The organism is Streptomyces kurssanovii (assembly GCF_040677245.1).
GTDB classification, from domain to species: domain Bacteria; phylum Actinomycetota; class Actinomycetes; order Streptomycetales; family Streptomycetaceae; genus Streptomyces; species Streptomyces kurssanovii.
In genome coordinates, this window is the sequence record NZ_JBFAQK010000040.1 from 1 (window position 1) to 54,801 (window position 54,801).

General features: G+C 72.2%; 53 protein-coding genes and 1 pseudogene (1 of these 54 only partly in view). 25 read left to right on the plus strand and 29 right to left on the minus strand.

The features are described 5' to 3' along the window. Positions 1 to 366: 366 nt before the first annotated feature. Genes AB0K36_RS24220 through AB0K36_RS24230 form a run of 3 tightly spaced genes read right to left on the minus strand, consistent with a single transcriptional unit; the run spans position 367 to position 3,433 of the window. Entirely contained in the window at positions 367 to 960 is a 594-nt protein-coding gene (locus AB0K36_RS24220; RefSeq protein WP_364598004.1) for a TetR/AcrR family transcriptional regulator, read from the minus strand. A 59-nt stretch (positions 961 to 1,019) separates the two neighbouring features. Then, complete coding sequence (locus AB0K36_RS24225; protein WP_364598007.1) at positions 1,020 to 2,672, minus strand: class I adenylate-forming enzyme family protein; 1,653 nt, start codon at positions 2,670 to 2,672, stop codon at positions 1,020 to 1,022. Continuing rightward, positions 2,669 to 3,433, minus strand: coding sequence for an SDR family oxidoreductase (locus AB0K36_RS24230; protein WP_364598010.1), 765 nt, complete (start codon positions 3,431 to 3,433; stop codon positions 2,669 to 2,671). Before AB0K36_RS24230 ends, AB0K36_RS24225 begins: the two co-directional genes overlap by 4 nt. A 160-nt stretch (positions 3,434 to 3,593) precedes the next feature. Between AB0K36_RS24230 and AB0K36_RS24235 the strand changes: the two genes are divergently transcribed. The 3 genes from AB0K36_RS24235 to AB0K36_RS24245 all read left to right on the plus strand — a co-directional run bounded on the left by AB0K36_RS24235 (position 3,594) and on the right by AB0K36_RS24245 (position 7,029). Continuing rightward, the gene (locus tag AB0K36_RS24235) at positions 3,594 to 4,829 is read left to right on the plus strand and encodes an exo-beta-N-acetylmuramidase NamZ family protein (RefSeq protein ID WP_364598013.1); all 1,236 of its coding nucleotides are present in this window, start codon (positions 3,594 to 3,596) and stop codon (positions 4,827 to 4,829) included. A 203-nt stretch (positions 4,830 to 5,032) separates the two neighbouring features. Continuing rightward, on the plus strand, positions 5,033 to 6,316 hold the full coding sequence (locus AB0K36_RS24240; protein ID WP_364598016.1) for a serine-threonine protein kinase: 1,284 nt from the start codon (positions 5,033 to 5,035) through the stop codon (positions 6,314 to 6,316). Positions 6,317 to 6,417: 101 nt separating this feature from the next. Beyond that, positions 6,418 to 7,029, plus strand: coding sequence for a hypothetical protein (locus tag AB0K36_RS24245; RefSeq protein WP_364598019.1), 612 nt, complete (start codon positions 6,418 to 6,420; stop codon positions 7,027 to 7,029). A 40-nt stretch (positions 7,030 to 7,069) separates the two neighbouring features. Here AB0K36_RS24245 and AB0K36_RS24250 read toward each other — a convergent pair whose 3' ends face one another. Further along, complete coding sequence (locus tag AB0K36_RS24250; RefSeq protein WP_364598021.1) at positions 7,070 to 7,822, minus strand: hypothetical protein; 753 nt, start codon at positions 7,820 to 7,822, stop codon at positions 7,070 to 7,072. Positions 7,823 to 7,967: 145 nt separating this feature from the next. Between AB0K36_RS24250 and AB0K36_RS24255 the strand changes: the two genes are divergently transcribed. Further along, complete coding sequence (locus tag AB0K36_RS24255; protein ID WP_364598023.1) at positions 7,968 to 9,041, plus strand: RNA ligase (ATP); 1,074 nt, start codon at positions 7,968 to 7,970, stop codon at positions 9,039 to 9,041. A 76-nt stretch (positions 9,042 to 9,117) separates the two neighbouring features. Here AB0K36_RS24255 and soxR read toward each other — a convergent pair whose 3' ends face one another. After that, positions 9,118 to 9,594, minus strand: a complete 477-nt coding sequence (gene soxR / locus AB0K36_RS24260; protein WP_364598026.1) for a redox-sensitive transcriptional activator SoxR — start codon at positions 9,592 to 9,594, stop codon at positions 9,118 to 9,120. A gap of 107 nt (positions 9,595 to 9,701) precedes the next feature. Between soxR and AB0K36_RS24265 the strand changes: the two genes are divergently transcribed. Further along, positions 9,702 to 10,166 carry a MaoC family dehydratase gene (locus AB0K36_RS24265; RefSeq protein ID WP_364598029.1) on the plus strand — a complete coding sequence of 155 codons (465 nt, stop codon included), beginning with the start codon at positions 9,702 to 9,704 and terminating at the stop codon, positions 10,164 to 10,166. Here AB0K36_RS24265 and AB0K36_RS24270 read toward each other — a convergent pair. Together AB0K36_RS24270 and AB0K36_RS24275 are read right to left on the minus strand one after the other, a co-directional pair. Further along, a complete protein-coding gene (locus tag AB0K36_RS24270; RefSeq protein ID WP_189473471.1) occupies positions 10,154 to 10,792 on the minus strand; it encodes a TetR/AcrR family transcriptional regulator in 639 nt (212 codons plus the stop codon). The two genes, AB0K36_RS24265 and AB0K36_RS24270, sit on opposite strands and share 13 nt — an antisense overlap. Before the next feature lie 173 nt (positions 10,793 to 10,965). After that, on the minus strand, positions 10,966 to 12,117 hold the full coding sequence (locus AB0K36_RS24275) for an acyl-CoA dehydrogenase family protein (protein WP_364598032.1): 1,152 nt from the start codon (positions 12,115 to 12,117) through the stop codon (positions 10,966 to 10,968). 62 nt (positions 12,118 to 12,179) lie between these two features. On the opposite strand from AB0K36_RS24275, the gene AB0K36_RS24280 reads away from it, so the two are divergent. Genes AB0K36_RS24280 through AB0K36_RS24290 form a run of 3 tightly spaced genes read left to right on the plus strand, consistent with a single transcriptional unit; the run spans position 12,180 to position 14,521 of the window. After that, positions 12,180 to 12,854, plus strand: a complete 675-nt coding sequence (locus AB0K36_RS24280; RefSeq protein ID WP_364598035.1) for a TetR/AcrR family transcriptional regulator — start codon at positions 12,180 to 12,182, stop codon at positions 12,852 to 12,854. Between the two features lie 15 nt (positions 12,855 to 12,869). Then, positions 12,870 to 13,568 carry an ArsR/SmtB family transcription factor gene (locus AB0K36_RS24285; protein WP_364598038.1) on the plus strand — a complete coding sequence of 233 codons (699 nt, stop codon included), beginning with the start codon at positions 12,870 to 12,872 and terminating at the stop codon, positions 13,566 to 13,568. Between the two features lie 32 nt (positions 13,569 to 13,600). Continuing rightward, positions 13,601 to 14,521 (plus strand): DMT family transporter, encoded by a 921-nt coding sequence (locus AB0K36_RS24290; RefSeq protein WP_364598040.1) that lies wholly within the window; start codon positions 13,601 to 13,603, stop codon positions 14,519 to 14,521. A gap of 77 nt (positions 14,522 to 14,598) precedes the next feature. Here AB0K36_RS24290 and AB0K36_RS24295 read toward each other — a convergent pair whose 3' ends face one another. From AB0K36_RS24295 to AB0K36_RS24340, 10 genes are all read right to left on the minus strand, one after another. Continuing rightward, positions 14,599 to 15,963 carry an MFS transporter gene (locus tag AB0K36_RS24295; protein ID WP_364598043.1) on the minus strand — a complete coding sequence of 455 codons (1,365 nt, stop codon included), beginning with the start codon at positions 15,961 to 15,963 and terminating at the stop codon, positions 14,599 to 14,601. Between the two features lie 208 nt (positions 15,964 to 16,171). Then, positions 16,172 to 17,251 (minus strand): Zn-dependent alcohol dehydrogenase, encoded by a 1,080-nt coding sequence (locus AB0K36_RS24300; protein ID WP_364598045.1) that lies wholly within the window; start codon positions 17,249 to 17,251, stop codon positions 16,172 to 16,174. Between the two features lie 17 nt (positions 17,252 to 17,268). After that, on the minus strand, positions 17,269 to 18,663 hold the full coding sequence (locus AB0K36_RS24305) for an aldehyde dehydrogenase family protein (RefSeq protein WP_364598047.1): 1,395 nt from the start codon (positions 18,661 to 18,663) through the stop codon (positions 17,269 to 17,271). A 110-nt stretch (positions 18,664 to 18,773) separates the two neighbouring features. Further along, positions 18,774 to 20,105, minus strand: coding sequence for an ABC transporter ATP-binding protein (locus tag AB0K36_RS24310; RefSeq protein ID WP_364598049.1), 1,332 nt, complete (start codon positions 20,103 to 20,105; stop codon positions 18,774 to 18,776). Positions 20,106 to 20,402: 297 nt separating this feature from the next. Then, entirely contained in the window at positions 20,403 to 21,020 is a 618-nt protein-coding gene (locus tag AB0K36_RS24315; RefSeq protein ID WP_494517679.1) for a class F sortase, read from the minus strand. Between the two features lie 259 nt (positions 21,021 to 21,279). Continuing rightward, positions 21,280 to 21,969: a hypothetical protein gene (locus tag AB0K36_RS24320; RefSeq protein WP_364598054.1), complete on the minus strand. Its 690-nt coding sequence runs from the start codon at positions 21,967 to 21,969 to the stop codon at positions 21,280 to 21,282. 118 nt (positions 21,970 to 22,087) lie between these two features. Then, positions 22,088 to 23,503, minus strand: a complete 1,416-nt coding sequence (locus AB0K36_RS24325; protein WP_364598057.1) for an MFS transporter — start codon at positions 23,501 to 23,503, stop codon at positions 22,088 to 22,090. Position 23,504: 1 nt separating this feature from the next. Continuing rightward, complete coding sequence (locus tag AB0K36_RS24330; RefSeq protein ID WP_364598060.1) at positions 23,505 to 24,941, minus strand: CitMHS family transporter; 1,437 nt, start codon at positions 24,939 to 24,941, stop codon at positions 23,505 to 23,507. Between the two features lie 131 nt (positions 24,942 to 25,072). After that, on the minus strand, positions 25,073 to 27,319 hold the full coding sequence (locus AB0K36_RS24335; protein WP_364598063.1) for a molybdopterin oxidoreductase family protein: 2,247 nt from the start codon (positions 27,317 to 27,319) through the stop codon (positions 25,073 to 25,075). A gap of 99 nt (positions 27,320 to 27,418) precedes the next feature. Next, positions 27,419 to 28,060, minus strand: a complete 642-nt coding sequence (locus AB0K36_RS24340; protein WP_364598148.1) for a TetR/AcrR family transcriptional regulator — start codon at positions 28,058 to 28,060, stop codon at positions 27,419 to 27,421. A 94-nt stretch (positions 28,061 to 28,154) separates the two neighbouring features. On the opposite strand from AB0K36_RS24340, the gene hmgA reads away from it, so the two are divergent. The 3 genes from hmgA to AB0K36_RS24355 are packed head-to-tail and all read left to right on the plus strand — an operon-like array spanning position 28,155 to position 31,481. After that, entirely contained in the window at positions 28,155 to 29,483 is a 1,329-nt protein-coding gene (gene hmgA, locus AB0K36_RS24345) for a homogentisate 1,2-dioxygenase (protein ID WP_364598065.1), read from the plus strand. Between the two features lie 22 nt (positions 29,484 to 29,505). Next, complete coding sequence (locus tag AB0K36_RS24350) at positions 29,506 to 30,258, plus strand: GntR family transcriptional regulator (protein WP_189473484.1); 753 nt, start codon at positions 29,506 to 29,508, stop codon at positions 30,256 to 30,258. 11 nt (positions 30,259 to 30,269) lie between these two features. Continuing rightward, positions 30,270 to 31,481, plus strand: coding sequence for a type ISP restriction/modification enzyme (locus tag AB0K36_RS24355; RefSeq protein ID WP_364598068.1), 1,212 nt, complete (start codon positions 30,270 to 30,272; stop codon positions 31,479 to 31,481). A gap of 243 nt (positions 31,482 to 31,724) precedes the next feature. Here AB0K36_RS24355 and AB0K36_RS24360 read toward each other — a convergent pair whose 3' ends face one another. Continuing rightward, complete coding sequence (locus tag AB0K36_RS24360; RefSeq protein ID WP_364598071.1) at positions 31,725 to 32,429, minus strand: TetR/AcrR family transcriptional regulator; 705 nt, start codon at positions 32,427 to 32,429, stop codon at positions 31,725 to 31,727. Positions 32,430 to 32,491: 62 nt separating this feature from the next. On the opposite strand from AB0K36_RS24360, the gene AB0K36_RS24365 reads away from it, so the two are divergent. From AB0K36_RS24365 to AB0K36_RS24375, 3 genes are read left to right on the plus strand one after another with little or no spacing between them, the layout of a single operon-like run. Further along, on the plus strand, positions 32,492 to 33,436 hold the full coding sequence (locus AB0K36_RS24365; RefSeq protein WP_364598074.1) for an ATP-binding cassette domain-containing protein: 945 nt from the start codon (positions 32,492 to 32,494) through the stop codon (positions 33,434 to 33,436). Then, positions 33,433 to 34,209 carry an ABC transporter permease gene (locus AB0K36_RS24370; RefSeq protein WP_364598077.1) on the plus strand — a complete coding sequence of 259 codons (777 nt, stop codon included), beginning with the start codon at positions 33,433 to 33,435 and terminating at the stop codon, positions 34,207 to 34,209. The genes AB0K36_RS24365 and AB0K36_RS24370 overlap by 4 nt, the downstream gene beginning before the upstream one ends. A 59-nt stretch (positions 34,210 to 34,268) precedes the next feature. After that, positions 34,269 to 35,474, plus strand: coding sequence for a CaiB/BaiF CoA transferase family protein (locus tag AB0K36_RS24375; RefSeq protein ID WP_364598080.1), 1,206 nt, complete (start codon positions 34,269 to 34,271; stop codon positions 35,472 to 35,474). Positions 35,475 to 35,537: 63 nt separating this feature from the next. Here AB0K36_RS24375 and AB0K36_RS24380 read toward each other — a convergent pair whose 3' ends face one another. Further along, positions 35,538 to 35,801 carry a hypothetical protein gene (locus tag AB0K36_RS24380; protein WP_159693460.1) on the minus strand — a complete coding sequence of 88 codons (264 nt, stop codon included), beginning with the start codon at positions 35,799 to 35,801 and terminating at the stop codon, positions 35,538 to 35,540. 284 nt (positions 35,802 to 36,085) lie between these two features. On the opposite strand from AB0K36_RS24380, the gene AB0K36_RS24385 reads away from it, so the two are divergent. Next, positions 36,086 to 37,096, plus strand: a complete 1,011-nt coding sequence (locus AB0K36_RS24385) for a serine/threonine-protein kinase (protein WP_364598083.1) — start codon at positions 36,086 to 36,088, stop codon at positions 37,094 to 37,096. A gap of 95 nt (positions 37,097 to 37,191) precedes the next feature. On the opposite strand, the gene AB0K36_RS24390 is transcribed toward AB0K36_RS24385, so the two are convergent. After that, on the minus strand, positions 37,192 to 38,001 hold the full coding sequence (locus AB0K36_RS24390; protein WP_364598086.1) for an SGNH/GDSL hydrolase family protein: 810 nt from the start codon (positions 37,999 to 38,001) through the stop codon (positions 37,192 to 37,194). Between the two features lie 492 nt (positions 38,002 to 38,493). Here AB0K36_RS24390 and AB0K36_RS24395 point away from each other — a divergent pair, with 492 nt between their 5' ends. The 4 genes from AB0K36_RS24395 (at position 38,494) to AB0K36_RS24410 (ending at position 42,319) form a co-directional block, all read left to right on the plus strand. Then, positions 38,494 to 39,327, plus strand: a complete 834-nt coding sequence (locus tag AB0K36_RS24395; protein ID WP_364598089.1) for a glycosyltransferase family 2 protein — start codon at positions 38,494 to 38,496, stop codon at positions 39,325 to 39,327. Beyond that, positions 39,324 to 40,337 (plus strand): glycosyltransferase family 2 protein, encoded by a 1,014-nt coding sequence (locus AB0K36_RS24400; protein WP_364598092.1) that lies wholly within the window; start codon positions 39,324 to 39,326, stop codon positions 40,335 to 40,337. The genes AB0K36_RS24395 and AB0K36_RS24400 overlap by 4 nt, the downstream gene beginning before the upstream one ends. A gap of 20 nt (positions 40,338 to 40,357) precedes the next feature. Continuing rightward, positions 40,358 to 41,155, plus strand: coding sequence for a polysaccharide deacetylase family protein (locus AB0K36_RS24405; RefSeq protein ID WP_364598151.1), 798 nt, complete (start codon positions 40,358 to 40,360; stop codon positions 41,153 to 41,155). A 69-nt stretch (positions 41,156 to 41,224) separates the two neighbouring features. Continuing rightward, a complete protein-coding gene (locus tag AB0K36_RS24410) occupies positions 41,225 to 42,319 on the plus strand; it encodes a DUF5925 domain-containing protein (RefSeq protein ID WP_364598095.1) in 1,095 nt (364 codons plus the stop codon). Positions 42,320 to 42,448: 129 nt separating this feature from the next. Here AB0K36_RS24410 and AB0K36_RS24415 read toward each other — a convergent pair whose 3' ends face one another. Further along, positions 42,449 to 43,285 carry an EamA family transporter gene (locus AB0K36_RS24415; protein ID WP_364598098.1) on the minus strand — a complete coding sequence of 279 codons (837 nt, stop codon included), beginning with the start codon at positions 43,283 to 43,285 and terminating at the stop codon, positions 42,449 to 42,451. 121 nt (positions 43,286 to 43,406) lie between these two features. On the opposite strand from AB0K36_RS24415, the gene AB0K36_RS24420 reads away from it, so the two are divergent. Further along, on the plus strand, positions 43,407 to 43,991 hold the full coding sequence (locus AB0K36_RS24420; protein WP_364598101.1) for a helix-turn-helix domain-containing protein: 585 nt from the start codon (positions 43,407 to 43,409) through the stop codon (positions 43,989 to 43,991). A 481-nt stretch (positions 43,992 to 44,472) separates the two neighbouring features. On the opposite strand, the gene AB0K36_RS24425 is transcribed toward AB0K36_RS24420, so the two are convergent. Further along, positions 44,473 to 44,853: a GntR family transcriptional regulator gene (locus AB0K36_RS24425; protein WP_364598104.1), complete on the minus strand. Its 381-nt coding sequence runs from the start codon at positions 44,851 to 44,853 to the stop codon at positions 44,473 to 44,475. 68 nt (positions 44,854 to 44,921) lie between these two features. Between AB0K36_RS24425 and AB0K36_RS24430 the strand changes: the two genes are divergently transcribed. Together AB0K36_RS24430 and AB0K36_RS24435 are read left to right on the plus strand one after the other, a co-directional pair. Continuing rightward, on the plus strand, positions 44,922 to 45,839 hold the full coding sequence (locus AB0K36_RS24430; protein WP_364598107.1) for a GNAT family N-acetyltransferase: 918 nt from the start codon (positions 44,922 to 44,924) through the stop codon (positions 45,837 to 45,839). Next, on the plus strand, positions 45,820 to 46,308 hold the full coding sequence (locus tag AB0K36_RS24435) for a ribonuclease FAU-1 family protein (protein WP_364598109.1): 489 nt from the start codon (positions 45,820 to 45,822) through the stop codon (positions 46,306 to 46,308). The genes AB0K36_RS24430 and AB0K36_RS24435 overlap by 20 nt, the downstream gene beginning before the upstream one ends. Before the next feature lie 57 nt (positions 46,309 to 46,365). Here the strand turns inward: AB0K36_RS24435 and AB0K36_RS24440 are convergent, their stop codons facing one another. From AB0K36_RS24440 to AB0K36_RS24450, 3 genes are read right to left on the minus strand one after another with little or no spacing between them, the layout of a single operon-like run. Further along, a complete protein-coding gene (locus tag AB0K36_RS24440) occupies positions 46,366 to 47,859 on the minus strand; it encodes a tripartite tricarboxylate transporter permease (protein ID WP_364598112.1) in 1,494 nt (497 codons plus the stop codon). Continuing rightward, positions 47,859 to 48,389 (minus strand): tripartite tricarboxylate transporter TctB family protein, encoded by a 531-nt coding sequence (locus AB0K36_RS24445; protein ID WP_364598115.1) that lies wholly within the window; start codon positions 48,387 to 48,389, stop codon positions 47,859 to 47,861. The genes AB0K36_RS24440 and AB0K36_RS24445 overlap by 1 nt, the downstream gene beginning before the upstream one ends. Next, on the minus strand, positions 48,386 to 49,369 hold the full coding sequence (locus AB0K36_RS24450) for a Bug family tripartite tricarboxylate transporter substrate binding protein (protein WP_364598118.1): 984 nt from the start codon (positions 49,367 to 49,369) through the stop codon (positions 48,386 to 48,388). Before AB0K36_RS24450 ends, AB0K36_RS24445 begins: the two co-directional genes overlap by 4 nt. 152 nt (positions 49,370 to 49,521) lie before the next feature. On the opposite strand from AB0K36_RS24450, the gene AB0K36_RS24455 reads away from it, so the two are divergent. Further along, a complete protein-coding gene (locus AB0K36_RS24455) occupies positions 49,522 to 50,175 on the plus strand; it encodes a response regulator (RefSeq protein WP_435877926.1) in 654 nt (217 codons plus the stop codon). Positions 50,176 to 50,215: 40 nt separating this feature from the next. Here the strand turns inward: AB0K36_RS24455 and AB0K36_RS24460 are convergent, their stop codons facing one another. The 3 genes and pseudogenes from AB0K36_RS24460 to AB0K36_RS24470 all read right to left on the minus strand — a co-directional run. Continuing rightward, positions 50,216 to 50,581: a VOC family protein gene (locus AB0K36_RS24460; protein WP_364598121.1), complete on the minus strand. Its 366-nt coding sequence runs from the start codon at positions 50,579 to 50,581 to the stop codon at positions 50,216 to 50,218. A 131-nt stretch (positions 50,582 to 50,712) separates the two neighbouring features. Further along, positions 50,713 to 51,336, minus strand: coding sequence for a GNAT family N-acetyltransferase (locus AB0K36_RS24465; RefSeq protein WP_435877927.1), 624 nt, complete (start codon positions 51,334 to 51,336; stop codon positions 50,713 to 50,715). Continuing rightward, a pseudogene (locus AB0K36_RS24470) lies at positions 51,316 to 52,251 on the minus strand (MerR family transcriptional regulator); the annotation flags it as partial. The gene AB0K36_RS24465 and the pseudogene AB0K36_RS24470, both read right to left, overlap by 21 nt. 125 nt (positions 52,252 to 52,376) lie before the next feature. Between AB0K36_RS24470 and AB0K36_RS24475 the strand changes: the two are divergent. Next, positions 52,377 to 53,015: a hypothetical protein gene (locus AB0K36_RS24475; protein WP_364598124.1), complete on the plus strand. Its 639-nt coding sequence runs from the start codon at positions 52,377 to 52,379 to the stop codon at positions 53,013 to 53,015. Between the two features lie 384 nt (positions 53,016 to 53,399). Next, positions 53,400 to 54,437 (plus strand): lytic polysaccharide monooxygenase auxiliary activity family 9 protein, encoded by a 1,038-nt coding sequence (locus AB0K36_RS24480; protein ID WP_364598127.1) that lies wholly within the window; start codon positions 53,400 to 53,402, stop codon positions 54,435 to 54,437. A 73-nt stretch (positions 54,438 to 54,510) separates the two neighbouring features. On the opposite strand, the gene AB0K36_RS24485 is transcribed toward AB0K36_RS24480, so the two are convergent. Further along, on the minus strand, positions 54,511 to 54,801 hold the 3' portion of the coding sequence (locus AB0K36_RS24485; RefSeq protein WP_364598130.1) for an esterase/lipase family protein. It continues 579 nt past the right edge of the window; only the last 291 of its 870 coding nucleotides appear in the window; its start codon lies beyond the right edge, outside the window; the stop codon is at positions 54,511 to 54,513.

The window sequence follows — 54,801 nt, forward strand, 5'->3', positions numbered from 1 at the left end:
GGCGGGGCTGACAAAGTCAGCCCGCCCGGCGCTTGAGGGCACCGCGCGGAGCGCGGTACGGGTCCGGGCGGAGCCCGGTTTCGGGAAGGGGCGGGGAGGGGACAAGCCCCTCGCAGCGGGCAACAGTCCACCGCAGGCGTCATACCCCGCACCACGGTCGCGCCGACCCGGGCACCACGCCCCGCACAGCGGACACGTCCCGCGCCGCGGGCACGTCGGCTTCAGGCACCACGCCCCGCACAGCGGGCAAGTCCCCCGCAGCGGGCACGCCGGCCCCACGCACCACGCCCCGCACAGCAGACACGTCCCGCGCCACGGTCACGCCGGCCCCACGCACCACGCCCCGCGCAGCGGACACGCGGGCCGCTACGGCCGCAGCGCTCTCAGGAGCATGTCCGCCAGGTGGTCCGCGACCTGTTGCTTCGTGAGGGGGCCGTCCGGGCGGTACCAGGTCGACAGGTGGTGGATCGAGCCGAAGTGGTAGTCGACCACCAGGTCCGCCGGGGTGGCCGAGGAGAAGACGCCGTCCTGCTGCCCCTCCTCCACCAGCGCGCGGAAGCGCTCGTGGTAGCGGCGGCGTTCCGCGCGGACCTGTTTGTGCTTCTCCGGGCTCAGGTGGTGCATGGAGCGGAAGAAGATGTCCGCGTCGTCGAGGTTCTCGATCGTGGTGACGACGACGTCCGCCGCCGCCCCGCGCAGCCGGGTCTCGACGGGCTCGTCGGCGTCCGCGTACGCGTCGAGGCGTTGCTGCTGGACGCGGAGCACGCGGGCGTAGACCTCGTGGAGGAGGTCCTCCTTCGAACCGAAGTAGTGGTAGAGCGCCCCCTTGGTGACGCCGGCCGCCTCCACGATCTCCTGCACCGATGTGCGGTCGTAGCCGCGTTCGGCGAAGAGGCGGGTGGCGGCGGCCAGCAGCCTCTGCGGGACGGGGGTGCCGTCCCCGTCCGTCGTCCTGGCCATTGCCGCCACCCGCCTTTCTTTCTGTCTCCGATGTGTCTTGTGCCGCCCTCGGCCGGCTGCTAAGCCGGGGAACGCAGTTCTCGCCTGAGGATCTTCCCACTTGTCGTCTTCGGGAGCTCCGGCAGGATCTCGACTTCGCGCGGGTACTTGTAGGCGGCCAGCCGCTCGGCGCAGTACGCGGAGATCTCCTCCGGTTCCGCCGCCGCCCCGGGCCGCAGACTGACGAACGCCTTGACGCTCTCCCCGCGGTAGGCGTCGGGGATGCCCACGACGGCCGCCTCGCGGACGGCGGGGTGGGTGTAGAGGACGTCCTCGACCTCGCGCGGCCAGACCTTGAAGCCGGAGGCGTTGATCATGTCCTTCTTGCGGTCGACGACGTAGAGCCAGCCGTCCGCGTCCATGAAGCCGATGTCGCCGGTGCGCAGTTCGCCGTCGGGGAAGGCTTCCGCGGTGGCCTCGGGGAGCCGCCAGTAGCCGGGCACCACCTGCGGGCCGGACACCGCGATCTCGCCCTGCTCGCCGAAGGGCACGTCCTCGCCCTTGTCGTCGATGATGCGGACGACCGTGTCGGGGCCGGGGAGTCCGACGGAGAGGGTGCCGGAGGCCGGGTCGACGGGGGCCTCCTTCTCCGGGGGTACGGACGCGCAGGGGGCGGTGCACTCGGTGAGTCCGTAGCCGTTGCGGATGTAGGGGCCGAAGCCGGCTCTGAACTTCTCGACGAGCGCGGGCGGCACGGGCGCCCCACCGGAGGAGATGACCTCGAAGGACTCGAAGTGCTCCGGGGTGGCGGAGGGGTGGGCGCCGAGCGCCATGAAGGCGGTCGAGGGCCCGACGGTGTACGCGGGGCGGTGCTCGAGGAACGCGTCGAGCACGACACCGGCCTCGAAGCGGTAGGCGAGTGCCAGGGTGCCCGCGTTGGCGACGCAGGCGGCGAGCTGGCAGACCATGCCGGTGATGTGGAACAGCGGCGCGAGCACGAAGTAGCAGGCGCCTTCGGGCACGGGGTGGCCGGTGCGCTGGCGTTCCGCGTTGTAGGTGATGCCGCCGTGCAGGTTCATGGCGCCCTTGGGGGTGCCGCTGGTGCCGGACGTGTAGCTGATCAGCGCGACGTCCGTGGCCGTGAGTTCGCGGTCGGCGGGTGCGGGCAGGCCCTGGCGTGCGACGGCGAGGAGGTCGTCCGCGTCGTCGGCGGGCGCGGTGCGCTCGAAGCCGAGGACCCGTTCGTCGTTCCGCGTCTGCAGGTCGAGTTCGCAGGCGGTGAGGGCCACGCGTACCGGCGAGGCGGCGGCGCAGTCGCGCAGGTGTCCCTCCCAGGCGCGGTCCGAGCAGATCAGCGCGCTCACCTCGGCGTCGGCGAGGACGTGGGCGACCTCGCCCGACTTGTACATCGGGTTGAGGGGGACGACGGTGGCCCCGGCCTTCCACGCGCCGAGCAGGGCGATCACGAAGTGCGGTGTGTTCTGGAGCATGATCGCGACCCGGTCGCCGCGGGAGATCCCACGGGCGGCGAGGTGCCCGGCGACGGAGTCGGACAGGTCGTCGGTCTCGCGGTAGCTCAGGCGACCGTCGAAGTAGGCGAGCGCGGTGTGCCCGGGGGCTCGGCCGACGGCGGCGCGGAAGGAGTGCAGCACGGTCGCGGGCGGGTCGATCGGTGCCCGCTGGCCGTCGCTGAGCTGGGAGAGCCAGGGCTTGGCGGCGTAGATCGAGCTCATCGGCGGGCCTCCTCCCACTTCTGCTGGAGGTGGCTCATGCCGGCCAGCCAGCGGTCGTTCTGCGTCGCGCGGGCCGCGTAGTAGTCGGCGACCTCCGCGTGCGGCAGGACGAGGAAGCGGTCCTCCGCCATGGCCGTGAAGAGGGAGTCGGCGACGTCCTCGGGCTCGATCGCGGTCGGGGTGAGGACGAGTTCACCGGCGCTGCCACTGGCGGTCAGCATGTCGGTCCGTACGCCCTGGGGGCAGATGGCGTGGACCTTGAGGCCGCGGTGCCGGTAGGTGAGGGAGAGCCACTCGGCGTAGGCGAGGGCGCCGTGCTTGCTGACGCTGTAGGGCGCCGCGCCGATCATGGTGAGGAGCCCGGCGGCGGACACGGTGGACACGAAGCGTCCGGCGCCCCGCTCGAGCCAGTCGGGGAGCAGGATCCTGCTCGCGCGGACGTGGGCCATCACGTTGACGTCCCAGGCCGCGGCCCATACGTCCTCGTCGGCGAAGGCGTCGCCGCCGGAGGCGAGCCCCGCGTTGGCGCAGTAGACGTCCACGACACCGCCGAGGGCGTCACGGGCCTCCTCGACGATCTGTGAGGCGTCGCCGGGTACGGCGACGGCGCCGATCTCGTCGGCGACGGTCTTGGCCTTGCCCGCGTCGATGTCGTTGACGACGACCTTGGCGCCTTCCGCGGCGAAGCGGCGTGCCAGTGCGGCTCCGATGCCTCCGCCCGCGCCCGTGACCACAACCCCAGCGCCCTGCACCGTACTCATCAGCTCCGCCTTTCCCTGCACAGGTCCCGTGCGCGCAGACTAACCAGTCGGTATGTCACTTCGGAAGGGGGCACAAGCACATGCCGGGGTCGTTCCCCGGGGCCGACATGAGCGCTAGCGTGCAGTGGTCATGACACACGGCGATCACGGAGGTAGCTCGATGAGCCTGTCCAGACGGGGTTTGCTGGTCGCGGGCGGCGCGGTGGGGGCACTCGCCGCCGCCCCCACACCCGCCGCCGCGCAGGGCCGCGGCCGGGTCCACACCGGTTTCGAACGCCTGGCGGCCGACGGGTACGCGGCACTGTCCGGGCAGCGCGTCGGCATGGTCACCAACCCCACGGGCATCGCCCGCGACGTACGCCACATCGTGGACGTGATGCACGCCGACGACCGCGTGGACCTCGTCGCGGTCTTCGGTCCCGAGCACGGCTTCCGCGGCACCGCGCAGGCGGGCGGCTCCGAGGGCCGCTACGACGACCCGGCGACCGGGCTGCCCGTCTACGACACGTACCTCAAGAGCGGACAGCCGCTCGCCGACATCTTCACGGCCTCCGGCGTCGACACCGTCGTCTTCGACATCCAGGACGCGGGCGCCCGCTTCTACACGTACATCTGGACGCTGTTCGACTGCATGCAGGCGGCGGCCCTCTCCGGCAAGCGTTTCGTCGTCCTCGACCGGCCGAACCCGGTCACCGGCAGGGCGGCGCTCGGGCCGGTGCTCGACAAGGCGTTCGCGACGTTCGTGGGCCGGGAACCGATCTCGCAGGCGCACGGCATGACCGTCGCCGAACTGGCGCTGCTGTTCAACGGCGAGTTCCTGTCCCGGCCCGTCGAGCTCGACATCGTACGGATGTCGGGGTGGCGGCGGGGCGACTTCTTCGACGACACGGGCCTGCCCTGGGTCCCGCCCAGCCCCAACATGCCCACCCCGGAGACGGCGCTGGTCTACTCCGGCACCTGCCTGTTCGAGGGCACGAACCTCTCGGAGGGCCGCGGCACCACCCGCCCCTTCGAGCTGCTGGGCGCGGAGGGCATCGGCCCGGCCTGGGCGGAGGCGGCCAACGGTCTCGGTCTGCCCGGCGTCCGCTTCCGTGAGGCGTACTTCGCGCCCACCTTCTCCAAGTGGCAGGGCAAGACCGTCGGCGGCGTGCAGCTCCACGTCCACGACCGCAAGTCCTTCGACCCGGTCCGCGCGGGCATCGGCCTGCTGGTGACGGCGAAGCGGAGCTGGAGCGGCTTCGCCTGGCGCTCCGACAACTGGATCGACAAGCTGACCGGTTCCACCCGCGTGCGCACCCTGATCGACGCGGGCGCGGACACCGACGAGGTCGTCGGCGCCTGGCAGGACGACCTCGCCGCGTTCAGGGCCGTACGGAAGCGGTACCTGCGCTACTGAGCGTCCGCCGCCCGACCGGCACCGGCGCCCCCTCGCACACCGCGCCCGCCGCGAAGAGGCCGGTGGGGGCATCCCCACCGGCGTGAGGGGGGATGCGCCGCGTCACCGCGGCCGACCGTCTCCGACCTCTCGCGGGGTATGGCCGTTTCTCCTCTTGCGCAGGATGCTGGGCCAGCAGCGCAGCGCAAGGGGAGGGGCGGGCCATGGCGGGCATGAGTGTGCAGCCGTACCGGGAGATCTGCTTCGACGCGGACGGCGACCCGGGCGGCGGACCGTACGACACGCTCGCCGGGCTGGACGTCACCGATCTCGTCGTCTTCGCGCATGGCTGGAACAACTCCCCCGCGCTGGCCCGCCGGCTGCACTCGGCGTTCTTCGCGCCCTTCCCCAAACTGGCGGGCGGAAGGCCGGGCACCCAGGTCGGGTACGCCGGCGTGCTGTGGCCCTCGATGCGGTTCCCCGACGAGCCGTTCCCCGGCTCGGAGTTGGCGGACGACGTGCCGGCGCAGGGCACCGGCCTGGACGGCGCGACGCGCGAGCTGCTCACCGGTCTGTTCCCCGGACACACGGCGACCGTCGCGCGGCTGGCGTGGCTTCTCGGGGAACAGCCGGACTCCCGGGCGGCCTTCGCCGAGTTCGGCATGCTGGCACGGCAGTTGGCTGCGGTCCCGCCGGGCGGGCTGGAGGCGGGCTTCGCCGAGGACCTGCCGCGGGACGAGCAGAGCCCCCCGGCCGTCCTGTACGAGGACACCCTCACGCTCTGCCGGCGTCTTGCGGCGGCACTCGGCGTCCACGCGCCGGACGGCGCGGCTGGGCCTGCCTGGCGGGGCGCGAGGGAGCTGCTGCGGCAGACGACGTACTACGCGATGAAACGGCGGGCCGGCACGGTCGGCGAACTGGGTCTCGGTCCGCTGCTGGGACGGCTGTCCCGCTCCGCGCCCCGGGTACGGGTGCATCTCGTCGGCCACGGTCACGGCGCGAGGCTGGTCGCCTTCGCCCTGCGCGGGCTGCCGGAGGGGGCGTGCAACGTGAAGTCGGTGACGCTGCTCCAGGCGGCCTTCTCCCACTACGCGTTCGCCACCGGCCTGCCTCACGCGCCGTACCGCCGCGGGGTGCTGGGCGGCTTCGAGCAGCTGGTCGACGGACCGGTGGTGGCGTGCCATTCACGGCACGACACCGCGCTCGGGGTGTTCTATCCGCTGGCGTCCAGTCTGGCCGGCGACACGCACGCCGCGGCGGGGACGGACCCCCGGTGGTGGGCGATGGGACACGACGGCATCCAGGGCGTCGCGGACACGCCACGGCTGACGCTGGACGAGGCCCTGCGCGGCGGGGTGCCGGCCGCGGGCTGCGTCAGCGTCGACGCCTCCGCCGTGGTGCGCCACGGCCGGCCGCCGACGGGCGCGCACGGCGACATCTGTCACGAGGAACTGGCACGGGTGGTGCTGACGGCGGGACGGATCGGGGGCGCCGCGCCAGGGACGTGATCCGGCCGAACCGGCACGTTTCTCTTTTCGATGGAGCCGAAACGGGCACTCCTACGTCCATTCTTCAACGCCGATGTACCAGCGACGGAGGTGGACTTGCGATGGCCGGTTTCCGGAGTCTCGCGAGACAGGTGCGTGACCCACGGTGTGACCTGGCGCTGCGGCGCTACTCACTGCGCAAATGTTTGGAACGCTTCGCCCCGTACGGGCACCGCGCCACATGGGACCACCTGTGCGGCCGGCACCGTATCGACCCGGAGGACAGGGCCCCGGATCCGGCGCGGCTGGTGGCCGCGCTCGAGGAACTGGAAGAGGCGCGGGCCGTCTGGCTCGCCTACGAGGACAACTTCGCGGACCGCCGCAAACGGGAGAAGCACGACGGGCTGCGGCGGCCCGGACACATCGACGACTGGCACCGCAGGACCTGGGGCGGCAACGGTGTGGCCCGTTGCGACACCCCGACGGAACACCCGTCGGCGCCGCTCGCCGAGGTGCTGCGCCGCCTGATCGGCGCCCTGGAGGCGGAGCCGGGGACGGCCTGCCCGGTGTGCTCGGACACGCACATCGTGTGGCGGCAGCAGCTGGAGCACGAACCGTGGTCCGGTCCGGTCTGCACCGGCTGCGGCATCGTCGTCCCCCAGCCCGTGCTGACGGCGGAAGCCGTCTCCGCGGCGAAGCGGGCCGGTCGGCGCGAGCTCGCGTCCGTCGCCTGAGACGCGGGGGTTCCGGTACGGGGGCCGGAACCCGCCGGGCTCAGGAGCCCGGCGCCGCGGCCCACACCTCCTCGGTCCAGCGCTCGTCGTACGGCAGGGCCAGCAGCCCGGTCTTGAACACGAGCAGCGGGTCGGCGCCGACGGCACGCAGTCGCGGGGGCGCGTGCTCGACCAGCCACGCCTGGAGCTCCGCGAGGGGCTCGTCGCGGTAGGGGTCGGACCACCAGCTGAAGAGGGGCGACGTGAGATCCCCGATCAGATCGTCGATCCACCGGTCGAGGCAATCGGACAGATGCCGGTCCGCCGGTCCGCCGAGCGGCTGCCCGGCCCACACGGCCAGATACGGCGTCACGGTGGAGCCCGCCGTCACGCACGACTCGAACACCTCGTGCACCGGGTACGGGGGTGCCTCGGAGGTGACCGTGTCCGCCCACCACGCCTCGAGGAACGCTCTTACGGCGCAGGCCTGTTCGGCAGGCCAGGTGTGCCAGCCCGAGCGGCCGAGGCCGGTCAGCTCGTAGGCGTCGAGACCGGCGAACCGGCCCGTCGCCAGCCGGCCCGCCAGCTGCGGCAGGATCCGGCGCATCACCGCCGGATGGTCGTCGAAGTGGTTCGGCACCTCGTGGGCGAACATCCACAGCACGTCGTCGGGCAGTTCCACGTCCGGCGTTCGCAGCAACGCCGTCTCCTCGGGCAGATGGCACATGCCGCAGCCCGTCTCCATGGGGCTGGTGCTGCCCGCGAAGACCGTCCGTATGCGGTCCACCGCCGCGTCGAGTGCCGGTGAGGGCATGTGCGCCACGTCCTGTCGAATACTCCGGTCGCGGCTCCCGCCCGCCGAAGGGCGCGACGCTACCAGGGTGGAAAACCGGTGGGCCACTGGGATTGGGCCGCCCCAGAGTTGGCGGTGATGAGAACCACCACCGAGGAGCCATGAGATGTCGACGCTGCGGGTCACCGCCGAACTGCTGACCGTTCACGAGCATCCGAACGCCGACGCCCTGGAACTGGCCCAGGTGGGCCTGTACCGGGCCGTCGTCGCGAAGGGCGTCTATCGCACCGGTGACGCCGCGCTCTACATCCCCGAGCAGGCGGTGCTCCCGGCGGCGCTCATCGAGGAGCTGGGCCTGACGGGGCGTCTGGCGGGCGGCGAGGGCGACCGGGTCAAGGCGGTGCGGCTGCGGGGCGAGCTCTCGCAGGGAATCGTGTGCCGGCCCCGGGCGCTCGCCGACGTCGATCTGGTGCGGGCGGCCGCGGACGGCACGGACTTCGCGGAGCTGCTCTCGATCACCAAGTGGGCGCCGCCGGTACCGTCCAGGATGAGTGGCGAGATCGAGGCGGCTCCCGGCCTGCTGCCGTGGGTGGACATCGAGAATCTGCAGCGCTATCCGGGCATCTTCGAGCCGGGCGAGCCCGTCGTGATCACCGAGAAGCTGCACGGCACCGCATGTCTGACGACCTACAGCACGGCGGACGGCGGACGGGTGCAGGTCTCGTCCAAGGGCTTCGGCGCCAAGGGCCTGGCGCTCAAGGAGGACCGGACCAACCTGTACTGGCGCGCGGTCCTCGGGAACGGTGTGCCCAAGATCGCCGCACGCCTTGCCGAAAGGCTGGGCGCGAGCCGGGTGGGGCTGTTCGCCGAGGTGTACGGCGCCGGGGTGCAGGACCTCGGGTACGGCAAGAACGCCAGGGCGGAGGCCGGGCCGGGCTATGCGGTGTTCGACATCTCGGCGGAGATCGACGGCGAGGTCCACTGGCTGGACGCGGCGGCCGTCCTCGGCGGTGAACTGCCGGTGGTACCACGGCTGTTCAAGGGCCCGTACGACGTGGACACGGTGCTGGAGCTGGCGAACGGCCGTGAGACGGTGTCGGGCCGCCGACTGCACCTGAGGGAGGGCGTCGTCGTCCGGCCCGTGGTGGAGCGGTACAGCCCGGTCACCGGCGGGCGGGCGATCGCGAAGGCGGTCAGCCCGGCGTACCTGACCCGCAAGGGCGGTACGGAGTTCGAGTGACTCCGCCCGGCGCGCGAGTACGCGCGCGGCGCTGGCGGGCCCGGTCCGGGGGGACCGGGCCCGTCGGCGTCCCCGGTCAGGTCCCGTCGCCGGCGCGGCGCCGCTCCGGCAGCAGCCGTGAACCGGTGAGCTGCTCACCGAAGACGTCGTCCGGGTTGGACAGCACGCAGGTCTGCAGCGAGAGGCAGCCGCAGCCGATGCAGTCGGTCAGATGGTCGCGGAGCCGGCTGAGCTGCTTGATGCGCTCGTCGAGTTCGCCGCGCCAGGCGCGGGAGAGCCGGGCCCAGTCGTCACGGTCGGGCGTCCGCTCCTCCGGCAGCTCCGCGAGGGCGTCCCTGATCGTGGCGAGCGGGATGCCGACGCGCTGGGCGGCGCGCACGAAGGCGACCCGGCGCAGCGCGTCCCTGCTGTAGCGGCGCTGGTTCCCGCTGGTGCGGCGGCTGCTGATGAGGCCCTTGGACTCGTAGAAGTGCAGGGCGGACACGGCGGCTCCGCTGCGCGCCGAGAGCTGGCCGACCGTGAGCTCGTGGATCTTCTCTGGAATCTGTGGCACTCCTCGAAGCCTACTGGTCCGTCGTTGACAGGAGGGCGCCCACCCAACCATGCTGAGCAAGCGCTTAGACATGAGTGTCACAACGGTCGAGAGGCAGGCACCAGGACATGGCAGAGCCGAGGATCTTCACTTCCCCCGAGGAGCTGCGCCAAGGGGTGGGCGAGCAGCTGGGACACAGCGACTGGCTCGAGGTCGACCAGAAGCGGATCGATCTCTTCGCCGACGCCACCGGCGACCACCAGTGGATCCACGTGGACCCCGAGCGTGCCGCGAGCGGCCCGTTCGGCACGACGATCGCCCACGGCTATCTGACGCTGTCGCTGCTGCCCGCCCTGGTGCCCCAGGTGCTCCGGGTCGAGGGCATGAAGATGGGCATCAACTACGGCACCAACAAGGTCCGTTTCCCCGCTCCCGTGCCCGTGGGCTCGCGGCTGCGGGCCACCGCGGTGCTGCAGAGCGTCGACGAGGCGGGCAGCGGGGGCGTCCAGGTGACCGCCCTCGTCACCGTCGAGCGCGAGGGCGGCGACAAGCCGGTGTGCGTGGCGGAGTCGCTGTCGCGTTACTTCTTCTGAGCGCTCACCATGCGCAGGACGAGGTCGGCGTAGAGCGCGCCGACCTCGTCGGGCGTGCGGCGGCCCCGGGTGTTGAACCAGCGCGCCACGTCGATGCAGAGCGACAGCACGGCGACGGCGGTCCCGGGCACGTCCGGCACGTCGAACTCGCCGGCCTCCACGCCCTCTTCGAGGATGCGGCGCACCACGGCGTCGCTCTGCCTGCGCAGGCCGATGATCTCGGTGCGGTGGGTCTCGCTGAGCGCTTCGAGTTCGTACTGCACCACGCGGGCGGTGGTGTGCCGGCCGGCGTGCCAGCGGACGAACGAGCGCACGGCGTCGGCGAGCCGGTCGGTGGGCGTGCCCGCGCCGGCGTAGGCGGCGTCAAGGATGTCGAGGGCCTTGTCGTGCCCGATGCGGCTGATCCGGTGGAGCAGCTCTTCCTTGGTCTTGTAGTGGATGTAGAGCGCCGCCGGGCTCATGCCGGCGCGGCCGGCGATGTCCCGGGTGGTGGTCGCGTGGTAACCGCGCTCCGCGAAGGCCTCGACTGCGGCGATGAGCAGTTTCCTGGCCGCCTCGGGTGTGACCTCGTCCCACGGCTGCTCCCCGCCGGCCGCCCGGTCCGCCGTCTCGTCCGCCGCACTCATCGCTCGTTCGCCCCTTTCGTGGCACAGGACGAACACCATACCCCGACGGTGAGCAAGCGCTTAGAGCCTGACCACGGCTTCCGGGACGGATCGTGGTCCGCGAGCGGCTCCCGGAGGCCGGCCCGGTGCTCCCGGAAGCGGTCCGGCCCGTCGTCGACCCGGGCGAAGGGTGGTCAGAAGGCGGAGATCCCGGTCAGCGCGCGGCCGATGATCAGCTTCTGGATCTGGCTGGTGCCCTCGTACAGGGTCATCACGCGGGCGTCGCGCACCAGCTTGCCGACGGGGTACTCGTCGATGTAGCCGTAACCGCCGAAGACCTGGAGGGCGTTGTTGGCACAGCGCACGGCGGCCTCGGAGGCGAACAGCTTGGCCTGGGAGGCGGCGGTGGCGAACTGCTCCCCCCGGTCGATCAGGTCGGCGACCCGCCACGTCAGCAGCCGGGCGGCGTCCACGTCGACGGCTATGTCACTGAGCAGCTCCTGCACCAGCTGGTAGTGCGCGATGGGCTTGCCGAACTGCTCGCGCTCCTTGGCGTATCCGACCGCCGCGTCGAGGGCCGCCTGCGCGATCCCGACGCAGCCGGCGGCGACCGACATCCGGCCCTTGGCGAGTGCGGACATGGCGATGGAGAAGCCCTTGCCCTCCGCGCCGAGCATGGCGGACGCCGGCACCCGGACGTCCTCGAGCACCAGCTCGGCGGTGGCCTGGCCGCGCAGCCCCAGCTTTCCGTGGACGGTGCGGCGGGTGAGCCCGGGGGTGTCCGTGGGGACGAGGAAGGCGGACACGCCCTTGTGGCCGGGCGTGTCGTTGGTCCTGGCGAACAGCAGCACCACGTCCGCCCAGGTGCCGTTGGTGATGAACATCTTGGAGCCGTTGATCACGTAGTCGCCGCCGTCGGCGACGGCCCGGGTGATCAGGTTCCCCGCGTCGGAGCCGGTGCCCGGCTCCGTGAGGCCGAAGCAGCCGAGGGCTTCGCCGGACGTGAGCCGGGGCAGCCACTCGCGCTTCTGCTCCTCGGTCCCGTGGGCGGCGACGGTCTTGGCGACCAGACCGAGGGAGACGGAGACGATGCCGCGCACGGAGGAGTCACCGCGGCCGAGCTCCTCGGTCACCAGGCAGTAGGCGAGGTGGTCGCCGCCGGAGCCGCCGTACTCCTCGTCGATCGTGAGGCCGAGGAAGCCGAGCGCGCCCAGCTTCTTGACGATGCCCCGCTCGACGCTCTCCGCGCGGTCCCACTCCACGACGTGCGGGGTGATCTCACGGTCCACGAAGTCCTTCGCCAGCTGCCGGACGGCCGTCTGCTCCTCGTCGAGCTCCAGGTTCATTGCGGGCACCCCACTTTAACTATCACTGCTAGTTTATTTCTGCAGGGCCTACTATGTGCCGCATGGCCCGCCCGCGCAAGCCCCTCCTCAGCAGAGAACGCATCGTCGAGACGGCGAGCGCGCTCGTGGACGCGGAGGGGCTCGACGCGGTCTCCACCCGCCGGCTCGCCGCGGAGCTCGGCGTCAGCGGCCCCTCCCTCTACAACCACTTCCGCAACAAGGACGAGATCCTCGACGCGGTCGCCGACGCGGTCAGCGCCCGTGTCGACCTGTCGATGTTCGACGAGGACGACGACCGCGACTGGCGCACCGCCCTGCACGACTGGGCCGTCTCCTACCGCGCCGCCCTGAGCGCCCACCCCAACACCGTGCCCGTCCTCGCCCGCGGACCCGGCCGCCGTCCGGCCGGCCTCAAGGTGGCCGACGCCGTCTTCGGCGCGATGGTCCGCGCCGGCTGGCCACCCGCCCAGGCGACCCGCATCGGCGCGCTGATGCGCTACTTCATCACCGGTTCCGCGCTCGGCTCCTTCGCCCGCGGCTTCGTCGACGACGCGACGGCCTACGACCCGGCCGACTACCCGCACCTGGGCCAGGCCCACCTGCTGGCGGACCGGCAGGAACAGGTGGACCAAGGGGCGTTCGAGACGGGACTCGAGGCCCTGCTCGACGGCCTGGCGCTCCAGTACGGGACCGTCCGGCACGGCGCCACCCTTCGGTCCACGCCGAAACGTCCCTGACGCATCCTGGGAGGCATGACCTCCTCCCGCGACCTCGCCGCCTTCGCCGCGCTGCTCGCCGACGAGACCCGCGCGGGCTTCGCCCTCGCCCTCCTCGACGGACGGGCCTGGACGGCCGGGGAGCTCGCCCGGCACGGCGGGGTCGCCCCGTCGACCGCGAGCGAGCACCTCGGCAAGCTCGTCGCGGGCGGGCTGCTGTCGGAGGAACGGCAGGGCAGGCACCGGTACGTCAGGCTCGCCGACGACCGGGTGGCGCACCTCGTCGAGGAACTCGCCGCGCACGCGTCGCCCGGACCTCCCCCGGCGCCGCGGTCCCTGCGCGAGTCCACCGTCGCCGGAGCCCTGGCGCGCGGGCGGACCTGCTACGACCATCTGGCAGGGCGTCTCGGCATCACGATCACCGGGGCCATGACCGCCCGTGGACTGCTCACCCAGGACGCCGGTTTCGCGCTCACCGACCGCGGCACCCGCTGGTTCGGTGACCTGGGGATCGACCTGACGGCCAAGGGCCGCCGCCCGCTCGTACGGGGCTGCCTCGACTGGACGGAGCGCAGACCGCACCTCGCCGGCGTCGCGGGCGCCCGGCTGTGCGGCCACGCCCTGGACGCCGGCTGGTGCGTCCGCATCGGCTCCGACCGGGCCGTGAAGGTGACGGACGACGGCGAGCGGGCGCTGCACACGCTCCTCGGGATCGAGCCCGGGATATTGCGGTGAACGCCGAAAGGTCGAGCCTCTACGGTCGCAGCATGACGAACCCCATCCGCCACACGAAGTGGCCCGCCCTGGCCGCCGCCGCCGTCACCGTCGTGCTCTGGGCGTCCGCCTTCGTCTCCATCCGCAGCGCGGGTGAGGCGTACTCCCCCGGCGCGCTCGCCCTCGGCCGGCTGCTCGCGGGCTCCCTCGCCCTGGGCTGTGTCCTGCTGATCCGGCGGGAGGGGCTGCCGCCGCGCGCCGCCTGGCCGGGGATCATCGTCTCCGGTCTGCTGTGGTTCGGCGTCTACATGGTGGTGCTCAACTGGGGCGAGCAGCAGGTCGACGCGGGCACGGCCGCGATGGTGGTGAACATCGGCCCGATCCTCATCGCGCTGCTGGGCGCCCGGCTGCTGGGCGAGGGGCTGGGACCGCGGCTGGTGGCGGGGATGGCCGTGTCGTTCGCGGGGGCCGTGGTCGTGGGCCTGTCGATGTCCGGCGAGGGCGGGGCCTCGACGCTGGGCGTGCTGCTGTGCCTGCTGGCGGCGGTCGGCTACGCGGGCGGCGTGGTGGCGCAGAAGCCGGCGCTGGCACACGCGAGCGCGCTCCAGGCGACGACGTTCGGCTGTCTGGTGGGTGCGGTGGCGTGCCTGCCGTTCGCCGGGCAGCTGGTCTCGGAAGCCTCGGACGCCCCGCTCCCGGCGACGCTCAACATGGTCTACCTGGGCGTCTTCCCCACGGCGCTGGCGTTCACGACATGGGCGTACGCACTGGCCCGTACGACCGCCGGCCGTATGGGGGCGACGACGTACGCGGTCCCGGCGCTGGTGGTGCTGATGTCCTGGCTCGCGCTGGACGAGGTGCCGGGCTGGCTGACCCTCTGCGGCGGGGCGCTGTGCCTCGCGGGTGTGGCGGTGTCCCGTTCCCGCGGCCGGGCGCCGGCCCCCGACAGCGAATTCACCGGGCCCCGCGCCTGACCCCTCCGCACGACGCCGGCCCCGGGCCCGCCGCCTCGTGCGGCGACGGATCCGGGGCCGGTCGGACCGCGCGGCGGTCAGTCGGTGTGCGCCTCGGCCGGGGCCGGGGACGCCGGGGCGGTGGCCTTCGCCGCCCGGGAGGCGAGGATCTTGATGGAGATCAGCGCGATCACGGCCAGGCCGATGATGTAGCCGGACACCGCCATGGACGTGCCGGTCGCCTCCAGCAGCAGGACCATCATGAACGGCGCCAGGCCGCCGCCGAAGACGGCGGCGATCTGGTAGCCGAGGGACGCACCGGTGTAGCGCATCTCCGCGGTGAACAGCTCGGCGAAGAGCGCCGCCTGGGGCCCGTACATGATGCTCAGGAAGCAGCTGGTGACGAAGGTCCCGACGCCGAGCCAGAGCAGCGACGCCGTGTCGATCAGCAGGAACATCGGCACGGCCCACACCAGCAGGCCGATGGCGCCGGCCGCGTAGATCCGCAGCCGTCCGATGCGGTCGGACAGGGCCGCCGCGGCGGGTATCAGCACCAGCTGGGTGAGGCTCACGCCCAGGGACACCGCGAGCACCGCGCTCCGCTTCATGTCGAGTTCGCGGGTCGCGTAGTCCAGGACGCCGGTGATGATGATGTAGAACGTCGCGGTGTTGACGGCGAACGAGCCGCCGGCCAGGAACACGGTGCCGAGGTGGTCGCGCAGGATCGTGCGCAGGGGGCTGCGGGTCTCGCTCTTCTCCTTCTCGGCGAGAGCGCGTTCCGCCGCACGGAACTCGGGCGTCTCCTCGACCTTGGTGTGGATGTACCAGGCGAGACCGAGGACGAGGAAGCCGACGAAGAACGGCACCCGCCAGCCCCAGGCGGCGAACGCCGACTCGCTGGTGAGGGAGCCCGCGACCAGGAACACGGTGTTGGCGGTGACGACACCGATGGGCACGCCGAGCTGGACGAGGCTGCCGTAGAGCCCGCGCTTGCCCTCGGGGGCGTACTCGGTGGCCATCAGCATCGCGCCGCCCCACTGGGCGCCGACCGCGATGCCCTGCACGATGCGGAGCAGGACCAGGAGTATCGGCGCGGCGATGCCGATCGTCTCGTACGTGGGGAGCAGGCCGATGCCGGCGGTGGCGAGGCCCATCAGCGTGAGCGCGAGGACCAGCATCGGCTTGCGGCCCCGCTTGTCGCCGAGCTGCCCGGCGATGACGCCGCCCACAGGGCGGGCGAGGAAGCCGACCGCGAAGGTGGCGAAGGCGGCCAGCACACCGGCGGAGGAGCTGCCGGCGGGGAAGTACAGGTCACCGAGGACCAGGGCGGCCGCGATACCGAAGACGAAGTAGTCGTACCACTCGACGGCCGAGGCGAGGGCAGCGGCGGTGGCGACGCGTCGCCGCCGGGGATCGGAGGGGGTGGAGCCGGGGGTGTCCGTGAGCTGAGCTGCGGTGTCCATGAACGTGCACACTCCGGTGGATGCGGGGACGGAGTCGGAGAAGGGGGGTGGCACTGGGGAGTTCCGGGGACCGTACCGACCGGTGGGTATGGGGTCAACGGGTTGGGCGGGTGAAGTTTCCCGGGCGGCTCCGGCCGCCGGATGCGCCGTTCGAGCAGCACGGACACCCCGGCCGCGACGGCGGCCGGGGTGTGTCGTCGGGGCGGCTCTAGAAGACGACCAGGGCCCGGCCGCCCTTGCCCGCGAGCATGTTCTCGAAGGCCGCCGGGATGCCGTCGAGGGCGATCTGCTCGGTGACCAGCGCGCTCAGATCCAGCCGGCCGGCGCGGATGTGCTCCGCGAGGACCGGCAGGTCGGCGGCCGGGTCGGAGTTGCCGAAGACGCAGCCGGAGAGCGTACGGCCCCAGTGGAACAGCTCGAGAGCGTGGAAGGTGACCTGCTGGTCCTTCCCGCCGATGCCGACGACCGTGGTGCGGCCGCCGCGGCGGGTGGAGTCCCAGGCGGCGCGGATCGTCGAGGCGCGGCCGACGCACTCGATCGCCACGTCGGCGCCGCGCTTGCCCGTCAGCGCCCGGATCTCCCGCGCCGTGGTGTCGGAGGCGACGACGTACTCGGTGGCGCCCGCGCCGCGCGCCAGTTCCTCCTTCTCCGGGGAGACGTCGACGGCGATGATCGGGCCCGCTCCGGCGATCCGGGCGGACTGGAGCGTGGCCAGCCCGACCCCGCCGACGCCGAAGACCACGACGGACTCACCCTCGCGCACCCGCGCGGAGTGGTGGACGGCGCCGTAGCCGGTGAGGACGGCGCAGCCCAGCAGGGCCGCGTCCGTCAGCGGCACTCCGTCGGGGACGGGCAGCACGCAGTTCGCGGCGACGACCGTCTCCTCCGCGAACGCGCCCACGTTCAGGCCGGGATGGAGTTCGGTGCCGTCGGCCGCTACGGCGTGCACCCGTCCCGCGCCGGTCAGCGCGTCGTCGCACAGCCACACCTCGCCGATCGAGCAGGCGTGGCAAGTGCCGCAGGCCGGTGCCCAGTTGAGGACGACGCCGTCGCCGGGTGCGACATGGGTGACGCCCTCACCGACGGCCAGGACGGTGCCCGCGCCCTCGTGGCCGAGGACGGCCGGGACGGGCAGCCGCATGGTGCCGTCGGAGAGGGACAGATCGGAGTGGCACACCCCGGCGGCGGCGAGCCTGACCCGGACCTGGCCGGGGCCGGGCTCCGGCAGGGAGATCTCGGTGATCTCCAGGGGAGCGCCGACGGAGGGCAGGACGGCTGCACGGACCACGATGGTTTCCTTACCGCTCAGAACTGGAGGGACTTGGTCTGGAGGTACTCGGCGAGGCCGTGCGGCCCGAGTTCACGGCCGACGCCGGACTGCTTGTAGCCGCCGAAGGGCGCCAGCGGGTTGAAGCGGCCGCCGTTGATGTCGACCTGACCGGTGTCCATACGGCGGGCGAAGGCCACCGCCTCGGAGTCGTCGCCGGCCCAGACGGCGCCGGCGAGGCCGTACACGGTGCCGTTGGCGATCGCGAGGGCGTCGTCCTCGTCCTCGTACTTCAGGATCGACACGACCGGCCCGAAGATCTCCTCCTGGGCGATGGTCATGCCGGGGGTGACGTCGGCGAAGACGGTGGGGCTGACGTAGTAGCCGACTTCGAGCGGCGCCTCGGGGCCGCCTGCCACGAGCCGGGCGCCCTCTTCGACGCCCTTCTCGATGTAGCCCCGCACCCGCTCCTGCTGCTTGGCGTTGACGAGCGGACCGACCCGTTCGCCGGGGACGTACTTGGCGACGGCGGCCGCGGCGAGCTCGACGGCCTCCTCGTACCGGTCCTTGTGCACGAGCATCCGGGTCCACGCGCTGCACGTCTGGCCCGAGTTGGACATCACGTTGGCGATGCCGACGTTCACCGCCTTGGCCAGGTCGGCGCTCGGCAGGATCACATTGGCGGACTTGCCACCAAGCTCCAGCGCGACGCGCTTGATCGCGCCGCCCGCGGTCGCGCCGATCTTCCGGCCCACGGCGGTCGATCCGGTGAAGGACACCAGGTCGACGCCTTCGTGCTCGGCGAGCGCCTGGCCGGTCACCGGACCCAGTCCGGTGACCAGGTTGAAGACGCCCGCGGGGATGCCCGCCTCATGGACGGCCTCCGCGAAGAGCTGCGCGGTCAGCGGGGTGTCCTCCGCCGGCTTGAGCACCACGGTGCAGCCCGCCGCCAGTGCCGGTGCCACCTTGGCGACGATCTGGTGCAGCGGGTAGTTCCAGGGCGTGATCGCGCCGACGACGCCGACCGGCTCCATCAGCACGGTGGACGTGCCGATCTTCTCCTCGAACGCGTAGGAGCCCGCGAGCTCCGCGTAGGAGCCGGCGACGGCGACGGGCAGGCTCGCGTGGACCGCGAGCGCCAGGGCGGGCGGCGCGCCGAGTTCGGCGGTCACCGTCTCCGCGATCTCCTCCGCGCGCCGGCCGAGCTCGTCGCGCAGGGCGGCGATGTGCCGCGCACGCTCGGCGGGCGGCGTCGCCGCCCATCCCGGGAAGGCCGCGCGGGCGGCACGTACGGCGGCGTCGACGTCCTCCGCCGTGCCGGCCGGGACATGGGCGATGACCTGCTCGTCCGCGGGATCGATGACCGCGATCGTTTCCGGTGCCGCGGCAGGCCGCCACCGGCCGCCGATGTACATGCCGTCGTGGGCCTTCATCGTTCTCCTCCACGCCTCGCGGTAGTGTCCGCGCCCCAAACTAGCGCCGTTAGTTTTACGGCGCCAGGGGCATCCGGCGTGCTGGAGGCCACTTGTCGTGGCGGAGGGAATCAGGCGTCGAGGCCCGGAACGTCCATGGGCGCGGGGCAGATGCGGCGGCCCTGATGGTCGAAGACGTAGAGGTGGGCGAGGTCGACGAGCAGCGGCACCTGCGCGCCGGCACGCAGCCGGAGGTCCGGGCCGGTGCGGACGACGAGGTCGCTCGGCGCGGTGATCCGGCTCTCGTGGGCGGGCTCGGGAACCGGGTCGTCGAGCACCGCCACCGGCCCCGCGACCTGAGCCATCGCCCGGTCCTTGAGGCGGGTCAGCACTCCGGGGCCGGCGTTTCTTCGCCGCCGCACGGCGGTCTGCGGACGGGGTGACTCGAGGTCGGCGACCACGGCGGGCCGGGAGCCGGTGTTGAAGTGCACCAGCGCCTCGTGCCCCTGGTACTCCATGTGCTCGACGATCCCGGTCAGCGCGACCTCCCCCGGGCGGGCCTGGCTGGGCGGCGCGATGCGGGCGGCCTCCGACCGCAGGTCCACGATGATCTGCCGGCCCTGCTGGATGCGCAGCAACTGGTGGTCGGGACTGAGGGGCTCGGGCAGCGGCAGCCGCTGCCGGCCCAGGTCGATCGACATCCGGCCGTCCAGCGGCGCGTGGACGACGGCCTGGAGCAGGTTGATCCGGGGCGTTCCGATGAATGCGGCGACGAAGACGTTCGCCGGGAGGGCATAGGTGTCGCGCGGCGAGCTGACCTGCTGGAGCACTCCGCCGCGCATCACGGCGACCCGGTCCCCGAGCGACATGGCCTCCGCCTGGTCGTGCGTGACGTAGACCGTGGTCACCCCCAATTCCGCGGTCAGCCGGGCGATCTCGGCCCGCAGATGGTTGCGGAGTTTGGCGTCGAGATTGGAGAGCGGCTCGTCCATCAGGAAGACCGAGGGCCGCCTGGAGATCGCCCTTCCCATCGCGACGCGCTGGCGTTCGCCGCCGGAGAGCTGTGCGGGGAAGCGGTCGAGGATGTCCTCAATGCCGAGCATCCTGGCGGTGGCCTCCACCCGCGGGTTGCGGTCGGCCCGCGGGTTCTCGAGCTTCAGAGGGAAGCCGATGTTCTCCCGGTTGGTCATGCTCGGGTAGAGCGCGAAGTTCTGGAAGACCATGGCCATGTCGCGTTCACGCGGCGGGATGTCGTTGGCGTACTCGCCGTCCAGCAGGAGCTCGCCCTCCGTGATGTCCTCCAGTCCGGCGATCATCCGCAGCACGGTCGACTTGCCGCAGCCGGAGGGGCCCAACAGGACGAGGAACTCCCCCGGTCGGACACCGAGGGAGAAGTTGTCGACGGCGCGGGGCGCACGGCCGTATCTCTTGCTGACGTTGTGCAGAGCGATGGCGCGAGTCATAGGGTCCCGCCCGGGATCAGAAGGGGCAGCTGCGTCGCCAGAAGCTAGCCCACTATGTCCCGTCAGGGAATGGATCGCGCACGATGCGAGGGGCGTTTGTTACGCATGTGTCCACCATGCGAGACCGGCAGCGCCGAACGGCCGGAAAAGACCGATTCCCAGCGGTGGACCTCCGCCCAACTCCCCTCGGCCGCAGGCCCGTCGGCGGTCCGGCCGCAGGTCCGTCGGCGGTCCGGGCGCCGCACGGCCGCGGGGCCGGGGCCGACCGCCGGCCGGCCCCGCGCGCCCATGACCGGATCACACCTGTCTGACGTCCGTGAGGTGTGCGAAGACGACGACGTTGGCGGAGTAGCCCGCCTTCTTGTCGAAACTGCCGCCGCAGGTGAGCAGCCGCAGTTCGGGCCGTCCTGTGTGGCCGTAGACCTCCGCGTCGGGGAATTCCTCCTTCTTGTAGGTGCGCACCTTGTCGACGGTGAACACGGCCGTCCGCCGGTCCGCCCGGGCGATGTTGACCTTGTCACCGGGTTTCAGCGCGTTGAGGTTCAGGAAGACGGCGGGGCCGGTCTTGGTGTCGCGGTGGCCGACCACCAGGGCGGTGCCCTTCTCGCCGGGCGCGGGGCCCTTCTGGTACCAGCCGACAAGACGCGGGTTGTTCACCGGAGGGGCGGTGAGCCTACCCTTGGCGTCGAGACCGAGCCCCATCACGGGCGACTCGATCATGATGGCCGGGATGGCGAGCTGTCTGGCCGGGGAGGGCGGCAACGCGAGTTCTCCGTGCGCCGCCACGGGCGTCGGGGCCGGCGCCGTGGGCCGGGGCGCCGGCGCCGCCTCCGGCGTACGGGACGGCGGCGGCACAGGGGCCACCGGCTTCGCCGGTTCCGCGGAGCGGACGGTGAGCGGCGGCAGGTCGATCACGTTCGATCCGCCGTGACCGGCGGGACCACCGGCCGCGGCCGGCTCGTCCCGCCCGGCAGCCTTCTCGTCGGCCTCTTCGGCCTCCGGCGTCTTCGCGCCGAGCGGGCTGTCCGCCGCGACGGTGACCGGCGGCGCGTCCGGGGGTGGGTCCTGACACCCCCGGACGACGCCGGTGACCAGGGTGGCCGTCACGCTGAGCGTGATGGTCAGACGGCAGGCACGGCTGGGTCCGCGTCGTCGGCGTCGGCGACTCGGTACGTTACGCGGCGCCATGGGCGCGGCGGCGGGCCCGTCGGACGAGGACCAGCCCGGCCGCACCGGCCGCGCCCGCGACGAGCGCCGTCGCCGCGGCGACGGACGAGCCGTCGTCCCCGGTGCCCTCGCTGCCGTCGCCGGCCATGCCACCGCCGCCCGCGGGCACCGCGCCGTGGGGCCCTTCCTTGTCGTCCTTCTCCCAGATCGTGCCGCCCTTGTCGTTCTCCGGGCCCTTGTTCCCGTTGTTCTTCTCACCGTGCTTGTCGCCGTACTTCTCGCAGTCGACCTCGAAGACCTTCTGCTTCGGCACACCACTCGGGACCGTCCAGGCGAGCAGGTAGTCACCGTCGGGGAGTGCGTACTCCTCGGTGTGGCCCCGCCCGGCGACCAGCACGAGGCTGTCCGTCAGGGTCGGTCCGGCGGCCGTGGGCGGCTGGGGGGTGATGGTCCAGGTGACCTGCGGCAGGCTCTCGAAGTTGAACGCGCTGAGGCTGAACTTGCAGACTCCCTTGATGTCGTCCCGGGTGTCCCAGTGCTCGACGCCGGCCTTGTGGATCTTGATGTCGCCGCTGTCACCGATGGCGGCGAAGGCCGCCGGCGCCACCGCCAGCGTCACGCCGGTGTAGGCCAGGGCGGCAAGGGCGGCCGCCGCCGTGCGGACACGGCGGGGGCGGAGAGTTGCGGTCGTGCTCATGCGAGGCTCCTTCAAGCCGATGCGATTGTCATACTGATCACGCGATCGCCTGACTAAATGTCACGAATTCGGCGTGAAGACGCATCGAAACGCTGAGAAGCCGTCAGAAATGCCCCTACTAGCGGACACCGCGGCTGTGCCGACCGGGCGATTCGGCCGCGTCGGCCCCCTGAGCGGCACCGCCCGGCGCACCGCCGCGCGGACCGTCCGCCCCGGCCGCCGTCGGCCCGGTCCCGCCGGGCTCCCGGGAAGGGCCGCCGTCAGCGCCGCCCGGAGGCCCGCCGTCAGCACCGCCGGTCACCACAGGCCCGGTCCCGCCGGGCTCCCGGGAAGGGCCGTCCGCACCGCCCGGGCCGCCGGTCGCCACAGGCTCGCGCCCGGAGCGGCCGGTGCGCGCCGCGGTCCCGCCCGACACCACCAGCAGCACACCGAGCATCACGAAGGGCGCCGCGGCACCGGCGAGCCCGGCGACCAGTCCGGCGCAGGCCGGCGCGGCGACCTGCCCGAGACGGTTGCCGGTCAGCCGCAGCGCGAGCGCCGTCGAACGCGCGCCGGCCGGTGCCGCCTGCACCACCGTCGTCATCGACAACGGCTGCCCCACACCCAGACAGAAGCCGAGCGCCGCCAGCATCAGCGCCAGCGCCCACAGCGGCACCGGCAGCGCGATGCCCGCGCACAGCGCCCCGCCGAGCAGACAGGTCACGGTGAGCAGGGTGGTACGGCCGAGGCGGCGGATCATCGGCGTCATCACCAGCCGGCACGCGATGGTGGCGGCGGCCCGCAGGCTCAGCAGCAGGCCCACGACGGTGGGCGGGACACCGCGGTGCTCGCCGACCACCGGCAGATACGCGGTGAGGATGTCGGTGGCCGAGAGCACCGCGAGGCTGATGAAGATCCCCGCGGGCACGCCGCGGGTCCGCACGATGCGGTGCACGGGAACCTTCACCGCGGCCGCGTCCCGCGTGTGCCCGGCTCCCTTGTGCCGGAGTTCGATACGCCACATCGAGGTCAGCGAGACGGCCGCCACGGCCGCGGACACGACGAGCGCCAGCGCACTGGTGCGGGTCATGTCGTCACCGATCAGCGCGCCCGCGGCAATGGGTCCGGCCAGCTGCCCCAGGGATGCGCCGATGGTGAAGTGCCCGAAGTTGCGGTCCTGTTCGTCGGGCGCGGACCGGCGGGCGACGATCGACTGGGCGCCGATGACGAAGCAGAGGTGGCCCAGTCCCATCACACCGCTCCACGCCGCCATCGCCGGCAGCGAGCCGGCGAGTCCGCTGAGCGCGCAGCCGCCGGCGATCAACGCGAGCCCCGCGTACAGCAGCGGCGTACAGCGGCCGTGGTCGGTCCTGCGGCCCAGCGGTACGGCGGCGAACAGTGGAAGCAGCGCGTACACACCGGCGATCACACCGATCGCCCGCTCGTCGGCACCGAGCGACAGCGCCCGGTAGGAGACCGCCGGGCGCGCCATCGACACCGCCGCCTGGGCGAACCCGAAGGCGATGACGAGGCGCAGCAGCCAGAGACGGCCCATGTCAGACGATGCCGAACAGGATCCCGGCCCCCAGCACCACGAGACTGGTCAGGGCCGCCCACTTGACCGTGAAGCGGGTGTGGTCGCCGAACTCGACCTTCGCCATACCGACGAGGACGTACACCGCGGGGACGAGCGGGCTGGACATGTGCAGCGGCTGGCCGACGAGGGAGGCGCGGGCGATCTCCAGCGGCGAGACACCGTGGGCGGCGCCCGCCTCCGCGAGGACCGGCAGCACACCGAAGTAGAAGCCGTCGTTCGACATGAAGTACGTGAGCGGCAGGCTCAGTACACCCGTGACGATCGCCATGTGCGGGCCCATGCCCTCGGGGATGGCGCCGACGAGCCAGTCGGCCATGTGCTCGACCATGCCGGTGCCGGTGAGGACGCCGGTGAAGACGGCGGCGGCGAAGACCATCCCGGCGACGTTCAGGACGTTGTCGGCGTGGGCCGCGATGCGGGCCTTCTGGTCCGCCATGGAAGGGAAGTTGACGGTCAGGGCGAGGGCCGCGCCGAGCAGGAAGAGCACCGGGATCGGCAGCAGTTCCATGATCATGGCGGTGAGAAGGGCCAGCGTCAGGCCGGCGTTGAACCAGTACAGCCTGGGCCGCAGTGTCGGGCGGTTCGGGTCGAGGCCCTGGAAACCGCCGTCCGGCAGCGGGGATTCGTCGCCCTCGCGAGGGGAACCGGTGTCCGCTCCCGGACCGGATCCGGTGCCGTCGGGGCCGGCCGTGGAGCCCGTGGCCCCGGCGGCGTGCTCGCCGCCACCCGCCTTGACGAGCACCGTGCCGGGCTCGGGCTCGAGCACCTCGTCGAGCGTGAGGTATCCGAGGCGTGTGCGCTCGCGCCGGCCGAGGACGTACGCGAGGACGAGCACGAAGAGAAGCCCGGCGCCGAGGGCGGGGATCATCGGCACGAAGATGTCGGCCGCGTCCAGCTCGAGCGCGGTGGCGGCACGGGCCGTGGGCCCGCCCCAGGGCAGGGTGTTCATCACGCCGTTCGCCGTGGCGGCGATGCCGGTCAGCACCACGAGGCTCATCTTCAGGCGCTTGTAGAGCGGATACATCGCCGAGACCGTGATCATGAAGGTCGTGGAGCCGTCGCCGTCGAGCGAGACGATGGCGGCGAGCACCGCCGTACCGATCACGATGCGCAGCGGGTCCGCCTTGCAGAAGCGCAGGATGCCCCGCACGATCGGGTCGAACAGCCCGACGTCGATCATCACGCCGAAGTAGACGATGGCGAACATCAGCATCGCCGCCGTGGGGGCGAGGTTTCCCACGCCTTCGAGGACGTAGTCCCCGAGCTGTGCACCCTGCCCGACGGCGACGCAGAAGAGTGCGGGGATGAGGACCAGCGCCGCGATCGGCGACATCTTCTTCATCATGATCAGGACCAGGAAGGTCGCGATCATGGCGAAGCCGAGGACTGTCAGCATGGGGACACCTAACGTTCATCCTTGAACTGCCACCGGAGGAGCGGCCCACCGGTGGGTCCGGATGACGTTAGGTGTCGCCATCTGCCGTTAACAAGGTGTTGACCCGTGAGCAATACGAGCAAAACCCCAGGTCATCGGCTTGGCGCTACATCCACCGGGATGGCGTTGAGCACCGCGGTGCCCGACAGGGGATCCAGTCGGGAGCCGTCGAGCAGCTGGTTGACGTTGACTCCGGGACGGCCGGCGGCCACCGACATGCGGATGCCGGGGCGGTCGTGGCCCCAGCCGTGCGGCAGGCTGACGACACCGGGACGCACCGAGTCGGTGATCTCGACGGGGGCCTCGACACTGCCTCCGTCCGCGGTGACGCGTGCCGTGGCCCCGTCCTCGAGTCCGATCCGGGCGGCGTCGTCCGGGTGGACGTGAAGGGTGCAGCGGTTGGAACCGCCGTTCAGCGCGGGCACGTTGTGCAGCCAGCTGTTGTTGGAGCGCAGATGACGGCGGCCGACGAGCACGAGCCCGGCGGGCCGTTGCGCGAGTGCGGCGCGCAGCCTCGGCAGGTCGTCGGCGATGGGGCCGGGCAGCAGTTCGACGCGTCCGCTGCGGGTCTTGAGGATCTGCGGGACACGGGACCCGAGGGGGCCGAGGTCGACGCCGTGCGGAGCCTCCAGCAGCATGTCGAGGGTCAGGTCGTACGAGCCGAGGCGCAGCATCATGTCGAGGCGGCGCTCGGCGCCGGTGCGTCCGGTGAGCCGGGCGGCGACGTCTTCCGGCGCCCGGCCGTGCACCGGGGAGGCGGGGTCGGTGACCGCCTTGGCGAGGGTGCTGCTGATGACCATGTCGTCGACGGCGGAGGGTTCCGCGCCGTGCATGCCGGAGACGGCGAGGATCAGGCGGGCGTGGATCTCGCACTCGTCCATCAGCCCCTCCTCGAGCGGTACGGCGGCGGGGCTGAAGCGGGCCTGGTTGCTGACGGCGAGCGCGTTGAAGGCGAAGTCGAAGTGGGGGCTGCGGGAGGGCGGCGGCGGGGGCAGCACCACGTCGGCGTGGCGTGAGGTCTCGTTGAGATAGGGGTCGATGCTCACCATCAGGCCGAGGCCGGCCAGTGCCCGGTCGAGGCGGTCCCCGTCGGGGGCGGAGAGCACCGGGTTGGCCGCGATCACGACCAGGGCACGGATCTGTCCCTCGCCCGGGGTCTCGATCTCCTCCGCGAGGGCGGCGATGGGCAGTTCGCCCTTGGCCTCCGGGTGGCCGCTCACGCGGCTGCTCCAGCGGCCGAGGGAGAACCCCTTGCCGGGGGCGGCCGGGCGCGGAGCGCGTTCGGTGGCGGAGAGCGGGAACAGGGCGCCGCCCGGCCTGTCGAGGTTGCCGGTCAGCACGTTGAGGACGTCGACGAGCCAGCTGGCGAGGGTGCCGTGTTCGACGGTGCAGCTGCCGATGCGCCCGTAGACGGCTGCGGTGGGCGCGCCCGCGAGCTCGCGGGCCATCGTGCGGATCTCCTCGGCTTCCATGTCGCAGGCCTCCGCCACGGCCTCCGGTGTGAAGTCCTTGACGGCGGCCTCCACTTCGGCCACGCCCTCGACATGGCCGGCGAGCGCGCCGAGGTCGGTGAGCCCTTCCTCGAACAGCACCTGGGTGAGGGCGGCGAGCAGCAGCGCGTCGGTGCCGGGCCGGATCGCGACGTGCCGGTCGGCGAGCTGGGCGGTGCGGGTGCGGCGCGGGTCGACGACGGTCAGGGTCCCGCCGCGGCGGCGGAGTGCCTTCAGCTTGCCGGGGAAGTCGGGCGCGGTGCACAGGCTGCCGTTGGACTCCAGCGGGTTGGCGCCGAGCAGCAGCAGATGGTCGGTGCGGTCCAGGTCGGGCACGGGGATGGCCGTGGCGCTGCCGAAGAGCAGTCCGCTGGAGACGTGCTTGGGCATCTGGTCGAGCGTCGAGGCGGAGTAGACGTTGCGGGTGCCCAGCGCGGAGAGCAGGACGGGCGGGTAGAGGCTGCCGGCCATGGTGTGGACGTTCGGGTTGCCGAGGACGACGCCGACGGCGTTCGGTCCGTGCTCCTCGATCAGCGGCCTGATCCGGGCGGCGATCAGGTCGAAGGCCTCCTGCCAGGTGGCGTCGCGCAGTTCGCCGTTCTCCCGGATCAGGGGGGTGCGCAGCCGGTCCGGGTCGGCGTCGAGCTCGCCGAACGAGGCGCCCTTCGGGCAGATGAAGCCACGGCTGAAGATGTCGTCGCGGTCGCCGCGGGCGCGGGTGACGCGGCTGCCCTCGATGGTGAGGGTGAGCCCGCAGGTGGCTTCGCACAGCGGGCAGACCCGCAGTGCGGTGCGGGCGGGGTCCCCCGGGGCGGCGGTTGTGGATATGGCTGGAGCGGTGCGGGACACGGGTCCTCCCCGGACGGGCGTGGGCGGCGACGGCATGGACGGCGGTGGCGTGGCGCCGAACCGAGCATACCGACCGGTATGCATGTACGGGAGGGTCTTTCACGCCCGGTTTTCACGCGGCGCGGGGGCGTCCAGGACATCGGAGAGATAGGTGCGGAGCAACCGCCGGGTCTCCGCGATGATCGCCTCGTCGCCCCCGGGCCTCGACCGGAACGCCAGCTGCAGCAGTGCGTCCGCCGCCTCCACGCACACCAGTACCGCCCTGCGCAGCTCCGTGTCGGGCTCACGCCCCAGGTGCGAGGCCAGCAGCTCGCCGAGCCGGTCGGCGACCTCGTGGTGCACACCGTCCACCGGCGCGCCGACGGGCAGTTGCGCGCCGAAGTCGACGAGGGTGAAGCCGGGGCAGGTGCGCTTCATCGCCAGGTACTCGTCGAGCATCACATCGATCGCGGCGCCCCAGCCCTCACCGGAGGGCGCGGCGAGCCGCTGGGACACGCGGTCGGCGTAGGCGTCGAGATTGCGGTGGCCGAGCGCGACGACCAGCGCGCGCTTGTTGCCGAAGAAGCGGTAGACGGATCCGATGGGCACTCCCGCCCGCACCGCGACCGCCCGGGTCGACAGCTGCTCGTAGCCGCTCTCGTCCAGCAGTGCGGCGCACGCGTCGAGGATGCGGGCGAGCCGGTCGGCGCTTCGCCGCTGGACCGGACGGCGGCGCAGTGGTGGCTGGGACACGCGGCCCATCATGCCGGTCCGTTGCCGTTGACGGGGCGGAGGTGCAATCCTACGGTTGTCCATAGGAATGGATTGAGGAATCCTTCAGCACCAGGAGCGGGCGATGAGTGGCACCGGACAGGCGCGGAAGATTGTCGAGGGGCTGACGGAGGCGTCGTTCTCCTCCGGCTTCGGCAACGAGCACAGCTCGGAGGCGGAGCCCGGCGCACTTCCGCACGGGCGCAATTCCCCCCAGCGCGCCCCCCTCGGCCTCTACGCGGAACAGCTCAGCGGCTCGGCCTTCACCGAGCCCCGCGCGCACAACCGCCGCTCCTGGCTGTACCGCATCCGCCCCTCGGCCGCTCACCCTCCCTTCGTCCGTGTCGACAACGGCCACATCCGGACCGCCCCCTTCACCGAGACGGTGCCCGACCCGAACCGGCTGCGCTGGAACCCGCTGCCCGAGCCGGCCCCCGGCACCGACTGGCTGGCCGGGCTGTGGACGCTCGGCGGCAACGGCGACGTGACGCAGCGCACCGGCATGGCCGTGCACCTCTACCACGCCAATACGTCCATGACGGACCGGGTGTTCAGCGACGCGGACGGCGAGCTCCTGATCGTCCCCGAGCACGGCGGGCTGCTGCTCGTGACCGAGTTCGGGCTGCTGCCCGCCCGGCCGGGGGAGGTCGTCCTCGTCCCCCGCGGTGTCCGCTTCCGGGTCGAGCTGCTGGACGCCACCGCCCGCGGCTACGTCTGCGAGAACTACGGGCAGCCCTTCGAGCTCCCCGAGCTCGGCCCGATCGGCGCCAACGGCCTGGCCAACGCCCGCGACTTCCTGGCCCCTGTCGCCGCCTACGAGGACGTCGAGCAGCCGGTCGAGGTGGTCAACAAGTTCTGCGGGAACCTGTGGGCGGCGACCTACGACCACTCCCCCCTCGACGTGGTCGCCTGGCACGGCACCCATGTCCCGTACGTCTACGACCTGCGCCGCTTCAACGTCATCGGGACGATCTCGTACGACCACCCCGATCCGTCGATCTTCACGGTGCTGACCTCGCCCTCCGACACCCCCGGCCTCGCCGGTGTCGACTTCGTCGTCTTCGCACCGCGCTGGCTGGTCGGCGAGGACACCTTCCGCCCGCCGTACTTCCACCGCAACGTGATGAGCGAGTACATGGGCCTGATCGAGGGCGCGTACGACGCGAAGGCCGAAGGTTTCGTCCCCGGCGGCGGCTCGCTGCACAACATGATGTCGGCGCACGGGCCCGACCGGGAGACCTTCGACCGGGCGAGCGCGGCCGAGCTGAAGCCGCAGAAGATCGACGACGGGCTTGCCTTCATGTTCGAGACCCGCTGGCCGGTGACCGCCACCGCGCAGGCGGCGAACGCCGACCATCTGCAGATGGGGTACGACGACGTGTGGCAGGGTCTTCAGCGCCACTTCAGGTCGTAGTTCGTCGTAGTACGGAGATGCCGTGACCTCCTTCGCCCCCGACTCGCTGGTCCTGAACCGCAAGCTGCCGCTGTGGTATCAGGTCTCGCAGTCCCTGCGCGCCTCGATACTGGGCCGGACGCCCGAGGCGTCGCTGCGGCTGCCCACCGAGGAACAGCTCGCCCAGCACTACGGGGTGAGCGTCCTGACCATGCGGCAGGCGCTCAAGGAGCTGGAGGAGGAGGGCCTGATCAGCCGGCACCGGCGGCGCGGCACCTTCATCGAACCGGGGGCACGCCGTGGCGCGCCCCGCCGGCTGCTGGGCTCGATCGACGCGATCGTCGCCCAGCAGTCCGGCGAACGCACCACGGTCCTCGACCACGGCCCGGAGCCGGTTCCGGTCGAGCTCGCCGAGCACTTCCCCGGGGCGGCCGAGGTCGTGGTGTACCGGAGGCTGCGGTGCGACGGCGACACCGGTGAGCCCACCAACTGGGCGGAGAACGCCCTGCATCCCGACGTCGCCGCCGGACTGGACATCGCCGACCTGGAACGCTGGCCGATGACCAAGGTGCTGCGGGACGCCCTCGGTGTCCGCATCAGCCGGATCACCGACACGGTGGAGGCCCGGCTCGCCGACCCGCGGACGGCGGAACTGCTGCGGGTGCCGTTGCTGAGCCCGATCCTGCACTACACCGGTGTGACCTACGACGACACCGGCCGCGTCGTGGACGTGGCCCGCATCCGCTACCGCGGGGACCGGTTCTCCTTCTCGGTCACCGTGGATGCGGCGGACTGAGCCTGACTAGCATGCGGACGGTGACTGCTCTCACCGAGGACGTGCCGCTGCTCGACGACCTCATGCCCTGGTCGGTGGCGCCGCTGCGGCTGGGCAGGGACTGGGTGATGGCCCCGGACGCCGCGTCCCTGCGGGCCCGCTGGGACGCCCTCGTACGGGCGGAGGACGGCACCCGGGAGACGCTGTTCCGGGTCTCCAGGGCCCGCGGCATCCACGGCACGGTGGCCCAGCTCCCGGGCCAGTCGACCGGTACGGGACGCATGGCGCGCGAGGCGGGCCGCTGCCCGGAGCCCGTACGGGTGCTGCACGGCGCCTTCGACGAACAGTGGCTGATCCCCGACCACCGGCTGATCGACGTCGCCCGGCCCGAGTTGTGGCGGGTACGGGACGAACGGCAGCTGTTCGTCGTCGAGCAGGGACACGTGCCGAAGGCCGGCGGACCCGCGCTCGTGGTCACCGCCCTGCTGCCGGACGGCCGTTCTCCCGCCGGGCGTCCCGGCCGCGTCCGGCCCCTGTACCGGCGGCCCGGCGGACACGAACCCAACATCACGCCCGGCCTCACCGGGCTGCTGGCCGAGCGGTACGGGCGGCCCGTGGACGCCGAGGACCTGGCAGCCTGGACCGTCGCGGCCGCGGCCCCCTCCCCCGCCGGATGCGTGGTGCCCCTGACGGCGGACGCCGGCGTCTGGTCCGCCGGGGTGGCACTCGGCCGCGAGATGATCCGCGTCATGCTGCGCGGCGCGCGCGGCGGCGACCGCCCCCGGCTCCCGGGCGGCCGCCGGCCCTACGTCCGCGCCGCGCTGCCGGCCCGGCCGGACTCGATCGCCTACGCACCCGAGGACGAGACGCTGCTCCTCGGCGGCACCGGCCGCATCTCCCCCGTCCCGCGGTCGGCGTGGGACTTCGAGGTGGGCGGGGTCCGGGTGCTGGAGCTCTGGTTCGACCGGCGCACGTCGTCCGGTGAGACGGGCACGCTGGAGGCACTGCGGCCCGCGACGTGGCCGCAGGAGTGGACCTCGGAGCTGCTGGAACTGGTCACGGCCTTGGCACTGCTGGCGGAACTGGCACCGCGGCGGACGGCGCTGGCGTCGCCCGGCCCCCGGATCTCCGCGACGGAGCTCCGTGCATCGGGCGTCCTGCCCCCACCGCCGGCGACCCGCCGCCCGGCGTCGGTCCTCGACCACCAGGAAGAGGGCCCGGAGGGGCAGTTCGCCCTTCTGTGAGGCGTCCGTGTTTCCGGCGGCTCCACCCTGGACCCCGAAGCCTCGGACGCCGGCGAGGTTCGAGCGGCCGCCGGCGCGAAGCCGAGCCGCCGCCCCGCTAGGGCCGGGTCTGCGTACCTCTCACGGCCGCCGGACCGCTGGAGGAGTTCGAGGGCACCGCGCGAAGCGCGTACCGGAGCCCGTTCCGGGGTGGGGTACAGCCCGCCGCAGGCGCCATGCCCCCCGCACCCGCCCCGCACGCCGTCAGGCGAACGCGTCGATCACCCGCCTCAGCACCCGCTCGAACGTCTCCTCCGCGTCCCCCGGCGCCGCCGCGTCCCCCAGCGCCGCCGCCAGCCGCGGGTAGTTCCCGCCCGCCACCTGCCCCTCCAGATACGCGCGCCGCGCCGCCTGTTCCCGCTCCGGCGACCACGGGAGGGAACGGGCGCGCTCGGCCGTCGCGAGCTCGTTCGCGACCGTGGTCATCACCGTGCCGTTGACCATCGCGATCAGCTCGAACTTCGTGCCGTACGGGGCGTCCAGGCTCTCCAGCGCGCCCAGGCACCACTCCAGGTAGCGCAGCACGTTGGGGCTGAAGCCGTACAGCGGTGACATCACCCGGGGAAGCCATGGATGGCGGAGCACCATGGCCCGCGCCTGGTGCGCGAGGGCGAGCATCTCCGCGCGCCAGTCGTCCGACGGCTCCCCCAGCTCGTACTCGCCGCTGACCGCGTCGACCATCAGCTCGTACAGGTCTTCCTTGCGGGGCACGTAGTTGTACAGCGACATCGTGCCGCAGCCCAGCAGCGTCGCGACCTTGCGCATGGAGAGGGCGTCGATGCCCTCCTCGTCCGCGATGCGCACGGCGGCCGTCGCGATGTCGCCCCGGCTGTACGCCGGTTTCGGACCTCTGCCCGTGCGCTCGGGGCGCGCCCAGATCACTTCCGGTTCGGCCGCTCGGCCCGCCATGGATCATCACCTCCCTCACATCCTAGTTACGTACAGCGTACGTAGTGAGGTACGGTCGACCCATGACAACTACGTACGCTGTACTTAGTGAGGGTCTCGAGAAGCGGTTCGGTGACGTCCGCGCCCTCCGCGGCCTCGATCTCGCCGTCGCCCGGGGCACGGTCTGCGCGGTGCTCGGCCCCAACGGCGCCGGGAAGACGACCGCCGTACGGATCCTGACCACACTGACCAGGCCCGACGCCGGCAGCGCCACGGTCGCCGGGCACGACCTGCGGCGTGATCCCGCCGCCGTACGCCGTCGCATCGGCGTCGTCGGGCAGTACGCCTCGGTCGACGGCGACCTGACGGGTGCGGAGAACCTGCGCCTGTTCGCCAGGCTGCTGCGCGCGCCCCGCACCAGGGCCGCCGAGCTGCTGGAGCGGTTCGGGCTCACGAAGGCCGCCGACCGGCCGGCCCGTACCTACTCGGGCGGCATGCGCCGCCGCCTCGACCTGGCGGCGGGTCTGATCACGCGCCCCGAGGTGCTGTTCCTCGACGAACCGACCACCGGTCTCGACCCGCACAGCCGGAACGAGATCTGGGACGCGGTGCGGCAACTGACCGAAGAGGGCACGACCGTGCTGCTGACCACCCAGTACCTCGAAGAAGCCGACCGGCTCGCCGACGACGTCGTACTGATCGACGGCGGCCGAGCCACCCACAACGGCACCCCCGCCGAACTCAAGGCGCTCATCGGCAACTACGCGGAGGTGGTCGTCCTCGACCGGGCCGCGCTGCCGGCCGCGGCGGCCGTCCTCGATCAGCTGACCGGCTCCGAGCCGGTCCTCGACGCGGAGCGGCGCTCCGCCGGGGCCGTCACCACCGACGCGACGCTCACGCTGCCCCGACTCGTACGGGAACTCGACGCGGCGGGCGTCCCGGTGCTGGACGCCGGGCTGCGCCCACCCACTCTGGACGAGGTGTTCCTGCGCCTCACCGGCCGGCCCGTGAAGGAGCTCGCCGCATGAGCGCCGTCGTCCTCGACAGCACGGCCGTCCTCGGCCGCCACCTGCTGCGCATGAAGCACGCCCCCGCCATCCCGGTCATGACACAGACGATGCCGATCGTGTTCCTGCTCTTCTTCGGCTACGTCTTCGGCAGCGCCATGGCCATGCCGGGCGCGGACTACCGGGCCTTCCTGGTCCCCGGCATGCTCGTGGCGACCGCAGCGAACGGCATCATGACCGGGATGTTCACCGCCGCCCAGGATTCGCACCGCGGGGTCATGGACCGCTTCCGCTCCCTCCCCATGAGCCGCGGCGCGGTCCCGCTCGGCCAGGCGGCCGCGGATCTCGTCGCCGCGGCGGCCGGCCTGGTGCCGCTGCTGCTCGTCGGCCTCGCGATGGGCTGGCGGATCGAGGGCGGCGCTCTCGAGGCCCTGGGCGGATTCGGGATTCTGCTGCTCTTCCGCTTCGCCGCCACCTGGGCCGGCATCCTGCTCGGCCTCGCCTCGCGCAGCGAGGAGGCGGCGGGGCAGCTGGGCGGCGCGACCTTCATGCTGCCGCTCCTGTCGAACGCGTACCTGCCGACCGACGGGCTGCCGGGGGCGCTGCGTACGGTCGCCGAGTGGAACCCCGTCTCCGCGGTCACCGCCGCCGTGCGCGACCTCTTCGGCAACGCGACCCCGGCGGCGGACGCGGCCTGGCCGGTGGCCCATCCCGTCGCCGGAGCGGTGTGCTGGTCACTGGTGCTGCTGGCGGTCTGCATGCCGCTCGCGGTGCGGCGCTACGCGCGGTCCTGACCGCGCCCGCACCCGTTGGTGGTGACAAAGGTGCCACCTACACGATATGCACGGCTGTCATGAGCCCACAGCCGCCCCTGCCCCTCCCCCTCGACGGCATCACCGTCGTCGCCGTCGAGCAAGCCGTCTCCGCCCCCTTCGCCACCCGCCAGCTCGCCGACCTCGGCGCCCGGGTGATCAAGGTCGAGCGCCCGGACGGCGGGGACTTCGCCCGCGGTTACGACACCGCGGCCCGAGGTCTGGCCTCGCACTTCGTGTGGTGCAACCGGGGCAAGGAGTCCATCGCCGTGGATCTGAAGGATCCGCGGGGTCTCGACATCGTGCACCGGCTGATCTCCGGCGCCGACGTGTTCGTGCAGAACCTCGCGCAGGGCGCGGCGGCCCGGCTAGGACTGGACGCCGCCACGCTCTGCGCAGCGCATCCGAGGCTGGTCGCCGTCGACATCTCCGGCTACGGCTCCGGCGGCCCGTACGCGCACAAGCGGGCCTACGACATGCTCGTGCAGTGCGAGGCGGGGCTGGTGTCGGTGACCGGGACTGCGGACGAGCCGGTGAAGGCGGGCGTTCCGGCGGCCGACATCGCCGCGGCCATGTACGCGTTCTCCGGCGTGCTCGCCGCCCTGTTGCGCAGGGGGACGACCGGCCGCGGCGGCGTCGTCGAGATCTCCATGCTGGAGGCGCTCGCCGAGTGGATGGGGCATCCGCTGCACCACGGGATGCACGGCGGCGAGCCGCCGGCCCGCACGGGGCTCGCGCATGCCGTCATCTCCCCGTACGACGCCTATCCGACCGCGGACGGCGGTCAGGTGCTGCTGTCGGTGCAGAACGACCGCGAGTGGCGTCGGCTCGCCGAACAGGTGCTGGGCCGGCCGGAACTGGCCCTCGATCCGGACTTCGCGACCAACAGGGCACGCACGGCGAACCGTGAGCGGACGGACGCGGCGGTGGCCAAGGCACTCGCGGGGCTGGACACCGCGGACGCGGTGGCACGGCTGGAAGCGGCGGGGATCGCCTGCGCACGGCTGAACGGCATGGCGGACGTGGCCGCCCATCCGCAGCTCGCGGCACGGGACCGGTGGCGCGAGGTGGCCTCACCGGCGGGGCCGTTGAAGGCGATGCTGCCCCCCATCACGCTGCCGGGCGGGGAGCCGGCTCGGATGGGGGCGATTCCCGGTCTGGGTGAGCACACGGACGCGCTGCTGCGGGGCCTGGGTATGACGGATGAGGCGGCAGCGCTGCTGCGCCGGGACGGTGTGGTCGCCTGAGCGGGGTGGGCGCGGTCGTCCCGACGCGTGGGAGCCGTGGGTGGTACGGCCGGGTGGGTCGGGTCAGCCGCGGCTGCCGAACAGTGAACGACGGAGCCTGCGCAGCGGTGCGAAGAGCGACACTCGCGCACTCTTGCTCCTGCGGCTTCGCGTCACGTCGCGAGAGGTCAGTTCACGCATCAGCAGCGTCGCCTCTGCCGCCTCGACCTGCGGGACGGCCGGCCCGCCGAGCACCGAAAGGTGCCGGTCGAGACGCGAACTCGTCGCACCGCTCCCGCATGTGATGGCAGGCACGCGCGGCCTGCTGCGCACTGTTATCTGTTCCATGTCACTCCCCACCCGTACGAGGCACCCGGCCCGGGCAGGTTAACCCTATCTCCCCGTCGGGACACCCGTGTATCCCGCCCGCATGATTCACCACACCCGTACGCGGGTTGACAACTACTCTGCGAATGCGGCTGATTCCAGGGCGAGTTGGACAGCGTGCGTGCGACTTCCGGTCTTCCTTCGTACTGATGACCAATCAATGACTCTTGAAACGCCTGGAGTTGAGTTAGCTTGAAGTGATTTCCACCGGCTTGCGGCTCCGGGTCGCGGACAGGGGGCTGACCATGAGCGACGTGCCGGGAACACCGGGAGGGGTGCGGCTGGTCGCCGGCCGCTACCACCTGCTGAGCCCGCTGGACGAGGACGCCACGGGAGTCGTGTGGCTGGCCCGTGACGAGGTCCTCGGCCGCCAGGTCGCGGTCAGAGAGGTCAAGCCGCCGCCCTCCCTCGGAGCCGGTGAGGTACGGGACCTGTACGAGCACCTGGAGAACGCGGCCCGCGCGGCCGGCCGGGTCTCGCACCGCAACGTGGTCGCCGTCCATGACGTGGCGTCGGAGGACGGCCGGCCGTGGATCGTGATGGAACCGGTGCGCGGACTGTCCCTCTCCGACGTTCTCGACGCCGAGGGCCCGCTGTCACCGCGCCGCGCCGCCCATATCGGGGCGGAGGTGCTGGCGGCCCTGCGCGCGGCGCACGCCGCGGGTGTGCTGCACCTGGACGTGCGGCCGTCGAACGTGCTGATCGCCAACGACGGCCGGGTGATGGTCACCGGCTTCGGCGCGCTGACGGCCCGTGACACCCCGGGGTTCGGCGCCCCGGAGGTCCTGGCGGGCCGCGAGCCGGGCCCGGAGTCGGATCTGTGGTCGCTCGGGGCGATGCTGCACGCGGCGACGGAGGGGCGGTCCGCGTTCGGCGCGGACCACGGCCGCGGCGAGCAGGCGGAGGCGGGCAGGACGGACACCCTGGGCGCGGTCGTCACGGAACTGCTGCACCGCAATCCGGCGGAGCGGCTCGACGCCGCTGAGGCCGAGCACCGGTTGCGTCTGGCGAGCGCGGGCGGTGGTGTGCGGACGGATGTGCCGGTGTCGGCGGCCACGCCGTCCGCCGCACCGGAGACCGGGCCGCGGACCGCGCCGGAGGCGGAGCCGGCTCCCGGGCGGACCGCGTCCGCGACCACCGCGGCCGCGCCGCAGAGCGACGACTCGAAGCGGGCCACGACGGTCCTGGCCGTGGGGGTGGCACTGCTGCTGCTCTTCGTCGTCGCCCTCGTCTGGCTGGTGGCCGGGGGCGGCTGAGAACCGTGGCGCCTGTCCCGGAGGACCACGGCAGGCCCGCGTGGAAGCCGCGGGCCTGCCGTGAACCGGGCCGCTGACGGAGGGTCCGGAAGCCGTCAGGCGTTGGAGTCGAACACGGGCAGATAGCCACCGGACTGTCCGGCCGCGGTCGGGTGGTACGACTCCCCGATGTTCAGCCAGTTGACGCTGTGCAGCCAGGCGGAACCGGAGCAGATCTCATGTCCGGTGAACGTGCCCACGACGCTTGCGAAGCCGTAGCCGTGGTCGGCAGCGCGCTTGGCGATCGCCGTGTTGAGGTGGTCGGCGGCGCCGTTGATGGCGGACCGCTCGTTCTCGCTGAGGCCGGCGACGCAACTGCCGCCCAGCTTGTAGAAACGGGGATAGCCGAGCACGACGACGCGCGCCGCCGGGGCTTTGGCACTGATCGCCGAGTACACCTGGTCGAGCTTGCCCGGCAGCGTCGAGTCGACGTACGCCTTCGCCTGTGCGATCCGGTTCAGACAGGTGGACTCGGACTGCAGGACGCAGGTGGTCATGACGTCGGCGAAGCCCGCGTCGTTGCCGCCGACGGTGATGGATACGAGATCGGTGGACGAGGTGAGGGGACCGAGCTGACTCGCCGTGACATCACCCGTACGGGCGCCCGAGCAAGCCGTGAAGGCGAACGACGAGGGTGAGTTCGCGTTGGCCCAGAGCTTGGGGAAGGCCCGGGTGCTGCGCTTGCAGTTGCCGCTCGCGCCGTCGTAGCTGCCGGCTCCCACGCCGGAGGAGTAGGAGTCGCCGAGGGCCACGTAGTCCAGGGACTGGGTGGTCGAGTCGGCCTGCGCCTGACCTGCTCCGGTGAGAGCGAGAACGGCGCCGAGGAGGAGTGAGGATGAGAATGCCGCGGCTCGGGACAGTTTCATGGAACCTCCCTATAGCAGGATCTCTGCCTCAACTTTCGTACCAGGGGACAGAGTTCACCGGAAGTGTCCATGCCAAGAATTGTTACTGACGAGTCAGTGGGGCAGTTGGGACAGCACCGCTCCTGACGGCTGATTCACCGTCAAAAAAGAAGAAAACCGGCCTCTCTGACGCGGTCTTGTCATACAGTCCCAATCATCAATACCGTCGTACATCCACCCGCACCGGTCCATCACGCAAGCGGCTCAGGGGAGGGCAACGGCACCGCGATGGGCACCGGACGGGTGTTGCGGCAGGGGGGTGCCGTGCCGGTTCCGCGCTCGCGTTCATGACGGGCCGTGGACCGCTCGGCCAGTGATGCCGGCTCGACCGACCCAGCACGGAGCAGCGCTTCGCCATGGGCCGACGAGCAGAACACCCCCCTTTCGAACCGGACACTCATCCGGACCGCCCTGGGGAGGGCGGTCCACCGGTGGAGAGAGGGAACGAAGGCCATGAGCTCAGTCCTGCACCCGGCGGCCCCGGGTCAAGATCCGGTGAACGAACTCGCCCGCCCGTCCGTCAGATACCGGCCCATCTCGTCGCACCTGGCCATCACCCCGCCCGTGAGCGTGGTGATCCCCGCGATGAACGAGGCGGAGAACCTTCCGTACGTCTTCAAGACGCTGCCCGACTGGATCCACGAAGTGGTCCTCGTCGACGGGAACTCCACCGACCGCACCGTCGAGGTGGCCCGCGACCTGTGGCCCGGGGTCACGGTCGTCCAGCAACTCGGCAAGGGCAAGGGCGACGCCCTCATCAGCGGATTCGCCGCCTGCACCGGCGACATCATCGTGATGGTCGACGCCGACGGCTCCGCGGACGGGCAGGAGATCGTCTCCTACGTCTCCGCGTTGGTCTCCGGCGCCGACTTCGCCAAGGGCTCCCGCTTCGCCAACGGCGGCGGCACGGACGACATGACCCGGGTGCGCAGGCTGGGCAACCGGGTCCTGTGCGCGGTCGTCAACGCCAAGTTCGGCGCCCGCTACACCGACCTGTGCTACGGCTACAACGCCTTCTGGAAGCACTGCCTCGACGAGATCGCCCTGGACTGCACCGGCTTCGAGATCGAGACCCTGATGAACATCCGCGTGGTCAAGGCCGGACTGCGGGTCCAGGAGGTCCCCAGCCACGAGTACCTCCGCATCCACGGCGTCAGCAACCTGCGGGCCGTGCGGGACGGACTGCGGGTGCTGAGGGTGATCCTCGAGGAGAAGGGCGTACGGCGTGCCGCGCGCCGCCGGCCCGCGGCCATCGGCGTCACGACCGCCCGGGGAGGGGTGTCTTGAGCGCGGCCGGTGAGGGCCGCGACTTCTCCGTGGTGATCTGCGCGTACACCGAGGACCGCTGGGAGGACATCCTCGAGGCGGTCGCCTCGGTCGGACGGCAGTCGCTGCCGGCGCTCGAGACGCTGCTGGTCGTCGACCACAATCCGGCGCTGCTCGGGCGGCTTCGCGACCGGTACGCAGGGGAACGGGGGGTGCGGGTGCTCGCCAACGCGGGCCCCCGCGGCCTGTCCTCGGGCCGCAACACCGGGATCGCCGCGTCCCTCGGCCACTTCGTCGCCTTCCTCGACGACGACGCCGTGGCCGAACCGGACTGGCTGCGGTACTTCGCCGAGGGCTACGACGACGAGCGGGTCATGGCCGTCGGCGGGCGCACCCTGCCCGCGTGGGCGTCCGGCCGCAGACCCGCGTGGTTCCCGGAGGAGTTCGACTGGGTCGTCGGCTGCACCTACCGGGGCCTGCCGCCCGGGAAGGTCCGGGTCCGCAACGTCCTCGGCGGCAACGCCTCCTTCCGGCGCGCCGCGTTCGACGCCTGCGGCGGCTTCGCCACCGGCATCGGACGGGACGGCGACCGGCGGCCGCTGGGGTGCGAGGAGACCGAACTGTGCATCAGGCTCACCCGTTCGCTGCCGGACGCGGTGCTGCTGATCGACGACCGTGCGGTGATCCGTCACCGGGTCCCCGACGCGCGTGAGCGCTTCCGCTATTTCGGCGGCCGCAGCTACGCGGAGGGCCTGTCCAAGGCGCTCGTCGCCCGCAGCGTCGGGGCGGGCAAAGGGCTCGAGTCGGAACGCCGTTACACCACCCGGGTCCTGCCGGCCGGTGTCGCCCGCGGGCTGCGCGACGCGGTCCTCGGCCGGCGCGGCGGCGCGGGCCGGGCGGGCGCGATCGTCGCGGGGGTCGCGGCGGCCGCGGCCGGCTACGTCGTCGGCGGCGTACGGGCCCGCAGGGGCGTGGCGGCGTTCTCATCGGGACCGATCGTGAGCACGGCGCCGTCGGAGGCCGCACGGTGAACGAGCCGGTGCCCATCCTGATGTACCACGCCGTCGGAGAGCGGCCCGCTCCCGCGGCCCACGGCCTCTCGGTCGCGCCCCGGTCTTTCGCTGAGCAGATGCGGGTGCTGGCGGACCGCGGGTTCACCCCCGTCACCACCGCCGAGCTCGGAGACGCCTGGCGGTCGGACGGACGCCGGCCGCTGCCCGGCCGGCCGGTGCTGATCACGTTCGACGACGGCTACGAGGGGGTGCACCGGCACGCCCTCCCCGTCCTCGCCGCACACGGTTTCGCGGCCACCGTGTTCGTCTCCACCGGGTGGCTGCGGGGAAAGCACGACGAGGGCGGCGCGCTGGACACGATGCTCGACTGGGAGCAGGTGCGTGAACTGGCCGCGGCGGGGACGGAGATCGGCGGCCACTCCCACACCCACCCGCAGCTCGACCAGCTCGACGGGACACGCCTCGCCCACGAGACGGCTCACTGCCGGGACGTCATCGCCCAGGAACTGGGAACCGCGCCGGTCTCGTTCGCCTACCCCTACGGCTACTCCGACCGGCGGGTGCGCGGCGCCGTCCGCGCGGCAGGATTCGCCCAGTCCCTCGCCGTCGGCAACGCCCTGGCGGCGCGGCGCCAGGGGCCGTACGCCCTGCGGCGGCTGACCGTACGGCGCGGCACCGGGCCGGCGGAGTTCGAACGGCTCGTCGAAGGGCGCGCCCTCGTCAGGAACTTCGCGAAGGACCGGGCCCTCACCAAGGGCTACGCCGTCGTGCGCCGGGCCCGCCGGGCCGCAGCGCGCCTGAACGCGCCTGCGCCCTCCGCCCCGGCGCGCCGCTGAACGGGTCCGTGCCGCCGCACCGGGCAAAACACGGTGCGGCGGCCGGGACCGTGCCGGATCATGGGCGCCATGTCTGCCAACCCTCAGGACGCGCTGCCGATCCGGCTCAACGTCGACGACAGTGATTCACCCTCTGACGTCATCGACGCGCTGTTCCTCGGCCGCTTCGCGACGGGCGAGCAGCCGTACTCGTTCAGCTCCTCGATCGACCGGGTCAAGCCCGGCGCGACGATGCTGCCGTCCGGGGCGAAGGTGCTGCGCTCGGCGCGCGACGACGACCGCAGCGCCACGCTCGCCGAGGGCGACGGCTGGACGCTGCTGATCTCCCGCTGGAACCGCGGCGCGGACGTCACCGTCACCGCGGTCAGCTCCGACCTCGCGGAGAAGACCCTCAAGGAGGCCACCGACGGCGTGGCCGACGAGCCGGAGCCGCAGCCGGAGAACGTGACCATGGGCTTCTGGTACGTCTCGCCGCGCCGGGGCCCGCACCGCACGACACGGCAGATCGCGGCCGGCACATGGGAAGAGGTCCGGGCGAACTACACCGCGCCCGTCGCCGACGCGATGGACCGGCTGATGAAGGTCACCCCCGACGACATCGCAGGCCGGCTGCTGCTGCTCCACGGCCCGCCCGGCACGGGCAAGACGTCCGCGCTGCGGACCCTCGCCCGCTCGTGGCGCGACTGGTGCCAGGTCGACTGCGTCCTGGACCCGGAGCGGCTGTTCAACGACGTCGGCTATCTGATGGACATCGCGATCGGCGAGGACGAGGGCACCTCGAAGGGGCGCTGGCGGCTGCTCCTGCTGGAGGACTGCGACGAGCTGATCCGCGGCGAGGCACGGCACACGGCGGGCCAGGCCCTGTCCCGCCTGCTCAACCTGACGGACGGTCTGCTCGGCCAGGGCCGCAACGTCCTGGTGGGCGTCACCACCAACGAGGACCTCGAACGCCTCCACCCGGCGGTCGTCCGTCCCGGTCGCTGCCTGGCCCGTATCGAGGTCGGCCCGCTGACCCGCGAGGAGTCGGTGGCCTGGCTCGGCACGGAGAAGGGCGTGAACCGGGAGGGCGCGACGCTGGCGGAGCTGTACGCGCTCCGCCGCGGGACGACACCGGCGTCGGTCCCCTCCCAGACCCCTGGCCCGGACGCGGGGCTGTACCTCTGACACGTCCGTCGGGGCGTGGCCTTCGGCGATCCAGGCCTGCCCTTCGGCTGCGTCCAGGCCGGTGTCCCAGGGCCGGACGCACATGCCTGCCTCCGTACGCGGTCGGTGCCGGGACGGGCCGCGGGCCGATCAGGTCAGGGCGAGGAGGCTGACGGCGACCGCGGCGGCGCCCAGTCCGACGAGCTGGCCGCGGTGGATGCGTTCGGCGAGCACGCTGCGGGCCAGCAGGACGGTCCCGGCCGGGTAGAGGGCGGTGATCACGGCGACGACGGCGAGGTCTCCGCTGCGGGCGGCGAGCAGGAACAGCAGGTTCGCCACCGAGTCCAGCACGCCGGCTGTCGCCGACAGGGCGTAGGCGGGCCGCTCGGAGCCCAGCTTGCGGTACATCAGGCCGGCCGCGGCCAGGGTGACCGCCGAGGCGACCGCCCGGCCGACGATCAGCGGCGCCACTCCGCTGTCGGACGGCGCCTGGTGCAAGAAGATCAGCTGCAGGGCGATCGCGGCGCCCGCACCGAAGGCCAGCAGCAGCGCGGTACGGGAAGGGCGCGCCGTCCCGGCGCCGTGTCCCGCGCTGACCAGCACGACCGCCACCAGCGCGAGCGGCAGGCCCACCAGTCCGGCTGTCGCGAGGTGCTCGCCCTGCAACAGGCCCACACCGACGGGCAGCACGGCGGACACCAGCGCGGTCAGGGGCGAGAGCACATTCATCGGGCCGATCGCCAGGGTGCGGTAGAGCAGGGCGAAGGCGGCGGCCGAGGCGATGCCGGAGGCGGCGCCCCAGGCGAGGGCGCCGGGGCTGAACGAGGCGCCGAGCACCGGCCACAGCAGCAGTTCGACCACAAGGCTGGCCGGTGCCGCGATCATCACGGTGCGCAGCACGTGAGCCTTACGGGCGCCGAGACCGCCGAGGAAGTCGGCGCATCCGTAGGCGAGGGAGCTGCCCAGAGCCAGCAGCAGAGCGATCACGGTACGTACATCCCTTACTATTTCAACAGAACGACTGAACCGTACAACGGAACGACCGACCTGTGTCAACCGAATGACCGCACGGTGCATTCCAGCGACCGGACTCGAGGATGGTGATCGGATGGCCGAGACGGCCGCAGCCCTGCGGACGCTCGCGCACAACGTCAGGACGGCCCGCAACCGCGCGGGGCTCTCCCTCGACGAACTCAGCCGGCGCGCCCAGGTCAGCAAAGGTGCGCTGGTGGGCCTGGAGAGGGCTCAGGGGAACCCGAACTTCGGCACCCTGGTACGGCTGGCCGACACACTCGGCGTCTCCGTGTCCGCCCTGATGGAAGGGTCACCCGAAGGACGCGTCCGCGTCGTGACCGCCGACGCCGTCGCGCCGCTGTGGACCGGAACGCAGGGCAGTGAGGCCCGGCTCATGCTGACGACCTCGGGCCCTGCCCCGGTCGAGGTCTGGCGCTGGCGGCTGGAACCGGGCGAGGAGTACCCCAGCCATCCCCACCAGGCCGGAGTCGTGGAAACCGTCAGTGTCACCGCCGGCCGGATGACCCTGATGGTCGACGGCACCGAGCACACCGTCGAATCCGGCCAGACCGCCGCCTTCGACGGCGACGCCCCCCACACCTACCGCGGCTCCGGCACCGAAACCTGCCACCTGATCATGACCGTCCACCTCCCGCCGGGCCCCGCGTCGGGAGCCTGAGGCGCGGGCGGCCCCGCCCCGCCGACGGGGTGGCCGGGGGTGAGGGGCTCTGCCCCCCGGCTCCGGCGCCTCGAACTCCCCCACGGCCCGGCGGCCGCGGGAGGTGCCCCCAGCGGGGCTGACGAAGTCGGCCGCCCTGGGGCAGGGGCCCCGTCACATCCGGGCTGCGCCCGGACGGCGCCGCCCTCCGCGCGGTGCTTCCGGGGCTCCTGGCCCCGCACCCTCGCGCCTCGAACTCCCCTACGCCCTGGCGGAGGTGGGAGGGTCCCCCAGCGGGGGCTGTTCGCCTCCACCCGGCAGTGGAAATGCCGCGCAGCGGCAGTTCCGCCCGGCGGGCACCTCCCACGGCCGCCGAGCCGTAGGGGGATTGAGGGCACGGCCGAAGGCCGTACGGGGCCCGGGGCTTACCCCGGGTTCGGGAAGGGGCGGGGTGGGGAACAAGCCCGCCGCAGGCGCCGCCCGCCCCCGGTGGGGGGGGACGTCACCCCTCCCCGTCGTACGCCACCCGCAGCGCCGTCTCCACCGCCGCCACCGCCGCCGCGTGGCTCAGCCCGAGGCGGCGTGCCTCGGCCGCGTACTGCGTCGCGGCCGCCGCCGCCCGCCGCTCCGCCGCGTCACCCGCCGCCGCGACGAACGTGCCGTTGCGGCCGCGCGTCTCGATGACGCCGTCCCCCTCCAGCGCCCGGTACGCCTTCGCCACGGTGTTGGCCGCGAGGCCGAGCTCCTCCGCGAGCCCGCGGACGGTCGGCAGCCGGTGGCCCACGGGCAGCACGCCCGACCGCGCCTGTTCGGAGATCTGCGCGCGCAGTTGCTCGTAGGGCGCGTCCGGCGCGTCGGCGTCGATGGTGATGTTCAAGGTCACCGGCCGATTCTCGCACCGCCCGGAAATTCCCGGGCGATCGTGCCCGTCGGCGCGTACCGTGCCTGCCCATGACTGTGATCGTCCGTGATTTCCGCCCGGAGGACGCCGAAGCCGTGACGCGGGTGCGTCGCGCGTCGCTGCCGTTCGAGGTGATGACACCGGAGTCGGCCCTCTTCGAGGTCGAGAACGCCAACCCGGCCAAGAAGTACCGGCTGTTGGTCGCCGAGAAGGACGGGGAGCTGATCGGCACCGCCCATGTCGGCATCGCGTACGACGCGACCGAGCCCGGGCAGGGTTTCGTCACCCCGCATGTCCATCCCGACCACCAAGGCAACGGCGCGGGCGGGCTGCTGCTGCGTGTCGCGGAGGAGCATCTCGGGACGGAGGGCGCGACGCAGGTGTACGCGTGGGTGCTCAAGGAGCCCCGGAACCTCGCGTTCGCCGAGAAGCGCGGCTACCGGCCGACCCGCCCCGCGCACTTCCAGCGTCTGGATCTGGCGGGGCCGCTCCCCGAGCTGCCCGCGCTGCCCCCGGGCGTGGAGCTGCGGACCGCCGCCGACTTCGAGGCGGACCCGCGGCCGATGTTCGAGGCGGACGCCGAGGCCACGTCGGACGAGCCGAGCGACATCCCCACCGACTTCGACGACTACGAGGACTGGCTGAGCCACACCTGGAACTTCCCGCTGCTCGACCGGCGGTTGAGCTCCGTCGTGATGGTCGACGGCGAGGTCGCCGCGTACACGGCCGCCATGACGGACGGCGGCACCCGCTATCTGTCCGGCATGACCGGCACGATGCGCGCCCACCGCGGCAAGGGGTACGCCAAGCTCGCGAAGACCGACTCGCTGCGCCGCGCCCGTGCGGCGGGCTACACCGACGCGTTCACGAGCAACGACGGCGAGAACGGCCCCATGCTCGCGATCAACAAGTGGTTCGGGTACGAGATCTGCGCGTCGGAGGTCCGGCATGTCCGCACCCTCGATTGAGGTACGGCTGATCAAGGCGGGGGTCACCAAGATCCGCTACCCGGCGGACCTGCTCTCCGACGACGGCACACATGTCACGGTCCGCGCCCTGTGGGCGGCTCCCGGAGTACGTGACTTCGGCTTCGTGCGCTTCGAGCCCGGCGATGTGTTCACCGAGCACTACTGGCGGGACCGCTGGTACTCGGTGAAGGAGGTCCGCACGGGCGACGGCGTGCTCAAGGGCTGGTACTGCGACATCACACGGCCCGCCGAGCTCGACCAGGCCGGCGGGCTGAGCGTCGAGGACCTGGATCTGGACCTGTGGGTGTCCGCGGACGGCAAGGAGATCCTCCGGCTGGACGAGGACGAGTTCGAGGAGAGCGGTCTTCGCGACCGTGACCCGGAGGCGGCGGCCGAGGCGGTACGAGCCCTCGACGAGCTGGAACGGCGGGCACAGACCGGCGGCCTCACGCGGTTGCTGGACCGGTGACACGGTGAGGGGCGGACCACGTCCGTGGCCCGCCCCTCACTTCCTCGCTCCGCGTGCCTAGGCGCCCGATCGGTGCCTGACGATCAGCTTCTTCAGCCACGGCCAGGCCAGCAGCACCACGATCACGGCGTAGACCGTCACCGAGAACGGCGTGTTGACGAGCCCGGCGGCGCTGCCGTCGCTGATCTGGAGCGCACGCCGTAGCTGCTGCTCGGCCGCCGGGCCGAGGATCACACCGATGACGGCGGGCAGCACGGGAAGCCCGTAGCGGCGCATACCGAAGCCGATGAGACCGATGATCAGCAGGATCACCAGGTCGATGGCCTCGCCGCCGACCGCGTACGCGCCCACCGCCGCGAAGAACAGGATGCCGGCGTACAGGTACGGGCGTGGGATGCGCAGCAGCTTCGCCCAGAGCGGCGCGAGCGGCAGGTTCAGTGCGAGCAGCAGCACCATGCCGACGAACAGTGAGGCGATCAGGCCCCACACCAGGTCCGGTTCGCGTTCGAAGAGCAGCGGCCCGGGCTGGATGCCGTACTGCTGGAAGGCGGCGAGCATGACCGCCGCGACGGCCGTCGTGGGCAGGCCGAGCGTGAGCATCGAGACGAGCGTGCCCGCCGCGGAGGCGGAGGCCGCGGACTCCGGTCCGGCCACGCCCTCGATGGCGCCCTTGCCGAACTCGTCCTTGTGCTTGGAGAGCCGCTTCTCCGTGACGTACGACAGGAAGGTGGGGATCTCCGCACCGCCGGCCGGGATCGCGCCGAACGGGAAGCCGATGACGGGCCCGCGCAGCCACGGCTTCCAGGTGCGCTTCACATCGGACCTCGCCAGCCACGGCCTGCCGACCGGGATCGCGTCACCGCTGCTCCGCCGCAGATGGGCGGCGACCCACAGGGCCTCGCCGATGGCGAAGAGACCGACCGCGACGATGACGACGTCGATGCCGTCGGCGAGTTGGAGGGAGCCGAAGGTGAGGCGCTGCTGACCGGTCATCTGGTCGAGGCCGACGAGGCCGAGGGTGAGACCGATGAGCAGAGAGGCGAGGCCGCGGATCCTCGACGAGCCGAGGACCGAGGTGACCGCGATGAAGGCCAGCACCATGATGGCGAAGTAGTCGGGCGCGCCGATGTCGACGGCCAGCTCGGCGACGGTCGGTGCGAGGGCGACCAGCAGGATCGTGCCGATCATGCCGCCGGCGAAATGGCCGCCCGCCGCTGCCGCCAGCGCCTGCGCGCCGCGTCCGGCCTTGGCCATCGGGTTGCCCTCGATCGCGGCGACGACCGCCGCGCTCTCTCCGGGCGTGTTGAGCAGGATCGACGTCGTGGAGCCGCCGAACATGGCGCCGTAGTAGATGCCGGCGAACATGATGAACGCGCCGGTCGGCTCCAGCCCGTACGTCACCGGCAGCAGCAGTGCGACCGCCATGGCGGGGCCGATGCCGGGCAGCACGCCGATGGCCGTGCCGAGCAGGACGCCTATCGCCGCCCACAGCAGGTTGATCGGGGTGAGCGCCGTCCCGAAGCCGTCGAGAAGGGAGTTCAGGGAATCCATCAGAGCACTCCCATCAGCGGGCCGCCGGGCAGCGGGACGCCGAGCAGATTGTTGAAGACGAAGTAGGTGACGACGGAGAGGACGGCCGCGATCAGCGGATCGCGGTCGACGCGCCGGCTGCCGAGCGCGTAGGCGGAGCCCCAGAAGAGCAGCGCCCCGGAGACCGGGAAGCCGAGCGGTCCGATGAGGACCGCGTTCGCGAGGAAGACACCGGCGAGCAGCAGCACGGTCCGCCAGTCGCTCGGCTCGGAGAGGTCGATGTCCTCGCCGCCCTCCGCCTCGCCCCGGCCGCCTCTGAGCACGTCGACGGCGAGGAGGACGGCGACGACCAGCAGGCCGATGCCGACGGCGATCGGCACGGTCGTGGGTCCGACGGGCCCGCGCTGGGCGATGTCGACGTCCATGGTGAGCGCGTCGGTCAGGACGAGGACGCCGATGACGAGGAGCAGCGCGCCGACCCCGAGTTGGGAGTGTTCCCGCAGCCAGGCACGCCTGTCCGGGGTCTGTGTCGTGGACTTGGTCGAGCTCACAGCCCCAGCTCCTTCAGCACCTGGTCGACGCTGTCGTCCTGCTCGTCGAGGAAGTCGCCGAACTTGTCGCCGGTGAGGAAGGCGTCGTCCCAGCCGTTCTTCTTCATGGAGTCCTGCCACTGCTTCGATTCGTGCAGCTTCGTGACCAGCCCGACGAGCTTGTCGCGCTCGCCGTCGGTGAGGCCCGGCGGGGCCACGATGCCGCGCCAGTTGGTGAACTCGGTGTCGAGCCCGGCCTCACGCAGGGTGGGCGCGTCCAGGCCGGGGACCCGCTTCGGCCCGGTCACGGCCAGCAGCCGCAGCTCGCCCGACTTGATCTGGTCGAGGTATTCGCCGACGCCGGAGACCCCGAAGGCGACCTTGTTGCCGAGGATGGAGGCGAGCAGCTCACCGCCACCGTCGAAGGGGATGTAGTTGACGGACTTGGGCGCGATCCCGGCGGCCTGCGCCATCAGCATGGGCGCGAGATGGTCGGGCCCGCCGGGCGAGGAGCCGCCGCCGACCGGAAGCTTGCCGGGGTTCTTCTTCCACGCCTCGATCAGCTGGCCGATGTTCTGGTACGGGGAGTCCTTGGCGACCACCACGATGTCCTGCTCCTCCGTGAGCCGGGCGATCGGTGTGGTGTCGGCCAGGGTCTTCGGCGACTTGTTGGTGTGCACGGCGCCGACGACGCCGAGGCCCATGGACATGGCCAGTTTGCCGTTGCCGTGCTCGCCGACGAGCCGGGTCAGGCCGACGGTGCCGCCGGCGCCCGGCAGGTTGAAGACCTCGATGTTGTGGGTGAGCCCTGCGTCCTCGGCGTTCTTGGCGGCCGTGCGGGCGGTGATGTCGTAGCCGCCACCGGGGGTGTTGGGAACCATGAACCGCAGACCGGGGATCTGGGTGCCGGTTTCTGCGCCGCTGCCCGAGGTGAGCAGCGGCGGCCCCACGAGCACCAGCAGTGCCGCCCCGAGCAGGGCAATGGGGGTGCGCAGTCGCACGAGATCGCCTCTCGTAGATGTGTGAAGTGGCCCACATGTTGCCTGCGCGTTAAGAAGCTGTCTCTCTTCCGGAATCAACGGACGTTGTGGTCCTTGTGGTCGCGGCTTAGCGTGTCGGCGTGACAAAGGTGCTGGTGGTGGACGACGACTTCATGGTCGCCAAGCTGCACAGCCGCTATGTGTCCCAGGCGGAGGGCTTCACGGTCGCCGGGGTGGCCCACAGCGGCGGCGAGGCGCTGCGCGCCGCGGAGCGGCTGCGGCCCGACCTCGTGCTGCTCGACATCTACCTGCCCGACATGGACGGGATCACGGTGCTGCGCGAGCTGCGGGCGGCGGAGGAGCGTGATCCGGACCGGCCGAGCGCCGACGCGCTGTTCATCACGGCCGCACGGGACGCGGCGGTGGTCCGCTCCGCGCTGCGGGCGGGGGCGCTGCACTACCTGATCAAGCCTTTCAACCAGGCCGCGCTGCATGAGCAGCTCCGGCATGTGGCGGCGCTGCGCTCACGCCTCGACCGGCTGGACGAGGCGCGCCAGGAGGACGTGGACCAGATCTTCGGCACCCGCCCACCGGGCTCCCGTGAGCTGCCCAAGGGCCTCGCGCCGCACACGGCGGAGCTGGTGGAGCGCATCCTGCGGGAGCACCCGGGCGATCTCTCGGCCTCCGAGTGCGCGGCGGCGGGCTCCCTGTCGCGGGTGAGCGCGCGGCGGTACCTGGAGTACTTCGCCGAGACGGGCCGGGCCGAGGTGACGCTCCGCTACGGCGGTACTGGCCGCCCGGAGCGCCGCTACCGCCGCATCGGCTGACGCGGGGACGCCGCGGGCGCCGCGTATGCGAAGGAGCGGGTCAGCTCCCGGCCGGTGGCTGGTGGAGACCGAAGGGCGAGCCCTGGTCGTCGTGGCACAGCTGGAAGCGGCCGAAGCGGGCGACCGTGTCCTCGTCGCCGCCGACGTCGATGTCGTCGACGGTGCCGCCGAGGTCGCGCACGCGGGAGACGGCGGACTGCATGTCGTCGACGCGGAAGAAGACGTACGGGCCCGCTCCGGGGTCGCCTCCGTGCACTCCGCCGGGGACGCCGGGGGTGCGGATCGAGTAGCCGCCGCCCTCCGTCGTCCCGGCCTCGAAGGTCCAGCCGAACAGCCCGGCGTAGAAGGTCCGGGCCCGCTCGGAGTCCGCGACGCCCAGTTCGAAGAACGAGATCTCCCCGGCCATGCCCTCTCCCGACGTCGGTGGTACCCGGTGCCGTCCCACCGTACGGCGGGCACCTGGCGGCCGCATCCGGCCGGACTCCTTCCTCCGGGCGACGTGGCGCGACGGCCGGGCCGGCGGAACCCCGGCCGCGGTCAGTGTTCCTTGTGCCGTGTGTGGAGGTGGCCGTCGAGAGGGAAAGCGGGAGGCGCCGCGGGCAGAACCCTGTCGAAGGAGTAGCGGCATTTCTCCGCGACGCGGCACGACGCGGGATTGTCCACTTGGTGGAGGAGTTCGAGCCGTTCCAGCCCGTCGTCCCCGAACGTGTCGAAGGCCCAGCGGGTGAGGACCTCGAGAGCGCGGGAGGCCACACCGCGTCCGCGTGCATGCGCCGTGGTCCAGTAGCCGACCTCCGCGGACGGTTTGCCGGAGGCAACCTCCTTGAGCACCACGTTGCCGACCAGGTGATCGGCGGACGAGCCGGGGTCCTTCGCGAGGACGGCGAAGCCGAACCGGGTCCCCGCGGCCCATCCCTGCTGCTGGGCGCGCACCCAGCCGGCCGCGTCGGCGTCGGTCTCCATCGCAGAGCCGGCCCAGCGGCGCATGGCGGGTTCCTGATACGCCTCGATCAGCGCGGCGAGATCCCGTACGCACCACGGGCGAAGGACGAGCGAGGGAGCGGAAGGCGTCGCTTCCGCGCGCAGGACGACGGCCCCGCGTCCCGATCGGTGGTCGGCGCCGGCGTGCCCGTCGGGCGTGCGGGGCAGCCGGATCCGCAGGGCCTGGACGGACCATGCGAGCACCGGAGCGAGACTCTCCGGAGCCGGCCAGCCGTTGACGACGGCCAACAGCTCGAAGTACCGCTCCCTGCGGGCGTCGTGCAGCTCCTCCAGCCGTGTCAGCAGGTGACGGCGGAGGCCGAGGTCGTCGGCACGGCCCAAGGCGTCCGCACCATGTGCGCTGAGGGCCGCGACGACCGGATCGGCCTCCGGCGACTCCGGTCCCACCCCGCCGGCCAGGGCCGGGCCCACGAGGTCGCGAACGGTCGCGGCGAGATCGCGGTGCGGGGTCCGGGCGCCGGTGTGGGCGTACTGGGCGGCCAGGTCCTCGGCCGGCCGTCGGACGGCGGCGCGGAAAGCCGGGTCCTGGGACAGTTCGGCCAGTTCCACCCACGCCTTGATCTGCTCCGGACCGGGGTCGCCGGGCATTTCCGGCGTCATCGACCGCATGGCACCCGCCAGGCCCGGGCCGTCACCGAGGCCGCCGAAGACGGCGTCGAGGAAGTCGTCGATCAGGCGTCGCCGTCCGTCTTCGGAAAGCTGTGTCAACTTGTGCATGAGAGCTGTCTCCTCCGGGGTGGAGCCGCGTTCGGCCACCGCCATCAGCACCGCGCGCCGCATGCCCAGGGTGCGGATCTGCACAGCGAGCGCATCGGCGTGAGCCGCCGCGACGTCCGGCAGTGCGCGCTCCCGGTCCATCACCTTGCGAATGGTGGCCAGGTCCAGCCCGAGGTCGCGCAGGGTCCGCACGAGGCCGAGACGGGCGATGGCGTCGAAGCTGTAGAGGCGGTAGCCGGCCGGACTGCGTTCAGCGGGCGACACGATCCCCCGGTCCGAGTAGAACCGGATCGTCTTGACCGTGAAGCCGGTCCGCCGGGCCACTTCGCCGATCGAGAAGAGCGCGTCGCCGTCCATGCCCCCACCCTGATGTCTCCCCCGGAAGGAGACTCAAGCTACTGGACGGGTCGGCCGCCCCGCGGTGGCAACGATCAGGACACACCCACCCGGAGCGGGGACGAGCCTGCGGCAGCATGACCGTCATGAAGCCTGCCGCGCGGCTGCCGCGCCCTCTTGTGTCCGTGACGGCCGTGGTGACCTTTGCTCTGGTCGCCTGCGGCAGCGAAACCGCCGGAGGCAAAGCCGACCGGTCCGAACTGGAGGCACGCGCGCGTGCCGCCCAGGTGGCGATCGACAACGTCTACGTCACCGAGGTGCCGGGCTACGAGGTGGCCAAGCAGTCCGTGGGTGTGCTCGGGGCCGACGGGTTCTCGGCGGTGTACGTCGAGCAGGGGACGGGTGCGCAGATACGTCTCGGTGTCGACAAGGGCTCCATGGACGCCGCGCTCTGCCCGAAGAACCCGCTCGGCGTCGGCAGCGGCGGCACGGACGGCGCTGCCGAATGCGTGGCGGACGGCGGCAGTTGGTACCGCATGAGCGGCACGCAGCACGAGTACGCGACCGAGATGGACGGCCGGCTGGTGCGGCTCAACGCCGACACAGCGACCGTGGACCGCGCCACCCTCCGCGAGGCGGCCGAGGCGGCGCACGCCGCGAGCGACGCGGAGCTCGATGCCGTACTGCCTCCCGCGCCGGGCGACGCCGGGCAGCCGGTCGAACGCGGCGACCTCCCGCCGGCCGGCGACGGCGCACCGAACAACGACGTGGGGACGAGCGGCTGAACCGGGCTCCGTCCGACAGGGAACGTGCCGGCAGAGGGCGGCTCGCGTGGCGGACGGCCGCCCGGCCGGATCACCGCTGCCAGGGGAGCGCGTCCACCGATGCGATGTCACCCGCGCCCAGGGAACGGGACGCACCCGGCCCCCGGTGGTGGTCGGGCGAGCGCGAGCGCCTGGCTTCCTGAGCCCCCTCTTAGCCTCACCTTAAAGGCGCCATAAGGATGGCCGTCACCCCCCGCCAGCAGGCGATTTCGACGTTCCGAGCGGCTAACTTGCAGATCGCCGGGGCCGGTTCGAGCAGTCGGTGCCGTAGTCCGCGGGGGGCCGCGCCGCCTGCTCGAACCGGCCCCGGTGTCCCCCCATAGCCGCCTTAAGGAGAACGTCCCCATGACCGCTCGCCGCAAGGTCACCACGGTCGCCGCGCTCGGCCTCGCGCCGCTCGCCCTCGCCGGTCTCGCCACGGCGCCGGCGTCCGCCCACGGATCGATGACGGACCCGGTCAGCCGGATCTCCGCCTGTTTCGCGGAGGGGCCGGAGAGCCCGGACTCGGCGGCGTGCAAGGCGCTGGTCGCGGCGGGCGGGACGCAGCCGCTGTACGACTGGAACGAGGTCAACATCGCCAACGCGGCGGGGAACCACAAGCAGTTGATACCGGACGGCAAGCTGTGCAGCGCGGGCCGTGACAAGTACAAGGGCCTCGATCTGCCGCGCGCCGACTGGCCGTCCTCGCCGCTCGCCTCCGGCAACCACACCTTCCGCTACAAGGCGACCGCTCCGCACAAGGGCACCTTCGAGCTGTATCTGACGAAGGACGGCTACGACCCCACGAAGCCGCTCACATGGTCGGACCTGGAGGAGAAGCCGTTCGCGAAGGTCACGAACCCCAAGCTGGAGAACGGCGCCTACGTCTTCGACGGCATCGTGCCGAACAAGTCGGGCCGGCACCTGGTGTATTCGATCTGGCAGCGCTCGGACTCCCCCGAGGCCTTCTACACCTGCTCCGACGTGGTCTTCGGCAAGGACAACGGGGGAGGCGCGGCGGCCCCCGCCGCGAGTGCGCCCTCCGAGCAGGACATCGAGAAGGGTGCGGACAAGTCCACGGTCGACCACGGCGGTCACGGCGGTGACGACCACGGCGAGCAGGCGGGCGCGGGCACGGGTACCGGCGCGGGCGCGGGCGCAGAGGCCGGGAAGCCTGCTGAACAGCCGGCGGAGAACGCCCCGGAGGCGAAGGGCGCCGACGAGCCCGCGGCCGCCCCGGCCGCCCCGGAGACGTCGGACGAGAATCTCGCGGCGACGGGTGGCGACAGCAGCACCACCTACATGGCGATCGGCGGTGCGGCGGCGCTCGCGGTCGGCGCGGCGGCGCTGTTCGGGCTGGGCCGGCGGAGGACCGTGACGCCGGGCGGACGTCACAGCCGCTGAGTGCGACACGGCGAGGCTGCCGCCGGTGCCCGGGGGTCCGGGCACCGGCGGCAGCCCTTTGACGTGCGCCGGGTCAGCCGAAGACGGACGCGCAGGTGGTGGGTCTCGCGTGTGCCGGGTCGAGCGCGTTGGCCACCTCGTGGTAGGCGATCAGGTCGAACACGCCGATCGCGACGTGCTCCGACAGGTCGAGTGGACAGAGGTCCTGGAGCAGTACGTTGCGGACGTTCGCCCCGCTGAGGTACTGCGACCGCCAGGGGGTCACCACCTCGTCGTAGCGGGTGGCGATGACCGTGTAGCGCACACCGGGCACGGTGTCGCCGTCCGCGTTGAGCTTGGTGAGGAAGGCGGATCCGGTGACCTG

What these genes read in the sequence shown, in the direction of transcription:
- AB0K36_RS24285 (WP_364598038.1), top strand. Translation starts at nt 12,870, where the DNA reads ATGACCTCCTCCCGCGACCTCGCCGCCTTCGCCGCGCTGCTCGCCGAC.
- AB0K36_RS24265 (WP_364598029.1), top strand. Translation starts at nt 9,702, where the DNA reads ATGGCAGAGCCGAGGATCTTCACTTCCCCCGAGGAGCTGCGCCAAGGG.
- hmgA (WP_364598065.1), top strand. Translation starts at nt 28,155, where the DNA reads ATGAGTGGCACCGGACAGGCGCGGAAGATTGTCGAGGGGCTGACGGAG.
- AB0K36_RS24310 (WP_364598049.1), bottom strand. Translation starts at nt 20,105, where the DNA reads ATGACTCGCGCCATCGCTCTGCACAACGTCAGCAAGAGATACGGCCGT.
- AB0K36_RS24410 (WP_364598095.1), top strand. Translation starts at nt 41,225, where the DNA reads ATGTCTGCCAACCCTCAGGACGCGCTGCCGATCCGGCTCAACGTCGAC.
- AB0K36_RS24395 (WP_364598089.1), top strand. Translation starts at nt 38,494, where the DNA reads ATGAGCTCAGTCCTGCACCCGGCGGCCCCGGGTCAAGATCCGGTGAAC.
- AB0K36_RS24225 (WP_364598007.1), bottom strand. Translation starts at nt 2,672, where the DNA reads ATGAGCTCGATCTACGCCGCCAAGCCCTGGCTCTCCCAGCTCAGCGAC.
- AB0K36_RS24325 (WP_364598057.1), bottom strand. Translation starts at nt 23,503, where the DNA reads ATGGGCCGTCTCTGGCTGCTGCGCCTCGTCATCGCCTTCGGGTTCGCC.
- AB0K36_RS24370 (WP_364598077.1), top strand. Translation starts at nt 33,433, where the DNA reads ATGAGCGCCGTCGTCCTCGACAGCACGGCCGTCCTCGGCCGCCACCTG.
- AB0K36_RS24320 (WP_364598054.1), bottom strand. Translation starts at nt 21,969, where the DNA reads ATGAGCACGACCGCAACTCTCCGCCCCCGCCGTGTCCGCACGGCGGCG.
- AB0K36_RS24250 (WP_364598021.1), bottom strand. Translation starts at nt 7,822, where the DNA reads ATGCCCTCACCGGCACTCGACGCGGCGGTGGACCGCATACGGACGGTC.
- AB0K36_RS24480 (WP_364598127.1), top strand. Translation starts at nt 53,400, where the DNA reads ATGACCGCTCGCCGCAAGGTCACCACGGTCGCCGCGCTCGGCCTCGCG.
- AB0K36_RS24290 (WP_364598040.1), top strand. Translation starts at nt 13,601, where the DNA reads ATGACGAACCCCATCCGCCACACGAAGTGGCCCGCCCTGGCCGCCGCC.
- AB0K36_RS24355 (WP_364598068.1), top strand. Translation starts at nt 30,270, where the DNA reads ATGCGGACGGTGACTGCTCTCACCGAGGACGTGCCGCTGCTCGACGAC.
- AB0K36_RS24305 (WP_364598047.1), bottom strand. Translation starts at nt 18,663, where the DNA reads ATGAAGGCCCACGACGGCATGTACATCGGCGGCCGGTGGCGGCCTGCC.
- AB0K36_RS24245 (WP_364598019.1), top strand. Translation starts at nt 6,418, where the DNA reads ATGGCCGGTTTCCGGAGTCTCGCGAGACAGGTGCGTGACCCACGGTGT.
- AB0K36_RS24435 (WP_364598109.1), top strand. Translation starts at nt 45,820, where the DNA reads ATGTCCGCACCCTCGATTGAGGTACGGCTGATCAAGGCGGGGGTCACC.
- AB0K36_RS24240 (WP_364598016.1), top strand. Translation starts at nt 5,033, where the DNA reads ATGGCGGGCATGAGTGTGCAGCCGTACCGGGAGATCTGCTTCGACGCG.
- AB0K36_RS24330 (WP_364598060.1), bottom strand. Translation starts at nt 24,941, where the DNA reads ATGCTGACAGTCCTCGGCTTCGCCATGATCGCGACCTTCCTGGTCCTG.
- AB0K36_RS24405 (WP_364598151.1), top strand. Translation starts at nt 40,358, where the DNA reads ATGTACCACGCCGTCGGAGAGCGGCCCGCTCCCGCGGCCCACGGCCTC.
- AB0K36_RS24230 (WP_364598010.1), bottom strand. Translation starts at nt 3,433, where the DNA reads ATGAGTACGGTGCAGGGCGCTGGGGTTGTGGTCACGGGCGCGGGCGGA.
- AB0K36_RS24340 (WP_364598148.1), bottom strand. Translation starts at nt 28,060, where the DNA reads ATGGGCCGCGTGTCCCAGCCACCACTGCGCCGCCGTCCGGTCCAGCGG.
- AB0K36_RS24275 (WP_364598032.1), bottom strand. Translation starts at nt 12,117, where the DNA reads ATGAACCTGGAGCTCGACGAGGAGCAGACGGCCGTCCGGCAGCTGGCG.
- AB0K36_RS24385 (WP_364598083.1), top strand. Translation starts at nt 36,086, where the DNA reads ATGAGCGACGTGCCGGGAACACCGGGAGGGGTGCGGCTGGTCGCCGGC.
- AB0K36_RS24270 (WP_189473471.1), bottom strand. Translation starts at nt 10,792, where the DNA reads ATGAGTGCGGCGGACGAGACGGCGGACCGGGCGGCCGGCGGGGAGCAG.
- AB0K36_RS24220 (WP_364598004.1), bottom strand. Translation starts at nt 960, where the DNA reads ATGGCCAGGACGACGGACGGGGACGGCACCCCCGTCCCGCAGAGGCTG.
- AB0K36_RS24375 (WP_364598080.1), top strand. Translation starts at nt 34,269, where the DNA reads ATGAGCCCACAGCCGCCCCTGCCCCTCCCCCTCGACGGCATCACCGTC.
- AB0K36_RS24460 (WP_364598121.1), bottom strand. Translation starts at nt 50,581, where the DNA reads ATGGCCGGGGAGATCTCGTTCTTCGAACTGGGCGTCGCGGACTCCGAG.
- AB0K36_RS24440 (WP_364598112.1), bottom strand. Translation starts at nt 47,859, where the DNA reads ATGGATTCCCTGAACTCCCTTCTCGACGGCTTCGGGACGGCGCTCACC.
- AB0K36_RS24475 (WP_364598124.1), top strand. Translation starts at nt 52,377, where the DNA reads ATGAAGCCTGCCGCGCGGCTGCCGCGCCCTCTTGTGTCCGTGACGGCC.
- AB0K36_RS24255 (WP_364598023.1), top strand. Translation starts at nt 7,968, where the DNA reads ATGTCGACGCTGCGGGTCACCGCCGAACTGCTGACCGTTCACGAGCAT.
- AB0K36_RS24295 (WP_364598043.1), bottom strand. Translation starts at nt 15,963, where the DNA reads ATGGACACCGCAGCTCAGCTCACGGACACCCCCGGCTCCACCCCCTCC.
- AB0K36_RS24280 (WP_364598035.1), top strand. Translation starts at nt 12,180, where the DNA reads ATGGCCCGCCCGCGCAAGCCCCTCCTCAGCAGAGAACGCATCGTCGAG.
- AB0K36_RS24365 (WP_364598074.1), top strand. Translation starts at nt 32,492, where the DNA reads ATGACAACTACGTACGCTGTACTTAGTGAGGGTCTCGAGAAGCGGTTC.
- AB0K36_RS24380 (WP_159693460.1), bottom strand. Translation starts at nt 35,801, where the DNA reads ATGGAACAGATAACAGTGCGCAGCAGGCCGCGCGTGCCTGCCATCACA.
- AB0K36_RS24390 (WP_364598086.1), bottom strand. Translation starts at nt 38,001, where the DNA reads ATGAAACTGTCCCGAGCCGCGGCATTCTCATCCTCACTCCTCCTCGGC.
- AB0K36_RS24235 (WP_364598013.1), top strand. Translation starts at nt 3,594, where the DNA reads ATGAGCCTGTCCAGACGGGGTTTGCTGGTCGCGGGCGGCGCGGTGGGG.
- AB0K36_RS24420 (WP_364598101.1), top strand. Translation starts at nt 43,407, where the DNA reads ATGGCCGAGACGGCCGCAGCCCTGCGGACGCTCGCGCACAACGTCAGG.
- AB0K36_RS24455 (WP_435877926.1), top strand. Translation starts at nt 49,522, where the DNA reads ATGGTCGCCAAGCTGCACAGCCGCTATGTGTCCCAGGCGGAGGGCTTC.
- AB0K36_RS24360 (WP_364598071.1), bottom strand. Translation starts at nt 32,429, where the DNA reads ATGGCGGGCCGAGCGGCCGAACCGGAAGTGATCTGGGCGCGCCCCGAG.
- AB0K36_RS24430 (WP_364598107.1), top strand. Translation starts at nt 44,922, where the DNA reads ATGACTGTGATCGTCCGTGATTTCCGCCCGGAGGACGCCGAAGCCGTG.